Annotated in this window: 48 protein-coding genes (2 of these 48 cut by a window edge); 40 read left to right on the plus strand and 8 right to left on the minus strand. The window is 40.3% G+C overall.

The genetic code is table 11. From position 1 onward, the window contains the following. From DW019_RS00260 to DW019_RS00345, 18 genes are all read left to right on the plus strand, one after another. On the plus strand, positions 1 to 822 hold the 3' portion of the coding sequence (locus DW019_RS00260; RefSeq protein WP_117478374.1) for a GTP-binding protein. It extends 819 nt beyond the left edge of the window; 822 of the gene's 1,641 nt are visible here — the last part of the coding sequence; its start codon lies off the left edge, out of view; its stop codon occupies positions 820 to 822. 11 nt (positions 823 to 833) lie between these two features. Further along, the gene (locus DW019_RS00265) at positions 834 to 2,054 is read left to right on the plus strand and encodes an aminotransferase class I/II-fold pyridoxal phosphate-dependent enzyme (protein ID WP_118442134.1); all 1,221 of its coding nucleotides are present in this window, start codon (positions 834 to 836) and stop codon (positions 2,052 to 2,054) included. A 21-nt stretch (positions 2,055 to 2,075) separates the two neighbouring features. Continuing rightward, positions 2,076 to 2,936 carry a 4Fe-4S binding protein gene (locus tag DW019_RS00270; protein WP_117478372.1) on the plus strand — a complete coding sequence of 287 codons (861 nt, stop codon included), beginning with the start codon at positions 2,076 to 2,078 and terminating at the stop codon, positions 2,934 to 2,936. Continuing rightward, positions 2,929 to 3,174 carry a sulfurtransferase TusA family protein gene (locus tag DW019_RS00275; RefSeq protein WP_022378148.1) on the plus strand — a complete coding sequence of 82 codons (246 nt, stop codon included), beginning with the start codon at positions 2,929 to 2,931 and terminating at the stop codon, positions 3,172 to 3,174. The genes DW019_RS00270 and DW019_RS00275 overlap by 8 nt, the downstream gene beginning before the upstream one ends. Positions 3,175 to 3,184: 10 nt before the next feature. Next, the gene (locus tag DW019_RS00280) at positions 3,185 to 3,502 is read left to right on the plus strand and encodes a thioredoxin domain-containing protein (RefSeq protein WP_117478371.1); all 318 of its coding nucleotides are present in this window, start codon (positions 3,185 to 3,187) and stop codon (positions 3,500 to 3,502) included. 14 nt (positions 3,503 to 3,516) lie between these two features. Continuing rightward, positions 3,517 to 3,726 (plus strand): sulfur carrier protein ThiS, encoded by a 210-nt coding sequence (gene thiS / locus DW019_RS00285; protein ID WP_022378146.1) that lies wholly within the window; start codon positions 3,517 to 3,519, stop codon positions 3,724 to 3,726. After that, positions 3,726 to 4,532 (plus strand): thiazole biosynthesis adenylyltransferase ThiF, encoded by an 807-nt coding sequence (gene thiF / locus DW019_RS00290; RefSeq protein ID WP_022378145.1) that lies wholly within the window; start codon positions 3,726 to 3,728, stop codon positions 4,530 to 4,532. The genes thiS and thiF overlap by 1 nt, the downstream gene beginning before the upstream one ends. A gap of 20 nt (positions 4,533 to 4,552) precedes the next feature. Further along, a complete protein-coding gene (locus DW019_RS00295) occupies positions 4,553 to 4,966 on the plus strand; it encodes a M67 family metallopeptidase (RefSeq protein ID WP_118442135.1) in 414 nt (137 codons plus the stop codon). Positions 4,967 to 5,021: 55 nt separating this feature from the next. Further along, positions 5,022 to 6,470 (plus strand): hydroxymethylbilane synthase, encoded by a 1,449-nt coding sequence (gene hemC / locus DW019_RS00300; protein WP_118442136.1) that lies wholly within the window; start codon positions 5,022 to 5,024, stop codon positions 6,468 to 6,470. Position 6,471: 1 nt separating this feature from the next. Continuing rightward, positions 6,472 to 7,962 carry a uroporphyrinogen-III C-methyltransferase gene (gene cobA / locus DW019_RS00305; protein ID WP_118442137.1) on the plus strand — a complete coding sequence of 497 codons (1,491 nt, stop codon included), beginning with the start codon at positions 6,472 to 6,474 and terminating at the stop codon, positions 7,960 to 7,962. 17 nt (positions 7,963 to 7,979) lie between these two features. Then, positions 7,980 to 9,251: a glutamate-1-semialdehyde 2,1-aminomutase gene (hemL, locus tag DW019_RS00310; protein WP_118442138.1), complete on the plus strand. Its 1,272-nt coding sequence runs from the start codon at positions 7,980 to 7,982 to the stop codon at positions 9,249 to 9,251. A gap of 15 nt (positions 9,252 to 9,266) precedes the next feature. After that, positions 9,267 to 10,187 carry a thioredoxin-disulfide reductase gene (gene trxB, locus DW019_RS00315; protein WP_022378140.1) on the plus strand — a complete coding sequence of 307 codons (921 nt, stop codon included), beginning with the start codon at positions 9,267 to 9,269 and terminating at the stop codon, positions 10,185 to 10,187. 15 nt (positions 10,188 to 10,202) lie between these two features. Continuing rightward, positions 10,203 to 10,637 (plus strand): Rrf2 family transcriptional regulator, encoded by a 435-nt coding sequence (locus DW019_RS00320; RefSeq protein ID WP_117478366.1) that lies wholly within the window; start codon positions 10,203 to 10,205, stop codon positions 10,635 to 10,637. Positions 10,638 to 11,230: 593 nt separating this feature from the next. Beyond that, complete coding sequence (locus DW019_RS00325; protein ID WP_118442139.1) at positions 11,231 to 12,946, plus strand: methyl-accepting chemotaxis protein; 1,716 nt, start codon at positions 11,231 to 11,233, stop codon at positions 12,944 to 12,946. A gap of 132 nt (positions 12,947 to 13,078) precedes the next feature. Beyond that, positions 13,079 to 13,486 carry a hypothetical protein gene (locus DW019_RS00330; protein ID WP_117478364.1) on the plus strand — a complete coding sequence of 136 codons (408 nt, stop codon included), beginning with the start codon at positions 13,079 to 13,081 and terminating at the stop codon, positions 13,484 to 13,486. Then, complete coding sequence (locus tag DW019_RS00335; protein ID WP_118442140.1) at positions 13,483 to 14,487, plus strand: hypothetical protein; 1,005 nt, start codon at positions 13,483 to 13,485, stop codon at positions 14,485 to 14,487. Before DW019_RS00330 ends, DW019_RS00335 begins: the two co-directional genes overlap by 4 nt. 17 nt (positions 14,488 to 14,504) lie before the next feature. Then, entirely contained in the window at positions 14,505 to 15,383 is an 879-nt protein-coding gene (gene cdaA / locus DW019_RS00340; RefSeq protein WP_022378135.1) for a diadenylate cyclase CdaA, read from the plus strand. Further along, positions 15,361 to 16,632 (plus strand): CdaR family protein, encoded by a 1,272-nt coding sequence (locus DW019_RS00345; RefSeq protein ID WP_117478362.1) that lies wholly within the window; start codon positions 15,361 to 15,363, stop codon positions 16,630 to 16,632. Before cdaA ends, DW019_RS00345 begins: the two co-directional genes overlap by 23 nt. Positions 16,633 to 16,692: 60 nt before the next feature. Here the strand turns inward: DW019_RS00345 and DW019_RS00350 are convergent, their stop codons facing one another. Continuing rightward, entirely contained in the window at positions 16,693 to 18,207 is a 1,515-nt protein-coding gene (locus DW019_RS00350; RefSeq protein WP_022378133.1) for an acyl-CoA carboxylase subunit beta, read from the minus strand. A gap of 173 nt (positions 18,208 to 18,380) precedes the next feature. Here DW019_RS00350 and DW019_RS00355 point away from each other — a divergent pair, with 173 nt between their 5' ends. The 16 genes from DW019_RS00355 to DW019_RS00430 all read left to right on the plus strand — a co-directional run bounded on the left by DW019_RS00355 (position 18,381) and on the right by DW019_RS00430 (position 37,857). Then, positions 18,381 to 19,193 (plus strand): ABC transporter permease, encoded by an 813-nt coding sequence (locus DW019_RS00355; protein ID WP_117478360.1) that lies wholly within the window; start codon positions 18,381 to 18,383, stop codon positions 19,191 to 19,193. Between the two features lie 25 nt (positions 19,194 to 19,218). After that, positions 19,219 to 19,971 (plus strand): ABC transporter ATP-binding protein, encoded by a 753-nt coding sequence (locus DW019_RS00360; protein ID WP_022378131.1) that lies wholly within the window; start codon positions 19,219 to 19,221, stop codon positions 19,969 to 19,971. A 12-nt stretch (positions 19,972 to 19,983) separates the two neighbouring features. Then, a complete protein-coding gene (gene tagD / locus DW019_RS00365) occupies positions 19,984 to 20,376 on the plus strand; it encodes a glycerol-3-phosphate cytidylyltransferase (protein ID WP_022378130.1) in 393 nt (130 codons plus the stop codon). A gap of 4 nt (positions 20,377 to 20,380) precedes the next feature. Then, positions 20,381 to 21,499: a CDP-glycerol glycerophosphotransferase family protein gene (locus DW019_RS00370; RefSeq protein WP_022378129.1), complete on the plus strand. Its 1,119-nt coding sequence runs from the start codon at positions 20,381 to 20,383 to the stop codon at positions 21,497 to 21,499. Between the two features lie 53 nt (positions 21,500 to 21,552). Beyond that, positions 21,553 to 23,055, plus strand: coding sequence for an LCP family protein (locus tag DW019_RS00375; RefSeq protein WP_117478359.1), 1,503 nt, complete (start codon positions 21,553 to 21,555; stop codon positions 23,053 to 23,055). Positions 23,056 to 23,121: 66 nt separating this feature from the next. Continuing rightward, complete coding sequence (locus tag DW019_RS00380; protein WP_118442141.1) at positions 23,122 to 24,594, plus strand: hypothetical protein; 1,473 nt, start codon at positions 23,122 to 23,124, stop codon at positions 24,592 to 24,594. Positions 24,595 to 24,653: 59 nt separating this feature from the next. Then, the gene (locus tag DW019_RS00385; RefSeq protein WP_118442142.1) at positions 24,654 to 26,141 is read left to right on the plus strand and encodes a DUF6056 family protein; all 1,488 of its coding nucleotides are present in this window, start codon (positions 24,654 to 24,656) and stop codon (positions 26,139 to 26,141) included. 22 nt (positions 26,142 to 26,163) lie between these two features. Then, positions 26,164 to 27,126, plus strand: coding sequence for a glycosyltransferase family 2 protein (locus tag DW019_RS00390; protein WP_022378125.1), 963 nt, complete (start codon positions 26,164 to 26,166; stop codon positions 27,124 to 27,126). Next, positions 27,123 to 29,954, plus strand: coding sequence for a CDP-glycerol glycerophosphotransferase family protein (locus tag DW019_RS00395; RefSeq protein ID WP_118442143.1), 2,832 nt, complete (start codon positions 27,123 to 27,125; stop codon positions 29,952 to 29,954). Before DW019_RS00390 ends, DW019_RS00395 begins: the two co-directional genes overlap by 4 nt. After that, on the plus strand, positions 29,947 to 30,981 hold the full coding sequence (locus tag DW019_RS00400) for a CDP-glycerol glycerophosphotransferase family protein (RefSeq protein ID WP_118442144.1): 1,035 nt from the start codon (positions 29,947 to 29,949) through the stop codon (positions 30,979 to 30,981). The genes DW019_RS00395 and DW019_RS00400 overlap by 8 nt, the downstream gene beginning before the upstream one ends. A 20-nt stretch (positions 30,982 to 31,001) precedes the next feature. Then, on the plus strand, positions 31,002 to 32,012 hold the full coding sequence (locus tag DW019_RS00405; RefSeq protein WP_182430985.1) for an acyltransferase family protein: 1,011 nt from the start codon (positions 31,002 to 31,004) through the stop codon (positions 32,010 to 32,012). Positions 32,013 to 32,068: 56 nt separating this feature from the next. Further along, positions 32,069 to 32,782 (plus strand): 2-C-methyl-D-erythritol 4-phosphate cytidylyltransferase, encoded by a 714-nt coding sequence (locus DW019_RS00410; protein ID WP_118442146.1) that lies wholly within the window; start codon positions 32,069 to 32,071, stop codon positions 32,780 to 32,782. 6 nt (positions 32,783 to 32,788) lie between these two features. Further along, on the plus strand, positions 32,789 to 33,814 hold the full coding sequence (locus DW019_RS00415; RefSeq protein WP_022378120.1) for a ribitol-5-phosphate dehydrogenase: 1,026 nt from the start codon (positions 32,789 to 32,791) through the stop codon (positions 33,812 to 33,814). Positions 33,815 to 33,822: 8 nt separating this feature from the next. Then, positions 33,823 to 35,265 (plus strand): glycosyltransferase family 2 protein, encoded by a 1,443-nt coding sequence (locus DW019_RS00420; RefSeq protein WP_182430986.1) that lies wholly within the window; start codon positions 33,823 to 33,825, stop codon positions 35,263 to 35,265. After that, positions 35,222 to 36,754: a glycosyltransferase family 39 protein gene (locus DW019_RS00425; protein WP_117478351.1), complete on the plus strand. Its 1,533-nt coding sequence runs from the start codon at positions 35,222 to 35,224 to the stop codon at positions 36,752 to 36,754. Before DW019_RS00420 ends, DW019_RS00425 begins: the two co-directional genes overlap by 44 nt. Beyond that, a complete protein-coding gene (locus DW019_RS00430; protein ID WP_118442148.1) occupies positions 36,751 to 37,857 on the plus strand; it encodes an acyltransferase in 1,107 nt (368 codons plus the stop codon). The genes DW019_RS00425 and DW019_RS00430 overlap by 4 nt, the downstream gene beginning before the upstream one ends. Here the strand turns inward: DW019_RS00430 and DW019_RS00435 are convergent. From DW019_RS00435 to DW019_RS00455, 5 genes are all read right to left on the minus strand, one after another. Then, the gene (locus DW019_RS00435; RefSeq protein ID WP_118442149.1) at positions 37,829 to 38,335 is read right to left on the minus strand and encodes an HAD-IIIA family hydrolase; all 507 of its coding nucleotides are present in this window, start codon (positions 38,333 to 38,335) and stop codon (positions 37,829 to 37,831) included. The two genes, DW019_RS00430 and DW019_RS00435, sit on opposite strands and share 29 nt — an antisense overlap. Positions 38,336 to 38,358: 23 nt before the next feature. Continuing rightward, positions 38,359 to 39,975 (minus strand): aldolase catalytic domain-containing protein, encoded by a 1,617-nt coding sequence (locus DW019_RS00440; protein WP_182430987.1) that lies wholly within the window; start codon positions 39,973 to 39,975, stop codon positions 38,359 to 38,361. Positions 39,976 to 40,000: 25 nt separating this feature from the next. Continuing rightward, the gene (locus tag DW019_RS00445; protein ID WP_118442151.1) at positions 40,001 to 41,725 is read right to left on the minus strand and encodes an Ig-like domain-containing protein; all 1,725 of its coding nucleotides are present in this window, start codon (positions 41,723 to 41,725) and stop codon (positions 40,001 to 40,003) included. A 70-nt stretch (positions 41,726 to 41,795) separates the two neighbouring features. Then, on the minus strand, positions 41,796 to 42,536 hold the full coding sequence (gene kdsB, locus DW019_RS00450) for a 3-deoxy-manno-octulosonate cytidylyltransferase (protein WP_118442152.1): 741 nt from the start codon (positions 42,534 to 42,536) through the stop codon (positions 41,796 to 41,798). Then, complete coding sequence (locus DW019_RS00455) at positions 42,533 to 44,584, minus strand: CDP-glycerol glycerophosphotransferase family protein (protein ID WP_182430988.1); 2,052 nt, start codon at positions 44,582 to 44,584, stop codon at positions 42,533 to 42,535. Before DW019_RS00455 ends, kdsB begins: the two co-directional genes overlap by 4 nt. Before the next feature lie 161 nt (positions 44,585 to 44,745). On the opposite strand from DW019_RS00455, the gene DW019_RS00460 reads away from it, so the two are divergent. Further along, positions 44,746 to 45,714: a glycosyltransferase family 2 protein gene (locus DW019_RS00460; protein WP_022378111.1), complete on the plus strand. Its 969-nt coding sequence runs from the start codon at positions 44,746 to 44,748 to the stop codon at positions 45,712 to 45,714. A 52-nt stretch (positions 45,715 to 45,766) separates the two neighbouring features. Next, positions 45,767 to 47,332 (plus strand): hypothetical protein, encoded by a 1,566-nt coding sequence (locus DW019_RS00465; RefSeq protein ID WP_118442154.1) that lies wholly within the window; start codon positions 45,767 to 45,769, stop codon positions 47,330 to 47,332. 88 nt (positions 47,333 to 47,420) lie between these two features. Here the strand turns inward: DW019_RS00465 and DW019_RS00470 are convergent, their stop codons facing one another. Both DW019_RS00470 and typA read right to left on the minus strand, forming a co-directional pair. After that, positions 47,421 to 48,509 (minus strand): bifunctional glycosyltransferase family 2/GtrA family protein, encoded by a 1,089-nt coding sequence (locus DW019_RS00470; protein WP_022378109.1) that lies wholly within the window; start codon positions 48,507 to 48,509, stop codon positions 47,421 to 47,423. A 99-nt stretch (positions 48,510 to 48,608) separates the two neighbouring features. Then, complete coding sequence (gene typA, locus DW019_RS00475) at positions 48,609 to 50,456, minus strand: translational GTPase TypA (RefSeq protein WP_022378108.1); 1,848 nt, start codon at positions 50,454 to 50,456, stop codon at positions 48,609 to 48,611. A gap of 155 nt (positions 50,457 to 50,611) precedes the next feature. Between typA and DW019_RS00480 the strand changes: the two genes are divergently transcribed. From DW019_RS00480 to recN, 4 genes are all read left to right on the plus strand, one after another. Continuing rightward, entirely contained in the window at positions 50,612 to 52,684 is a 2,073-nt protein-coding gene (locus tag DW019_RS00480) for a CotH kinase family protein (protein WP_118442155.1), read from the plus strand. Positions 52,685 to 52,705: 21 nt separating this feature from the next. Further along, positions 52,706 to 53,236: a GtrA family protein gene (locus tag DW019_RS00485; RefSeq protein ID WP_022378106.1), complete on the plus strand. Its 531-nt coding sequence runs from the start codon at positions 52,706 to 52,708 to the stop codon at positions 53,234 to 53,236. Positions 53,237 to 53,329: 93 nt separating this feature from the next. Next, positions 53,330 to 57,289 carry an Ig-like domain-containing protein gene (locus tag DW019_RS00490; protein ID WP_182430989.1) on the plus strand — a complete coding sequence of 1,320 codons (3,960 nt, stop codon included), beginning with the start codon at positions 53,330 to 53,332 and terminating at the stop codon, positions 57,287 to 57,289. 18 nt (positions 57,290 to 57,307) lie between these two features. Beyond that, positions 57,308 to 57,671 carry the start of a DNA repair protein RecN gene (recN, locus tag DW019_RS00495; protein WP_118442157.1) on the plus strand. The gene runs 1,319 nt beyond the window's last position, so 364 of the gene's 1,683 nt are visible here — the first part of the coding sequence; the start codon lies at positions 57,308 to 57,310; its stop codon lies beyond the right edge, outside the window.

A 57,671-nucleotide genomic window follows, 5' to 3' on the forward strand; every position in this document is an offset into this window, starting at 1 on the left:
AGTAAAGAGGCGAAAAAAGGCCAGCCGGTTACCATTCAGTTAGACAGGGAAGTGGATGTTTCCCGCGGCTGTGTACTTACGGTAGATTCTGGTGTGAAAACGGCATCGACTCTGACTGCCACGATTTTGTGGATGGACGATGACGAATTGTTCCGTGGCAAAAACTTCTTCTTTAAACTCGGAACGAAAACAATTCCTTGTTCTGTGACAGAAATTTCTTATGCGGTAGATGTTAATACCGGTGAGAAAAAGGATGTAAAAAATCTTGCTAAAAATGAGATTGCAAGCTGCAAAATTTCACTGGCAGACCGCATTGTCATCGATGAATTTAAGAATCATAAAACGATGGGTGAATTCATTTTGATTGACCGTGTGACGAATATGACTTCTGCCTGCGGTGTCGTGGAAGAAGTGCATGAGAAAGAGCACAGTGTCTACGAAGGTCGTGTGGACCGAACTGTTCGTGCAGCAACCAATGGACAGAAGGCAATTACGGTTGAGTTTGTAAAAGATGACAAGAAGATAAACCGTGCGTTTGTGGAAGACGTCGAGAAAATTCTGAATCTGGATGGCAGACATACATATTTGTATGCCCCTGGAAAAAATGATGATATTGACTGTGTGATTAAACATTTACATCGTGCCGGTATTGTTGTATTATTGTTAGTTGATAAAAAGCAGGCAGATACCATTCAGAATAAGAGTGAATCGTACTTAAGTAACTGGCTTGACGAGGGCGCAGATGCGAAGTGGGCAGCGGATTATATCCGTGAGCAGTCCGTCTTTTTGGGTAATGAAGCAAAACGCGGTGATTACATTTAGAGGAGGACGCCATGAGATTTAATACAGCACTACTGCATCAGGTAGAAAAAGGGGATAAGGAGACCGGTGCTACACTGACTCCGATTTATCATTCCAGTGCTTTTTACCAGTCTTCGGCAGAACAGCATGAAAAGTTGTTTCATAATAAAGCAAACGGATTTTCCTATACGAGAATTAATAATCCGACGATTTTAGCTTTTGAAAATGAAATGACAGCATTGGAAGGTGGAATTGCATCGGTTGCCTGTGCATCCGGTATGGCAGCGATTACGAATGCGCTGTTAAATGTTGTCCGTGCGGGCGAGGAAATTTTAGCGAGTACGAGTTTGTACGGCGGATCCATCGATGTGTTTCATGATTTTGAGGCATTTGGCATTAAAACAGTATTTGTGGATATTCACGATGAGCAGGCGGTGGAAGCCGCCATCAATGAAAAGACCCGCGTGATTTTCGCAGAGACGATTGGTAATCCAAAACTTGACGTTGTGGATATTGAGAAGTTAGCAGAGACAGCACACAAACATAATCTGCCACTTGTGATGGATAACACGGTAGCAACGGCATATTTAGTACGCCCGATTGAAAAAGGAGCGGACATTGTAGTCAATTCGACCTCGAAATACATCAATGCCAACAGTGATGCTATCAGTGGTGTGATTACCGACAGCGGTGCTTTTCGCTGGGACAAGGAGAAATATCCGGGCATGGCAGAGTATGCGAAGTTTGGCAAATTTGCTTTCACGGCGAAACTGCGAAACGGTCTGTTCCGTAATACGGGAGCCTGTTTGTCTCCACAGACAGCGTTTTATAATCTCTTAGGTATGGAAACTCTGGGTCTGCGCATGGAGCGGGCCTGCGATAATGCGAAAAAACTGGCTGAATTTTTAAATACGTATCCGGATGTAACAGTGAATTATCCGGGACTTAGTGACAGTTTATGGCATGCACAGGCAGAGAAAGTTCTGCAAAATGGATATGGAGCAATTCTTACAATTCGAGTTGGCTCCAAAGAGCGTGCGTTTGGTTTGATTAACACATTGACAATACCGAAAATAGTGTCGAATATTGGCGATACGAAAACGTTAATCATTCATCCGGAATCAACGCTGAATGCACACAGTACACAAAAAGAAAAAGAAGAAGCGGGTGTTTTTGATGATTTGATTCGCATTAGTGTTGGAATTGAAGATGTGGAAGATTTAATCGAAGATTTTAAGCACGCACTCAAGTAGAAAGAGCAGGAGGATAAGAAAATGGCAGTAGACTACAGTACACTGAAAAAGGGCGGATTTATGCGCCAGAAACAAAAAAATTGTTTTTCTCTTCGATTGGCAGTCGTAGGAGGAAACTTAACCGCAGAGAATTTGAAGACAATTGCGGAAGTAGCAGACAAATATGGAGATGGACATGTTCACCTGACTTCCCGTCAGAGCGTGGAAATTCCATTTATCAAATTAGATGATATTGATGCCGTAAAAGAAGATTTGGCAAAAGGTGGCTGTAAGCCGGGTGTGTGCGGACCACGTGTTCGTACGATTACTTCCTGTCAGGGAAATCAGATTTGTCCAAGCGGCAACATTGACACATATGATATTGCAAAAAAACTGGATGAGAGATATTTCGCCAGAGAACTTCCACATAAGTTCAAATTTGGTGTAACCGGATGTCAGAACAACTGCTTAAAAGCAGAGGAAAATGATGTTGGTATCAAGGGCGCAACGAAAGTGCAGTGGAAAGAAGATGCCTGCATTTCCTGCGGTGTCTGTGTTAAGGCATGCCGTACCGGTGCGATTACTCTTGAGGATAATAAAATTAAAGTGGATGAGAGTAAATGTAATTACTGTGGACGCTGTGTGAAAGCCTGTCCGACGGATGCATGGGATGCAAAAAGCGGTTATCTCGTATCGTTTGGCGGATTGTTTGGTAACCGAATTTACAAGGGCGAGGAAATTTTGCCGGTGATTGAATCTGAGGAAGATTTGTTCCGTGTAACGGACGCAGCAATTCAGTTTTTTGATGATAACGCAAATCCAAGCGAACGTTTCCGATTCACAATCGAGAGAGTTGGCGAAGATAAATTTATAGAAAAGATGAAGGAGGCATATCATGGCTGAGTTTGAAGTAGATGAAAGAGTAGATATTACGGATGTTGTCTGCCCGATGACATTTGTAAAGGCAAAAGTGGCAATGGAAGAGTTGGAAATCGGACAGGTGTTAGCGGTTACGATGAATGATGGAGAACCGGTTCAGAATGTGCCAAGAAGTTTTAAGGAAGAAGGACAGCAGGTTCTGAAATTGATTGACAATGAAAATGGCACCTATGATTTGATTGTTAAAAAGGTAGAAGAATAGGAGGCAGGACATGGCAAAGCGAGTGAATGCAGAAGAGTTTGAAGCCGAAGTTCTTAAGGCGTCTCTTCCGGTTATCGTTGAATTTTATTCGGATAGCTGTATTCCATGTAAACAATTATCGCCGGTTTTAGGCGGAATTGAAGATGACTATGAGGATAAACTTATCGTCGTCAAAGTAAATGTGAATTTTGATGCCGAACTGGCACAAAAATATGAAGTAGCAGCTTCCCCAACCCTTTTGTTTTTCAAAGAGGGAAAAGAAGTAAACCGAATCCGAGGTCTTGTAAAGCGGAAAGAGTTAGAAGAAGCTGTAGAGGAAGTTTTATAAAGGAGGATATGAAAATGGTAGTAACCGTAGCTGGAGAAAAGAAAACATACGATGAGGGTTTGACAATCGCAAAACTCATTGAGGTTGAGAAAGTGGAAAACCCGGATTATGTAACCGTAACAGTGAACGATGAATTTGTGGAAAGCACAGATTTTGCTACAACGGCACTCAAAGAAAATGATGTCGTAGAATTTCTTTATTTCATGGGAGGAGGCGCAAATTAATGGCGTTTACAAATGAGCAGATGGAGCGCTATTCCCGGCATATTATTTTGCAGGAAGTAGGCGTGAAAGGACAGAAAAAGCTGTTAAACGGCAAAGTCCTTATTATCGGAGCCGGTGGACTTGGTGCTCCGGCAGCAATGTATCTGGCAGCAGCCGGTGTTGGAACCATTGGTATTGTCGATGCGGATGAGGTAGATTTGTCGAACTTGCAGCGTCAGATTATTCATGGCACGGCAGATGTAGGCAAAGCAAAAGTAAAATCGGCAAAAGAGACGATGAATGCGATGAACAGTGATGTGGTAGTAAATACATACCGCGAGTTTGTAACATCGGAAAATATTATGGATTTGATTGCGGATTATGATTTTATCATTGATGGTACAGATAACTTCCCGGCGAAATTTTTGATTAACGATGCCTGCGTAATGGCAAAGAAACCATTTTCCCATGCAGGAATCATCCGCTTTAAGGGCCAGCTTATGACCTATGTTCCGGGGGAAGGACCATGCTACCGCTGTGTTTTCAAGGATCCGCCTCCGAAGGATGCTGTTCCAACCTGTAAACAGGCCGGTGTTATCGGTGCTATGGGCGGTGTTATCGGAAGTTTGCAGGCGATGGAAGCAATTAAGTATCTGATTGGTGTTGGCGATTTGCTGACCGGAAAACTTTTGACTTATGATGCCCTTAAGATGGAATTTCACACGATTAAACTGCCAAAGGCAAATGGCACCTGCGCAGTCTGCGGTGATCATCCGACAATTACGGAGTTAATTGATTACGAGCAGGTAGAGTGTGACGGAAAGTAGGCGGAAAGGAAGAAAAGGATATGTTATTTTTGACAAAAAGTGATTATGAGAAAATGTTAGCTCACTGCAAAGAAGGTCTTCCGAATGAAGCCTGTGGTTTGATTGGCGGTGTTGTGGAAGGGGAAAAACAGTATGTGAAAAAGGTTTATCTTCTGACAAACATGGATGAGAGCAACGAGCATTTTTCCATGGATCCGAAAGAGCAGCTTGCGGCAGTCAAAGATATGCGTAAAAATGGCTATGTGCCGCTTGGCAATTTCCATTCTCATCCGGAGTCTCCATCGAGACCATCGGAGGAGGACAAACGGCTTGCCTATGATTCCAAGGCAAATTATCTGATTTTATCGTTGATGGAAGCAGACAATCCGGTATTGAATGCGTTCCGTGTCGATGAGGAAAAACAGGTGACAAAAGAGAAATTAGTAATTTCGTAATAAAAAGGAAAGAAGGTAGCGTCTGCCTTCTTTCTTCTATATCGAGGAGGTCGAAATGGCATTTTTCCCATTTATGATTCAGATGCAGGATAAGTTATGTGTTATCGGCGGCGGTGGCAAAGTGGCATACCGAAAAGTTTCTATGATGCTGTCGTTTGGGGCACGTGTTACGGTGATTGCACCAAAAATTTGCGATGAATTGCAGAAAATTGAATCGAAACAAGATGCCCTTTTATTGGTTCAAAGACCATTTGAGGATGGTGATATCGAAGGAGCCGATGTGGTGATTATGGCGACGAATGACAGTGAAGTCAATTCCCATATCGCTGCCATTTGTAAGGACAAACGGATTCTTGTCAATGTAGTGGATGTCAAAAAAGACTGCGGTTTTTATTTTCCGGCAATTATAAAGCAGGATGATGTCGTAGTTTCGGTTTCGACCGGTGGCAGTGCTCCGGCGTTAGCTTCTCAGATAAAAAAGAGTATTAGGAGCCATCTGCCGGATAACTGCGGAGATATGGCAAAGACGCTTCTTGAAAAAAGAAATGCGGTTTTGAAAACAGAGCCGGAGGAAGAAAAACGGAAAGAGATTATGTTGGACATGGTAAAAAAAGAGTGGAAAAAATCAGTCATTCGGATTGGTACAAGAAAAAGTGAACTGGCAAAAATTCAGACCGGACTGGTTGTTTCAAAATTGCAGGAGGCATTTCCGGAGTATGAATACGAAATTGTGTATATGACAACCAAAGGCGATAAGGAAAAGGATTCGCCGATTCCTTCCTTTGGCGGAAAAGCCGTGTTTGTTGAAGAATTTGAACAGGCGCTTTTAGACGATACGATTGATTTGGCGGTGCACAGTGCAAAAGATATGCCAAACCCGTGTAAAGACGGACTTACGGTTGCCGGTGTTTTGGAGCGTGCCTGTGTGCAGGATGTACTCATTTACAAAAAGGAAACTTCCTTTACAAAGGATTCTGTTTTTACCATTGGAACAGGGAGTCTGCGCAGACAGTGCCAGATTAAAAAGATGTATCCGAATGCCGTCTGCAAAAGTCTTCGAGGAAATATCGGCACAAGGCTCAATAAACTGCGGGCAGGCGAGTACGATGCGATTGTGTTGGCTGCTGCCGGAATTAGGCGACAGGGTATTGACAACGATTCGGATTTTGTTTACGAGTATCTTTCTGTAAAGGAGATGCTTCCGGCGGCAGGTCAGGCAGTGATTGCGATGGAGACAAAAAAAGGAACGCTTGCTAATGAACTTGCCGAAAAAATTTCGGATGTTCATACAGCAGAGTGTCTGCGGACAGAGCGCGCGGTCCTCACGAAATTAAATGCCGGATGCCATGAGCCAATTGGTGTTTTGTGTACCCTCGATGGACATAGGATGAATCTTTCTCTGATGGAAGAAAAAGAGGGAGAAGTAATCCGGCGGTCGGTGCAGGGGGACAGAGGAGATTGGCAAAATCTTGTAGAAAAATTGTGTCAGGAGAGGAAATCATAGTATGGTTTATTTAATCGGAGCGGGTCCCGGAAATCCGGAGTTAATTACGGTAAAAGGGCTTCGTTTGCTGCAAAAATGCGATGCGGTCATATATGACAGGCTTTTGTCGGAGGAACTGCTTTCTGTGGTTCCTGAAAACTGCTATAAAATTTATGTGGGAAAGAAACCGATGAGCCACGCAAAGAAGCAGGAAGAGATTAATGAGATTCTGATTCAGACGGCAAAACAGTATAAAAATGTTGTCCGCTTAAAAGGCGGTGACCCATTTGTTTTTGGACGCGGCGGCGAGGAGGTTTTAGCACTGCAGAAAGAGAAAATTCCATTTGCTTTGGTGCCTGGTGTGACAAGTGCAGTGGCAGTGAGTGAGCTCGCCGGAATTCCTTTGACTCATCGTAAGGAAAGCCGCAGTTTTCATGTGTTTACCGGTCACACAAAAGAGGGGGCAGAGCAATCTTTTTCCCATATTACGAAACAGGATGGCACGAGTGTATTTTTGATGAGTGTCGCAAATATCCGCATGATTGCAGACCGGCTGATGGAACAGGGACAGGATGAGTTAACACCCGTTGCGGTGATTTCCCACGGAACGATGCCGGATGAGAAACGTGTCTATGGAACACTTTCCGATATTGCGGATAAAGTAATTAAAAATAAAATTACTTCCCCGGCGGTTTTTGTTGTGGGACAGACGGCAAAATATCATTTTGTCAGTGAGGATTTTGGTGTGCTTGCCGGGAAAAAAATCGGTACAACAGCAACGCAGAAACTGCATAATAAACTGCGTGAAATGATGGAAGACAAAGGGGCTTTTGTTTTTCCTCTTTGTGAAATGAAAGTTGTCTGTACAGATGGTGCAGAGAAACTTTTGGATGAATTATCTCAGATAAAAAAATATGACTGGATTGTTTTCACAAGCCAGAATGCGGTTCATTTATTTTTTGCTGAGGCAGATAAGAAACAAATTGACAGACGGGAGTTTGCGAAGGTTCGTTTTGCTGTCGTTGGCAGCGGAACGAAAAAGGCACTGGAAACGTATGGATTTTATGCGGATTATATGCCAAAACAGTTTACGACAGAGGCACTTGCCAAAGGGCTTACAGATGTCGTGAAACCGGGAGAACATCTGCTTCTTCCAAGGGCTTTGCAGGCAAGTGAAGAACTTGTTTTAGAACTGCAAAAGAAGTCTGTTACGATTACGGAAATCCCTTTTTATGATGTTGAAGGGGCTTTTTCAGAGGCTTTGTCTATGTGGAAGAATATGGACGTGGCTGCATTTTTCAGCGCATCCGGCGTTGAGGCGTTTGTTTCCCGGATGGGTAAGGACAAGATAGGAGAATGGGAGCGTGACCGCAAAAAAGAGCATGTTGCGGTTGCGGCGATTGGTGAAGTGACGAAAAAAAGACTGCAGGCGTATGGAATCGATGTGGATGTGGTTCCAGAGCAATGCGATTTAGAACATTTAGACAGGGCGCTTGAGCAGTTTTATCAATAGAGAAAGGAAGTAAGGCTATGACACAGTCGGAACAGTTATTTGAAAAATCCGAACACTTTCTGCCCGGTGGTGTAAATTCGCCGGTTCGTGCATTCCGCAATGTGGGCGGGACGCCGGTATTTGTAAAAAGTGGAAAAGGTTCTCATATTTTGGATGAGGATGGGAATGATTATATTGATTATGTTTGTTCGTATGGTCCGGGAATTTTGGGACATGCATATCCGGCTGTGATTGAAGCGGTGAAACAGGCATGTGAACAGGGACTTACCTTTGGGGCGCCGACGAAAAAAGAATATGAAATTGCGTCGTTAATTCATGACATGATGCCATCGATGGAAATGATGCGTATGGTAAATTCCGGAACGGAAGCGGTGATGAGTGCCATCCGTGTCGCGAGAGGATATACCGGCAAAGATTACATTGTAAAATTTAAGGGTTGTTATCATGGTCACTCAGACGGACTTTTGGTAAAGGCAGGTTCTGCGGCACTTTTGCAGGCTGTGCCGGACAGTGCCGGTGTGCCAAAGGGTTATACAGAGACAACATTGATTGCTGAGTATAATAAACCGGAATCGGTAAAAGCATTGTTTGAAAAATATGGTGATAACATTGCGGCGGTTATTGTGGAGCCGGTGGCAGCCAATATGGGTGTGGTTTGTCCGGAAAAAGGTTTTCTGCCTTTTTTACGGGAGATTACAAAAAAGTATCAATCTCTTTTGATTTTCGATGAGGTCATTACAGGCTTTCGTCTGGCAAAAGGAGGTGCGCAGGAGTATTACGGCGTGACACCGGATTTGACGACACTTGGAAAAATCATTGGCGGCGGTATGCCGGTAGGCGCATATGGAGGCAGAAAAGAAATTATGTCGTGCGTTGCACCGCTTGGGGAAGTGTATCAGGCAGGAACTCTTTCGGGAAATCCGATTGCAATGACTGCAGGAATTGAGACACTGAAAATTCTGCGTGATTCGGATACGATTTATAAAACCATTGAGAAAAAGGCAGAAAAACTGGCAGCAGTGATGCGTGAAACATTTGGAGAAACGGTCTGTGTAAATCAGGTTGGCTCTCTTATGAGTTTGTTTTTTACCGATGAAAAAGTGGTTGATTATGATACGGTGCAGACCTCGGATACAAATCGCTATTCGGCTTATTTTAAGGCGATGTTGAAAGAGGGCATTTATTTGGCACCGTCTCAGTTTGAGGCTATGTTTGTGTCAGCGGCACATACGGATAAGGATATCGAAAAGACATGTGAGCAGATTAGAAAGTTTGCCAATCAGAAGTAGATTAGGAGGGATACGATGGCAGAACAGGTAAAAGATTTGGTAATTATAGGAAGCGGACCGGCGGGCTTGTCAGCGGCCGTTTATGCAAAACGTGCAATGTTAGATGTTGTTGTCATTGAGAAGGCAGGATTTAGCGGCGGACAGATTGTGACGACGGAACGTGTGGACAATTATCTGGGACTTTACGGAGAATCCGGATATTCGCTGGCAATGAAATTCAGAGAACATGCGGATGCACTTTCTGTTCCGTTTATAGACGCAGAAGTGAGTTCCGTGGAAAATGAATCCGAATATAAAAAAGTGCATTTAGAAGACGGTGAAACCATCTGCACAAAAAATGTGTTAGTGGCAACCGGTGCAGGGCATAAAAAACTTTCCGTAAAAGGGGAAGAAGAATTGACCGGTGCAGGCGTTTCGTACTGTGCAACCTGCGATGGTGCATTTTTTAAGAATAAAACGACGGCGGTTGTCGGCGGTGGTGATGTGGCGTTAGAGGATGCGCTGTATCTGGCAAATCTTTGTGAAAAAGTGTATTTGATTCACCGCAGGGAAGGTCTTCGCGCGGCTAAGGAACTTTCCGAAAAAGTGATGGCAGCGGAAAATATCGAATTTCTTCCTTATTATGAAGTGAAAGAAATTGCCGGAGACGGTATGGTACAGAAAGTGATTCTTACACAGAACCAGACCGGGGAGGAAAAAGAAATTGAGTTATCCGGTATTTTCATTGCTGTTGGCATGGAGCCGCAGACAGCATTTGTGAAGGATGTAGTTGAGAGAAATGATGCCGGCTATATTTGTGCCGGGGAGGACTGCCGGACGAATGTGCCGGGAATTTATGTGGCAGGCGATGTGAGAACCAAACCGCTTCGTCAGGTTATTACAGCGGTTTCCGATGGTGCCGTGGCAATTGCTTCTTTGGAGCAGGATAGAAATTAGGAAAGAGGGGTTGTTATGTATATTACGAGAAAGGGCCAGTATGCATTATTTTTTCTGATTGACCTTGCACTGCATGATGGCAGTACGGTGACGGTCAAACAGGTGGCTAAGGAATACGATTTGTCAGAGAAATATATGGAACAGGTAGCTTCTAAACTGCGTCACGCCGGGATTGTGCGCGTGATTCGCGGCAGCAAGGGCGGCTATTATCTTCCGGAAGAAACCAGACGATGTACCGCTAAAGATGTGGTCGGTGCCATTGAGGGACAGCGAAATGCCGTGGATTTGGATGGCTACAGAGAAAGTGAAAACAACCGCACGATGAATGCACTGGTTCGCGATTTGGGTCAGGAAGTGGATCATGCTGTAGATGATGTGCTTGAGAGAGTTACACTCGCTGAATTGGTGCGGCAGTATCATGAGAGAGAGACGTTTTCCTACATTATTTAGGAGGAGAGTTTTTCAGGACTTCACAGTCGGCAGGGAAAAGTTTGAGTGTCATGCGCCGCTCCCGCTGATATGTGCGTAGGGGTATCGATATGCACAATACGCATATCAGATACCCACGCACATATAACGCATTCCACTCAAAACTTTTCCCTGCCGATTGTGGTGTGCTGAAAAAAATCATCCTTTTAGATAATGTAGGAAAACTTTTGCTATAGACCAATTGTGGGGGATGGATGGTTGGCTTGTGGTAAATGTTCGCGGTCAGTTGCTTTGAATTCCAGTAATTTCGTAGAAAAACTTTGTGACTCGTGGGTTTGAGTACGTCGGTATGTGGCACTGGTAATTTCAGTGCCCATACCGCTACGCACTCAATTAGCGGGAGCGCCCACGAGACGCAACGCTTTTCTACGGAATTACGGAAAACAAAAAAGTGCCAACGAACACTTGACACAAACAACTTTTCCTGCGTACTTTGATTATTCAAAACGCAACAATAACAACTTATCTCTTGTATCAAAAGAAGAAAGATGTTATAATAGTATAGCACAATATTTATATATTATAGTTTTAATTTATCAAAAGGGGGAATTTTTGTGAATCAAAAAAAAGGTGCACGTCTTGCGTTGAAATTAAGTCTGACGGTGGTTATTCCGATTTTTCTGATAACGATTGCCGGAATTTTGTTGAGTGCATATAAACAAAGTGATTTATCTGAAGATTTAGTAAAACGAGAGATAAGCGGTATTGCCAGAAGTTTACGACAGACATATTTGGCAACTGAGGGGAATGAAAAGTTTGTCATGAAGGGGGATAATCTCTATAAGGGCAATACGATGTTGAGTGGAAATTATAAACTGGTCGACCAGCTAAAAAATGAGCAGGAAGTTGAAGTATCATTGTTTTTTGGTGATGTCAGAGAAGTGACAACATTAAAAGATGAATCCGGAAAACGTGAAATTAATACAAAAATGTCATCCGAGGTTTATGATACCTTGAAAAAAGGTGAAGAGTATTTTGCAACAAATATAGATGTGCTGGGAACAGATTATTATGGCTATTATGTGCCACTCTACCAGCCGGGTACGAAAGAGGTTGCCGGTAGTGTATTCTGCGGACGTACCCAGAATCAGGTGACACAGAGTCTCAGAAATACCATTATATCAATGGCGGTTGTTATGTTGACAATTTTTTTGGCGGCATTTATTATTGTACTTTTTATGGTGAAACGTATTGTAAAGAGTATTGATGGTGCCGTGTCAAATCTTGGTAATGTGGCAAAAGGTGCCCTTCAGTTTGAGATGAAGCCGGTACTTTTGGAACGAGGCGACGAGGTTGGTGATATTGCAAGAGCGATTCAGAGTTTGATTCATTCGCTCCGCGAGATTCTTACAAACATTACATCTTCTGCGAAAGCACTGGATGGTTTTTCAAATCAGTTTGCGGAATCCTTTGCGAATATTACGGATTCGGTTGACAGTGTAAATACGGCAGTTGAGGAAATTGCTTCCGGTGCGACCAGCCAGGCGGATGAAACGATGAGTGCGAACCAGCAGGTTGCTGAGATGGGACAGGCGTTGGAGGAGACTTCGGCAAATGTGGAGAACCTTCATGCTAGTTCTGAGAAGATGGAAGAATATAATGAGACCGCCGGCAGTAATCTGGAAGAATTAAATGCGATTAGTGAGCAGACAAAGCAGTCAGTTATTGAAGTACAGAAGCAGACCGATTTAACGAACCAGTCGGCAAAACAGATTAAAGAAGCAACTGAATTGATTACGGATATTGCTGCTCAGACGAATTTGTTGTCCTTAAATGCGAGTATCGAGGCGGCGAGAGCAGGTGAACACGGTAAAGGATTTGCTGTTGTGGCAGATGAGATTCGTGCCCTTTCTGAGCAGTCCCGCCAGTCGGCAGAAAAGATTGTTGAAATTGTGGATACACTTTTGGTGAATTCTGATACAAGCGTTCAGACGATGAGTAAGGTAATGGATAAGATTGGTGTTCAAAATGACAAGCTTTCGGAAACAAGCCAGATGTTCAATCTGTTACATAATGAGATTGGCACAGTGGCAGATGCCATTGAAAAGATTCGTAAGCAGGCAGAAGCTCTAGAGGATAAGAAAAATAAGGTTACATCAATTGTTGATGGATTGGCAGCAATTGCAGAAGAAAATGCAGCCAGCACGGAAGAAACCTCAGCATCTATGCTTGAGTTTAATGAAATTCTTTCGGTGTGCAATAAAGCGACCGGAGAACTTCGCAAACTGTCAGAAGAATTGGCTGAAAATACAAAACATTTTGACCTTTAAACGCGAAAAAGATGAAATAAAAACGAAAAACAGGGAAACCTTTGCGGCTTCCTTGTTTTTTTGTTTTTCCATTAAAATGACACTTTTCTATCACTATTTTTTGTGATAAAATATGAATCAGGAGGTGTTTATTTGCTAAGTGAAGAAAGAATTCGTAAAATGATACGATTGGCGGATTATGAAAAGGGAATAGGCAGCTCTGATTTGAAGCGAACCCACTATTGGCGGATGGATTATGTGCGTATGCAGATATTGAAGACAATATTGGCAGTATTTGTTGCTTTTGTTTTGGGTATTCTTTTATCAGTTTTATACCACATGGATTACGTTATGCAGCATGTCTGGGAGCTTCCTTACCGGACGATACTTATTTATGGCGGTATTGTATTTGTGGCGGCGGAGATTCTTTTTGTGATTTTTACTGCTAGAATTGCCGGGCGTGCGTATGATGAATCGCGTGCAAGAGTAAAAGAATATTATGTTACGTTGATGGAATTAGAGGAACTATATGAAAAAGAGGGAGAGGAGGAAACGTTATGATGATGGCTTTGCTTACCCTGAAAAGCAGGTTAAAGGGGTTTTTCGAAAAGCATTACCGGATTTTGAGGTGCTTTGGAAAGGCTGTTTTAATGATTATAACTTTGATGATTATCACCAGTCAGTTGAATTATCAGGCGTTTCTTGCCAATCACTGGATTGTGCTTCTTCTTGCCGTGATTTGTGCGGTTACACCGGATATGGCATCGCCTCTGTGTGTTTTCCTCGTGACGGAAATTGAAGTATTTCAGGTTTCTGAACTGATTGCGGTTGCCATTTTGCTGATTGTGTTGATTTACTATCTGTTGTTTGGACGGCTTGCGAATCGCCAGAGTGTAGTGCTGGCATCGGTTCCGGTGCTGAGTGTCCTTCAGATTAGCTATTTGGTTCCGATTGTGGGCGGCTTGTTCTTTTCACCGGTGATGATTCCGGCATTGATATCCAGCGTATTTTTTTATTTTGTACTGTGCGGTGTGCAGGAATATGCACTGGCGGCATCACGTATGACGCAGGAGAGTACTTTTTTTGAACCGCTGAAGTACCTTTTGGATTATTTGCGGGGAAATTTACTTTTGTACACATTGTTAGCGGCATTTGTGCTGACATTTATTTGTGTGTATCTGATTCGGAGAAGTAAGATACAGTATGCTTCGCAGATAGCAATTTTGGTAGGAGCCATATTAAACTTATCCATTTTGCTTTTTGCTAATATTTTTTTAGAGTTAAATGTGGATTTACTGCCGATGGTTGTATCTATTGTCGTCTGTATGCTGGTTGCTTACATGATACAGTTTTTTCGATTGACACTGGATTACCATGGAACACGTAAGCTACAGTTTGAAGATGATGAATATTATTATTATGTGACAGCAGTTCCGAAGATTAAAGTTGCCGCCGTTGATAAGACAGTGACAAGAATTGTCCCGGACGAGGATGATGAAAATCAGGATTTAAGAAGTGAATTGGAGAAAGAATTGGAAAATGATTTTAATAATTTTGAATAGATTGGAGCGTGTGGCGGATGAACACAATCATTAGTTTTTTTAGGGATTATGTGGCGTGGCTTACGATTCCCGACTTTACGATTACAGATGTGCTTGAAATTGCCATCATAGCCTTTGCCTTTTATCACATTATTTTGTGGATAAAAGATACGAGAGCATGGGTTTTGCTAAAAGGTATGGTGATTCTTGGAATTATTTTCTTAGTGGCACTTGTGTTGGAAATGAATGTTGTGCTCTGGGTATTCCAGAATGCGATGGTAGTCGGAATTATGGCACTTGTTGTCATTTTTCAGCCGGAACTTAGAAATGCTCTGGAGCAGCTTGGAAGAAAAAAGATTTTAAGCTCACTGACCTTTGATAATCAAAAGTCGAAAAATGAGAGATATTCGGCAGAAAGCATTGAAGCCGTGATAAAGGCTGTTTATGATATGGCACGTGTGAAAACGGGCGCATTGATTGTTGTGGAGAAAGAAATCCAGTGCCGCGAGTATGAGAGAACCGGAATTCCGATTGGTGCAAAAATCAGCAGTCAGTTATTAGTAAATATTTTTGAGCATAATACACCGCTTCATGATGGAGCAGTGATTTTACGCGATAACCGGATTGTGTCAGCGACGTGTTATCTGCCACTGTCTAACAATCTGGCAGTAAGCAAGGAATTGGGAACGAGACACCGTGCCGGTCTTGGCATCAGCGAAGTGTCGGATTCTCTTACTATTATTGTTTCGGAGGAAACAGGTTTTGTTTCATTGGCTTGTGATGGTAAACTTTATCGGAAAGTGGATGCGGATACACTGATGATACGTTTGCAGGAAGCTGCTAAAAGAAATCCGGATGAAGGAAAAATGAAATGGTGGAAGGGGCGCAAAAAAGATGAAAAAGAAACTGACCAGTAAATTAATGCTTAAAATTGTATCGGTGATTGTCGCTTTTTTGTTTTGGCTGGTTATCATTAATATAACGGACCCGACGACATCAAAAACATTTTATGACATACCGGTACAAATATTAAATGAAAATGTAATCACATCGGCAAATCAAGTCTATGATATTGTGGATGGTGATACGGTTAAGGTTACGGTAAAAGGAAAACGAAGTTTTGTAGAGACATTAAAGGAGTCTGATTTTACAGCAACGGCTGATTTGAGCGAATTGTCAAAAGTAAATGCAGTCAGTATTAATGTAAAGCTAAATAAGGAATCAACTTCCAGTGTTGATGTGGATTGGAATAATGCTGTTCTTAAAGTGGCCCTTGAAAAGCGCATCACAAAGAGTTTCAAAGTTGAGGTGGATTACGAGGGTGAATTGAGTGAGAATTACGTACTCGGTGAGATGACAGCAAAGCCAAATATGATTGAAGTATCCTGCGGAGAATCGAAATTCAAGAAAATTGATCATGTAGGTGTTATGGTCAGCTTAAAAGGTCAAAGCGAAGACTTTGATTCTGAATATTCGCCGGTATTATATGATGCGAATGGGGATGCTTTAAATGATGCAAATGTCAGCTTTAGCAATGATACAATTAAGGTGTCAACCCAGGTCTTATCGACCAAGGAAATACCGGTTTATGTGGAGACAGAAGGTGCACCGGCATCCGGCTATCGTCTGGTTCAGACTGATTATAAACCCGAGAGTATCCAGGTTTCAGGAACGAAAGAAGCACTGGAGAAAGAAGTCTCAATTAAGGTGCCGATATCGATTGCGAGAGCAAAAAAGGACATCGAAAAGGAAATTGATTTAAGGGAGTACCTGCCATCAGGGCTGTCGATTGTAGGGGAGACGACGACGGTTTCCGTCCGTTGTGATATTGAGAAGAATGGACAGCGTGTGCTGGGACTTACATCTTCGGATATTGCCGTGAGAAATCTGCCGAAAAATTATACAATGAATTTTGAGCCGGAAAACGGAAAGTATTCCGTAGAATTGTTAGGCGAAGATGCGACGTTAGCGGATGTAAATGTAGGAGATTTAGGAGCTTATGTGGATTTGAACGGATTATCGGATGGCTCGCATACGCTTGAATTAAAATATAGTCTGCCGACCGGCGTGCAGGTGAAAAATAAAATCAAGATTAAAGTCAAACTAAAACGTCAGGAAGGTGAGGTGACAGATGCACCAAGCACACCAACTCCGACAGTGGAGTAGAAACTAAAAAAATCCCGGTGGACTGCCAAGGAGCAGCTGCCGGAATTTTTTTGATATTTTTTACAATGGGATATTTCCGTGTTTTTTATGAATTACATCAATCGAGCGTTTATCTGCAAGCATTAAGATGTCGGCATAAACACGTTCTCTTGTTGCCTCCGGTTTAATGATTTCATCCACATAACCGTGCATGGAAGCAATACTTGGATTCATGAATTTTTCATTGTATTCATCAATCTTTTCGCTACGGAAAGCTGCTTTTTCTGCAGGGTTCATATTCTTCATCTGTTTACCATACAAAATATCAGCGGCACCATCGGCGCCCATAACAGCAATCTCAGCGGTTGGCCATGCATAAACAAAATCAGCACGCAGGTGTTTACTGCTCATTGCGATGTAAGCACCACCGTAAGCTTTACGAAGAATAACATTAATTTTAATTGTTGTGGCCTCAGAGTAGGCATATAGTAATTTTGCTCCGTGGCGGATGATTCCTTTATATTCCTGGTCTTTACCAGGTAAAAATCCCGGCACATCCGTTAATGTAAGAATCGGAATATTAAAAGCATCACAGTAGCGGATGAATCGTGCTGCTTTATCAGAAGAGTCACAGTCAAGTACGCCTGCCATAAATTTTGGCTGGTCAGCAATGATACCGATGACAACTCCTTTAATGCGTCCGAATCCAACGACTACATTTCTTGCAAATTCTTCCTGAACTTCGATAAAGGAGTCTGTATCTACAATTCCGTTAATGACATCGTGGATGTCGTAACTGTGATTGCTTTCTTTTGGAATGATATTTGCTAAATCCTCATTAAAAGTAACATTTTCGTTGTATTTAGGAAGTGCCGGACGGTTTGTGTGCAGGTAGCCATCCTCATAGCACGGAGGAATAATTGAAATCAATTCCTTCACGCGGCGGAAACATTCCTTTTCGTTTGGCATATGAAAATGAGCGACACCGCTTTTGGATGCGTGCACATTGGCACCACCTAATTCTTTTGCTGTAATATCTTCATTTGTTACGCTTTTGATAACTTTTGGTCCGGTAACAAACATCTGGCTGATTTCATCAATGACAAAGATAAAATCGGTAATACCCGGTGAGTAAACCGCACCACCGGCACAGTTACCGGCAATAATCGAAATCTGCGGAATGTATCCGGATGCCATTGTATTATAGTAGAAAATCTCACCATATCCGGCTAAGGCATTTACACCTTCCTGAATACGGGCTCCGCCGGAATCGTTGATGCCGATAACCGGACAGCGGCTCTCGATTGCCATTTTAATTGCATTGGCAATTTTGAAACCGTGCTGTTTACCAAGAGTACCGCCGATAACGGTGAAATCCTCAGAGTAAATCACGACTTTTTGTCCGCCGATGGTACCGTAACCGGTGATTACGCCATCATAAGGAAATTGTCCCTTTTTAATGTTAAAAGCATCTTCTAAGTTCGTAATGTTCGAGCCAATTTCACGAAATGAATCTTCATCTAGCAGCATGCAAATACGCTCTAAAGCGTGAAGTTTGCCAAGTTTGTGCTGCTTCTCCATATTGTAAGTTGACATTGTTCATTCTCCATTCTTTCTTAAAATATCACTTGAAACTACGAAACCTATCATATACCATAAAAAGAAAAAATGTCAATCCTATGTTGGCTTTTTTTGTAGAATAGTTGACGAAATGCGTATTTGGGTGCTATAATCAAATGATTGAAAAAATAAAAAGGATGGACTAGAGAATGATTCAATTTTTTAATAATTTCCTAAAGTACAAGTATCTTATGGGACAGCTTGTGAAGAAAAATATCAAGCTTCGTTACCGTCGTTCTTATTTAGGAATGTTATGGACACTGATTGAGCCGCTGCTTACAATGATTGTATTGTCGGTTGTGTTTGGCAGTTTGTTAGGAAGAAACAGTACCGATGCTGCATTTGCAGGCGTGCCATTCCCGATTTATGTCTTGACCGGACGTTTGCTGTATTCGTTCTTTTCATCAGCAACCAACAGTGCGATGCGTTCTATTCGTACAAACGGCGCTATGATTAAGAAAGTGTACGTACCAAAATACATTTATCCGTTTTCCGGCATTTTGGCAAACTTCATTATATTTTTGATTTCGCTTGTTGTACTGGTTGGTGTAATGGTATTTTTCTTAGCAACCGGTCAGTACCATGCACCGATTAACGGTTATATGGTTATGACGGTGATTCCGCTCTTAAATTTGTTTATCCTATCAACGGGAGTCGGCATGATATTATCGACCTTATGTGTATTCTTCCGTGATATTGAGTATTTGTGGAGCGTTATGTTAATGCTCATCATGTATTGCAGTGCGATTTTCTATTTCGCAAGCAACATGAGTGGTGATACACAAAAACTGGTAAAATTGAATCCATTATTTGGCGTGATTGACAATTTCCGCCGCGCCTTTTTTGGACAGCCTTTTGATATGAGATTATTGCTGTATACATCCGTTTTTGCGGTTGGAACATTGGTTATTGGTATGATTGTATTTTATCGGAAACAGGATTCCTTTATCCTGAATATTTAAGGTGTAAGGCAAATTGGAGGTTATTATGGCGAAGAAGTCATTAGCAATGAAAATAGAGAATGTGAGTATGAAGTTCAATCTCAGTTCTGAAAAAGTTGATAACATCAAAGAATATGTTATTAAAATGATAAAAAAGGAATTGATGTTTCAGGAGTTTTGGGCACTCAGAGATATCAGCTTTGAAGTTCAGAAAGGTGACCGTGTTGGTATTATGGGATTGAATGGTGCCGGGAAAAGTACCCTTTTAAAAGTAATTTCCGGTGTGTTAAAAGCCACACAGGGAACGGTTACAACAAATGGCAAGATTGCACCGCTTCTTGAACTGGGAGCCGGATTTGACAGACAGTATACCGGTGCTGAGAACATTTATCTGTATGGTGCGATGCTTGGTTACAGTAAAGAGTTTTTGGAAGCACGTTACGACGAAATTGTAGAGTTCTCGGAACTTGGCAGTTTTATCGATGTGCCGGTAAAGAATTATTCTTCCGGTATGCGTGCCAGACTCGGTTTTTCCGTGGCAACAATTGTTGAGCCGGATATTTTGATTCTGGATGAGGTGCTTAGTGTTGGAGATGCGAAATTCCGTAAAAAATGTGAAAATCGTATTCAGAGCATGTTTGATAAAGGTGTTACCGTCATTTTCGTATCACATTCAACCAGTCAGGTCTTAAGAATGTGCAACAAGGGCATTCTTTTGGAGCAGGGCCGTCTGATTGCACAGGGGGATGTTGAAGACGTAGTAAGTGTATACGAAGCAAAGATGAGTGAGAACGAATAGGAGGAAAAGAAAATGAAAAAAGTGATTACTTATGGAACGTTTGACTTACTTCATGTAGGTCACATTAATTTACTTCGCCGCGCGAAAGCATTGGGGGATTATCTGATTGTTGTTGTTTCCTCAGATGAATTTAACGCCGGCAAGGGCAAAAAAGCGTATCATTCTTTTGAAGACCGCAAAAAAATTCTTGAAGCAATCCGTTATGTGGATGAAGTGCTGCCGGAATATACATGGGAACAGAAGATTGATGATGTAGTAAATAATAATGTCGATGTTTTTGTTATGGGAGATGACTGGAAGGGCAAGTTTGATTTCCTCAAAGACTACTGCGAGGTTGTTTACCTGCCGCGTACCGAAGGGATTTCCACAACAAAAATTAAAAATGATTTGAATATGAAAGACTGAGAAAATGATTAAAAAAACAGGCTATGTGCTGTTTGCTTTCTTTTTCTATCTGTTCCGCCTATTACCCATAAATCGGCAGAAAGTATTTTTTGTCGCAACGCATGATGACAGCGAAGAGGGAAATATCGGCATTGTGGCAGATGCTATAAAAAATCAGTTTCCATCCATGAAAATGGTGTATCTGACAAAAAAAGACGGCATACGAAGACCATTTTCGTTTTTCTTTGGAAAAGCGTTTCATATGGCAACGGCATCGGTGATTTTTCTCGATAATGAGTTCATGCCGATGGCGTATATGAAATTTAATAAAAATGTGAAAGTGGTGCAGTTGTGGCATGGAACCGGTACGATTAAGAAATTTGGCTTGGATTCGGATACCGGGGAAGTAAAAAGACTAGCAAAAAAAGCAAATGAAAATATTACGCACTTGATTGTCAGTTCCGAATGTACGGCAAAATGGTATAAAAGTGCGTTTGGTGTAGACGATGAAAAAATTTTCCCGATTGGACTGCCGCGCACCGATTTGATGTTAGATGATTCTAAGAGGCAGAAGATGCAGGAGCGTTTTTTTGAGCAATATCCTGATTTGAGGGGAAAGAAAATTACGTTATACGCACCTACCTTCCGAGATTCACAGGTTGAAAATCCGGAAATTTGTTTGGATTTTGATTCCCTTAATCAATGTATGGAAGAGAATGAGGTGCTTCTTATCCGTCTGCATCCGCACGTGGCAGAGCATTGTCCTGTCGGTATATGGGATATGTATCCGGATAAAATAAGAAATGTTTCCGATTATCCGGGAGTGGCTACGCTGTTATCTGTGGCAGACCAATTGATTACGGATTATTCATCCATTATTTATGAGTACTGCCTTTTGGAAAGAAAAATGATTTTTTATGCGTATGACTATGAAGTATTTCAGAAAGATGGTAGAAATTTTTACGAGGACTATGAGAAATTTGTGCCGGGAATGATTGTATATACGCAGCCGGAGCTGGAAAAAAACTGGCATACGGCTTACGAGGATGACTCACAACGAGAGCAGTTTTGCAGGCGCATTTTCAAGTATCAGGATAAAAATGCCGTAAATCGACTTTTATGTTTGATTTTTGACAAGAAATAAGATATAATGTTGTGAGCGTATTATTAGGCTAATTTGAGAACGGAGGGTTACGAGTGAAAACATTATTAGAGAGAAAGATTAGTTTAGTAGTAATTATTTTGCAGTTTTTAGTTTCCTTGTTAGTTTGTATTTATTTTGGAACAACAGGGCTTGTACCGGTTAAGTACATGGTTGCGATTGCAGTCATTATGGTTGTATTGCTTGTCTATCAGGTGATGAGCCAGCTGACAAACTCCAGTTATATATTTGGACGTGTGTTAGCCGTTCTGTTTTGTGCCGTGTTCCTTGTTGGTGCGAACTATGTGAGAGAGAGTATGGCAGCATTCCAGAATGTCGGTGGTGCAACCAAAAAGGTTGATGTTATTTCTTTCTACGTCATGAAGGACGATGCAGCAAAGACATTAGCAGATGCTAAAAATTACTCTTTTGGTATTCTAAGACAGCAGGACCGTGAGAATACGGACAAAGCAGTTCAGGATGCAAGTAAGAAACTGAACAAGACATTGAACACGGTTGAGTATGATGATCCGTTGACAATGGTAGATGCCTTGTACGCAAAAGAAGTGCAGGCAATTATCATGAATAAAAGTTTTGTAGATACGGTTAAGAGCCAGTATAAGACATTTTCCACGGACACCAGAGAGCTGGATACAAGCAAGATTGAGTCAGAAGTAGAAGAATTGGTTGATACCGATGTAACAACAAAACCATTTAATGTTTATATCAGTGGTATTGATGTATATGGTAAGATTGGACAGACAAGCCGAAGTGATGTAAATATTATTGCGACGGTTAATCCAGTTACAAAGAAAGTATTACTGACATCTACACCTCGTGATTACTATGTACCGCTGTACAGTAAGGGCGGTAAATCGTATTCCGGAGGTATGCCGGATAAACTGACCCATGCCGGTATTTATGGTGTTGACTGCTCGATTAATACACTGGAAAAATTGTATAACATTGACATTGATTACTACGTACGTGTCAATTTCACCAGTCTGAAAAAGATTGTTGATTTGCTTGGCGGTGTAGAAGTGTATTCGGATTATGACTTCATTTCTGACTGGGGTCCACACGGTGCCGGTACACATTATAAGTTCAAAAAAGGTTATAACAAAGTAAATGGTAAGAAAGCATTGGCATTCTGCCGTGAGCGACACCATTTCGCAAATGGTGACTACCAGCGTGGACGTGACCATCAGCATATGATTGAGGCAATTTTGAACAAGGTGATGTCACCTTCCGTACTGCCAAATTTCTCAAGTTTGTTGAAAGAATCGAAGTCCATGTTCCAGACAAGTATGTCTAAGGATAAGATTGTATCGCTCTGCAATATGCAGTTGAATGATATGGCAAAATGGAAGATTGCTTATGCGAATGCCGAGGGTACAGGAGCTAAGAAGACGACCTTCTCGATTCGCTCAACGGCGCTGTATGTTTGTGAGCCAAACTACAATTCCGTGAAGAAGATTACAAAGAGAATGAAAAAAGTAATGAAGGAAACGAAAGAAAACGAGAGCTCGGCTTCCGATAAGAATGACGTTATTAAGTAAGACATTACACGAGATAAAACGGCCGCTTTTTAGCGGTCGTTTGTCGTGAATAAGTGGGGAATAAAATTGATTACGAAATTACAGGATTTGTTTATTCTTCTCCTTAATCCATGGATTCCGATTGTGGGAAGAATAAAAGACAAGGTAAGGTACCGGCTGATTACGCTGTGCTTTGTAATTGACCTTGTTTTGTTTTGTATCGTCCGCTACGGACTTCATAAGGAAAGCTATTTTTATAATACGGTTTGTGGTATTTTTGTTATGTTTGCCATTGCCATATTATCGCTTGACCGGACATTGGTTCATATCCACTGGAGACGTTCTCTTTGGATTGCTTGGTTTGGTATGTGCATTTCCTTTACCGTTTCGGATATTCTGGTGCCGAAAAAAATGTGTGGACTGGGTCTGATTTTAGCTTTTGTCTTTACCGCTGTATTTTTTGTGTGGCAGAATCATACGAGAAAAGATTTGTTGTGGCAGTGCTTCAAGAATGCCATAAAATGGTCGTTTGCCGTTATGTCGGTGATTTCCTTTTTGTTCCGTCCTCTGTATGAGGGAGGCAGGTATGCCGGCATTTTTACAAATCCGAATACGTTTGGATTGTATTTGTATATTATTATCGCTGTATTTTTGTCGGATTTGGACTGGTGTGTGGAGACCGGCCGGTCTTGCCGGAAAAACATTGTAACGTATGTTTCGCTTGCCTTATGCTTTTTCTATCTGGAAAAAAGTCAGGCGAGAACTTCACTGATTGCGGTTGCAGCAATTGTGCTGCTTTGGATTGTACTGCGGTTTTATTTGGCCAAAAAGACAAAAAATTACCGGACCTTTTTAGGAAACTTAGGCTGTATGGCAGTATTCACCGTAGTGCTGTATCCTCTGTTTTTAATCTGCCTTTTGCATCTGCCAAACATTGTTGGACATCCGATTGTGTTTGAAGGAAAACCTTTGTATTATACAAGTGAATTTCAGGGGAATAAAGAAAAAGCGGATGAGCCGGACGATGTTGTGGTGCCACAGTATAAAGATGTGGAGGAGACACAAAACAAGAAAGATACGATTGCACCACGCAATATGTGGGAACGCATTTGGTATAACATCAAGTATTCAAAGGGCTTGAATGCCATTACGAATGGAAGAATTGATATTTATCTTGCCTATTGGGATAAAATGAATTTTAAAGGACATGCCAGCACCTCAATGGTAGTGGATGGGGAAAAGAAAAACCATTCGCATAACAACTGGATTCAGTTTGGTTACACCTATGGACTTCTCAGTATGTTTTTCTATGGTGTGATTACGTTATTAGGGGTAGCGTTTTCTTTGAAATTTTACCTGACACAGAGAAGAAAAAATGCAACATATGCTTTTTTGATACCGGCAATCTGTATCGGATTTGTTATTGCTACACTGACGGAATGTTTGTTTCTGCCGTTTGAAGTATTTCCGGCATTTGCGTACTGGTTTGCATTTGGTGATTTATTTGTGAAAAAAGTACCAAAAAATAAATTTTTACAGGAATTAGAGGACGAGGCATGATACAATTTTGACATGTAAACGTCCTAGTATAAAAAATGATTGAAAGATAGGAGAAAAACATGAAGGAAAATAATAAAATATGGTTGCGTTATATCATATGTTTTGGGCTGATTGCCATTCTATGCTACTTGTTTCCATATACCGGAGATGACTGGGCATGGGGAAGTAAAATCGGTATCGACAGATTAAACAACTGGTTTGAAAATTACAACGGACGATATGTGGGAAATCTTATTGTTTTGGCAATGACGCGCTCAAACCTTTTAAAGGCAGTTATTATGTCATTTTGCTTAACAGGAATTGTAGCACTTTGTGAGTATATATTTAAAAGAAAATGGGTTTTTTATGTAAGTTGTGTTGCACTTGTTTTGATACCTAAATTGATTTTGCGTCAGGCCGTTGTATGGACGGCAGGTTATGCAAACTACGTAACCTCAATGTTTTTCACATTGTTATTTATAGCGTATGTTTATCCTATTTTTCAGGAGACAATGCCACGAAGAAAAGTTTGGCATTGTCTGCCGCTCTTTGTGTTAGCGGTAATAAATGCATTAATTGTAGAGCATTTGACAATTTATAATGTGGTTTTGGCTTGTGGTGTGCTTGTGTATACAATTTGTGTTCATCGCAAGGTGGTTGCTTCTCATGTGGCGTATTTAATCGGAAGTGTGGCAGGGGCAGCTTATATGTTTTCAAATTCGGCATATCATACGATCGCAAATAATCAGGATCAGTATCGTCAAATGGCAGAGGGAGGAGTAATCAGTCGTGCATTTGACAATTATGTCAATGAAATTGCAAAGCATCTTTGCCTGAATAATTGTTGGATGAATTTAGCAATCGTTATTGTATGTGCTATGATTTATAAAAAGATCTATTCTGACGTAAATGAAAACAGAAGTGTGTTAGTAGCAAAAATTTGTCTGGTAGTTATGGCAGGATTTACGACATGGTCTTTGTTGTCGTCCTTTGGCATCAGTACATTTGCAAAACAGAACCGGTTATTATATTTTGAAGCGGCTTTTGTGGCAGCTTACATGATTGCACTTATTATTTATTGTATTATTATTGGCAGTCAAAAAAAATGTTTATGGAAAGTTTTGTTTTGGAATGCGGGAATTGTTTGTGTTGCCGCGCCGTTACTTGTTGTAAATCCGATTGGTGAGAGATGCTTTTTTGCCACGTATATACTGTTTTTGATGCTCCTTTTGGAACTGCTTATCCTTTTAGACGGAGAAGAGAAAGAAAGCCGGATTTTTACAAAGACATTTTGTAAGACATGCGCAGTTGTGTCCATTTTCGGATTAGGCTTTTATCTTAATATTTTTTCCTCAATCTATCAGGTGGATAAAGAACGATTGGCTAGAATTGAGAGACAGGTAGAGGCAGGTAAAACGTCCGTGGAAATTCGGCACTTGCCATACGAATCTTATTTATGGACAGCCACTCCTGAATGGGAGCCATGGATTGAGCGTTACAAACTGTTTTATGGTCTGCCTGAGGATTTGGAAATAAAAGCAGTATGGGAATACAGTAAGAAAAAATAACAAGATTACGGAGGAATGTTTTATGGAAAGGAAAAAAATTTCAGTTGTTGTGTCCGTATATAATGAGGAATTGTCTTTGAACCAATTTTATAAGACAACAGTAAGTGTTTTGGACAAGTGTGTTTGGGACTATGAACTTATTTTCGTAAATGATGGCAGCCAAGATGGCAGTATTGAATTGTTAAAAGGTTTTGCAAAGGAAAATGCCAAAGTTAAGGTGGTCGATTTTTCACGTAATTTTGGACATGAGGCAGCGATGATTGCCGGTATTGATCATGCACAAGGGGATGGAGTTGTGTGCATGGACGCAGATTTGCAGCATCCGCCGGCATGTATTCCGGACATAATTGCTAAGTTTGAGGATGGTTATGAAGTAATTTCGATGATTCGAACGAAGAATGCAGATGCCGGAATTATTAAGCGAATTACGTCAGGTGCCTTTTATAAAGTTTTGAATCTTATGTCGCCGGTTAAATTTGAAAATAATTCTTCTGACTTTTTTGCTATCAGCAAAAATGTAGCAGGCGTTCTGCGAAAGGACTATAGAGAAAAAATCCGCTATTTGAGAGGATATGTGCAGAGTGTTGGATTCCGAAAAACAACATTGGAGTTCGAGGCACAGAAGAGAGAGGCAGGGGAAAGTAAGTACAGCATTCGAAAACTGCTGCATTTTTCCATTAATGCACTGTGCAGCTTTTCGGATTTGCCATTGAAACTGGGAATGTATTCAGGTGTATTTGTGGCTCTGTGTGGTTTTATATTGATGATTTTCACTATTATAAACAAAATTGTCAATGGAGCACCGGCGGGGTATTCTACAATCATTGTAGTTTTATGTTTTATGTTTGCGGTTGTTCTTATGGTAATTGGAATTATAGGAGAATATATCGCCGTTTTGTTTGCGGAAATTAAGGATCGACCGATATATATTGTCAGAGATATTTATCAGGAAGAGAAAGAGACTCATGGAGGAGAGAAAGAGTGAAAGTTTCGGTAATTGTTGCTGCTTATAATGCAGAGAAATATGTAACAGAGACGATGGAAAGTCTCGCCAATCAAAGTATCGACGATTATGAAATTATTGTAGTCAATGATGGTTCCAAAGACCACACGATTGACATTTTGAGGGATTATGAAAGCCGTTATGACAACATAACAGTTGTGGACAAGGAGAATGGTGGACCTTCTTCGGCGAGAAACCGCGGACTGGATTTGGCAAAAGGAGAGTATGTATACTTCTTTGATGCAGATGATGTCTTAGAGTTAGACGCCTTAGAGGCACTGTATGAGCGTGCAAAAGAAAAAAGGGCAGATTTAGTTATTGCTAAGTATGATATTTTTAATCGTTTTCAGACTTTTGCAGTCAATGGAATCAATGATTTGGTGCAGATGGAAAAAATAGACAAATATGAGCCACAGATTCTGTGGACGTTTTCGCTGTGTAATAAATTATTTAAACGCTCAATTATTGAGCAGTATGAACTGCGTCTTCCACCGATTTCCTATTCGGAGGATGGGGCATTTTTGATGCGTTATGTATACCGTACGAACCGAATTACCGGACTTGACCGTGTGATTTTCCATTACCGCAGAATGTTTGATGGTGAGGCGGAGTCGATTACGGCTTCGATTTCTTCTTGGAAAATCAAAGACTACATTGAGGCACACCGGCTGATTTTGGAGTCGGCAAAAGAAAGTATTTTAATTGATTTCCCACAGTACAAAGATATTGAGGAAGTAAAAGAGAATAATGACGATATTCACAAATATTTAAATGAAATCAGCCGAAAAGAAGTGCAGATTCTGTTGGATCAGTTTTATGCGAAATACTGGACACTGCCAAAGGAGACAATTACGCATCTGGTTTCAGAAATGAATGATAAAATTTCAACATTGGATATGCGTGATATTTCGATGTTAAAAGATTCTCACCCGGAATTTGCACTTGACAATCTGGCGGTAGACAAAGAGGATTTGCTTTCTCATGCGTGGTTTACCATTGCCCTTTATGGGGAGAAAGAACAGGAAGAAAAATTTTTGTTAAGTATTCAGAGTCTGACACTGCAAAATCTGATTGCCATTCGGATTATAATGCCGCTTTTCTGGAAAGAGACAGTGGAAAAAGCCGGATTTTTACAGGATAATATGGAGTTTTTTGATGTAAAAACAAGAGATGAACTGTATTATCAGGCATTGGAACAGGCACAGACGCCATACATTACTTTTGCGGATGCAAAAGTCAGTTATGCGAATAATGCATTTAAGTATGTGATTAAGAACTTTATCAAATCACCGGCAGATTTTATGTCAGAATTGATATATCACCGCAATTTTGGAGATATGCAGGCGGTACTTTTCAGCACGGTGGCATTGAATTCCGTAAAGACAGGCTATGAAAATAACCCATACATGGGTATGGATTACACACTTGCCAATAAATTTTTCAAGACGGAATTTTTGAAAAATCAAACCCTAGATAAGTCAAAAAGTCTGCTGTCACATCTGACAAAGTGGTACCATAGAGGATATTTTACGTTTATGAATGACCGTATTGTATTCTATGAGGATTTGGAAGCAACATATGTGGATTATGTTGGAACGAAGGAAACCATTCCGATGATGAAGGAATATTTGGTAGATAGAAAAGCAGATTTGAACAGCCCGGAGATTGTTCCGGATTTAAATGAGATTATGCCGAAGATGCTTCGTTTCCCGTCTGAAAACATCGGTCAGATTTTGTTCCGTAAGATGGTAAATTTCCTGCGACGCTATCCGGTAAAAGAGCAGGTGCTGTTTTTTACGGTGCGAAAAGACGGTGAACTAGAGGGTAATGCAAAAGCACTATATCCGTATGTCAAAGGAAAGAAAGTGATTTGTGCCAAGCGTCTGCCACATAATCCTTTTACGAAACTTTATATGTACTATAAAAACATTACAAGCCGTGTTATTGTGACGGATGACTATAACCGTTATCTGCGTCACTTCCAGCTGCGTCAGAGCCAGCGTGTTGTACAGTTGTGGCATGCCTGCGGTGCGTTTAAGAAATTCGGACAGCGGGGAACCAACATGTCGATTGCTGCGGATCATGCTTATCATGTGCAGTACAATATGGTGACGGTAAGCAGTGACAGAATAAGAAGTATTTATGCGGATGCCTTTGATATCGATGTGCACAAGGTAAAGGCGTTGGGATGTCCGAGAACGGATGCATTTTATGATGAAAAGCTGATGGATGAGACAAAGCAGAAAGTATATGCCGCACATCCGGAATTCAAAGACCGCTATGTTATTGTATATGCACCGACATTTCGTGATATAGGGGATGACAGAACGCAGTTTAAACCGGATTTGGATTTTGATAAATTATCAAAAGACTTACTGCCAAATCAGATATTTGTAATCTGCCCGCATCCGGTCATGAAAAATAAAATTGTAGAGAAGTCTTATGACAATATCGAAGTTATCAGAGATTTCTCCACAAATGATATGATGTTGGTATCGGATTTGCTGGTAACGGATTATTCTTCTGTTATTTTTGAATATGCGCTTTTGCGAAAACCAATAGCATTTTACTGTTATGATTTACTCAATTATAACCGGGGCTTTTATCTGAATTATCCGGATGATTTGCCGGGGGATGTTTATGAGACGCAGCAGGCACTTACAGCGTATCTAAAGTCACCGGAAAAAGATACATTGACAGAAAAATATGACCAGTTCATTGAAAAATATATGGGAGCGTGTGACGGACACAGCAGTGAGCGGATTGCCGCTATGATTAATCAGTATATGGAGGAAGCGAAACATGAATGAGACAGAAATTACATTTTTGAGCAGCCGCGGACGTGGGCTGAGTAATGACCTTGCGCTTTTGAAAGATTATCTTGCGAAACAATCCGGAGAGGATGTAAAGCTCCGCTATTATTTGAATAATGAAAGACATAAAAATCCACTGGCAGCACATGGTTACCGCCGTGCGAAAAAGGATTTTATGGAGGGTATGACAAATGTTGTCTGTGTGGATGCTTCTCTATCAACTAAAATTAATAACTTAGCACCGGAAGGCAGTCGGATTTTACTGGGTGTTCCATATGATTACCAGTTTAAGAATATGTTTTTAATGGAGTCAAAAGGAAAAGAATTTAATTTAAATACCTTTGCAAGATTTACGCACATCATTCCGGGCTCTCCATTTACAGCAGATTTGTTAAAACGGGCGTATCGTTTAGAAGATAAAGAAATAATCGAGGGTGTTTCCCTGCCGTTTGCCTATGATATAGGGGATGCTAAAAGAAGAGAGAATGTCTCGGAACTGATTTATTATTACTTTCCGCATGCAAGAGACAAAAAGATTCTTTCTGTTATTGTATATGGTGATGAAGAGATGAAAAGGAAGGATTGGGAATCTATTGATGTAAAGCAATGGATAAAAGAGCTTGGGGAAGAATGGTTTGTTTTTACAAACAGTGAAATTTTGATGGAAAATGCATTTTCTATGGGAAATCAATACAAAAGAAGCTTTGGCTATGTAAACCGGATTCTCCCGGTTCCGGATTTGTTGTATGCTACAGATGTTTTGGTGACAAATAACGGACGTTTGGCTTCTGCATTTTCAATTTTAGAAAAGCCTTTATATGTTTGCCACTACAATAAAAATTACTTTGAAAAATATGTTAGTTTAAAATATCCGGAAATGTATTTTGAAAATGCCGGGAGGTTGTGTGAGGCAGCATATCAGGTGGATGTGTGCAATAGAGCACAGGCGGATTTTAACGCAGGTATGTCATATGGTATTGAGAAAAATGTATATGATCAAACGTTGAAATGCTTGTTAGATTGAATGAGAAAGAGAGGAAAAAGATGAATCGAATTGCAAAATGGGATAATGCAAAATTTGTGTTAATAATATTGGTTGTTATTTGCCATTTTTACGAAAATTATTTAGGAAGTTCTAAATTGGTAAATTCCTTGTTCTTCTCCGTTTATACGTTTCACATGCCGGCTTTTTTTCTGATTTCAGGTATGTTTTCCAAGAAAACCGTGAAGGAAAGAAAAATTGTAAAAGTAGTACCATATCTGCTGGTTTATTTGTTTATGAAAATGTTTGGTTATTTTGTATCCGGTATTATGAATGGAGGAACATTTATATCGGTTGATTTCTTCAGGGAACCGGGTGCCGCTTGGTTTATTCTTGCGTTATTTTTCATGTATTTAATTACGTTTTATACCAAACAATTTCGACCTGCTTATGTTTTGATTGTATCTGTTTTTGTTTCAATGGCAGCAGGTTACTCCAATATGGATACGAATCTTTTCTGCTGGTTGAGGATTGCAATTTTTTATCCATTTTTTTATGCTGGATATGCATTGTCAATGGATACAATTACGAAATGGACAGAAAATAGAAAGTTGAAAATAGTTTCATTGGCAGTTATCCTGATATATTTTTTAGTCTGCTATGTCGGAATTGATAAATTATTTTGGGCGAGATTTCTGTTGACGGGAAGAAGTTATGAGGCACTTACGCATGGTGCATTTTATGGTGGTATTTTACGGTTGTTTACGTATGTGTTATCCTTTGGGCTTGTGTTCGCTTTTTTATGCATCATTCCAAAAGGAAAAAATATTTTTTCTCAATTAGGAACGAGAACTTTGGGTGTTTATGTATTTCATTATAATTTCATTAACCTTTTTGTGCATTCTTGTTGGTACAAGGCACTATATCATAATTTCCCAAATACATGGGAAATTATACTTGTTTTACTTGGAATTGTGGTGACCTTGATTTGCTGCTTGAAACCATTTGATGCATGCTGCCGTGCGATTTTGTCCGGTAAATGGAAACTTCGCCTCGATGATGAGTTGAAATGACAAACTATCTGTGATATGATAAAAACAACGAATTTTTTTGGAGGTTTTAGCAGATTATGATATTTGGAGTATTGTTAGCAGGCGGTGTTGGAAGCCGCATGGGAAATGTAGAGAAACCGAAACAGTATATGAATATTGGTGACAGACCGATTATTATTCACACAATTGAAAAGTTCTTTGTGAATGATAAATTTGAAAAAATCCTTGTTTTGTGTCCGGAACAGTGGATTTCACACACCAAGAATCTTATAAAAAAATATTTGGGGGAGACAGACCGTATTGCTGTGATGGCAGGTGGTACAACAAGAAATGAGACGATTATGAATGCCATTTCTTATATTGAAGAAAACTATGATGTGGATGATGATACGATTATTTTGACTCATGATTCCGTCCGCCCATTTGTGACACATAGAATTATTGAGGAAAATATTCGTTATGCACTGGAGTATGGTGCCTGCGATACGGCGGTAGCTGCGACTGATACGATTGTACAGAGTGAAGATGGCAAGGTGATTTCATCTGTGCCGGACCGCAGTAAGATGTATCAGGGACAGACGCCGCAGACATTCCGCTTAAAGAAACTGAAATCGCTGTATGAATCTTTGACCGATGAGGAAAAGAAAATTCTTACGGATGCAGCGAAGATTTTTGTTATGAAGGGCGAAGACGTATATCTCGTAGAAGGAGAAGTATCAAACATTAAGATAACTTATCCTTATGATTTGCGTGTGGCAGAAACATTGATTCAGTCGGAGCAGGAGGATTAAGAGCAAATGCTTAATACAGTATACCAGTTGGTGGCTCCTCGTAAATTCGAGGTCACTTATGAAAACATCGGATTGCAGGATGATGACATTATCGTTCGTCCGACACATCTTTCGATTTGTAATGCAGACCAGAGATATTATCAGGGGCTTAGGGAAGAACATGTACTTCGTCAGAAACTGCCGATGGCATTGATTCATGAAGGGATTGGTGTTGTACTTCGTGACCCAAGTGGCGAGTTTGAGCCGGGGGAAGAGGTTGTGATGATACCGAATACACCGGTAGAAGAAGATGAGTTTATTGCGGAGAACTATCTTCGCTCAAGTAAATTCCGTGCCAGCGGATTTAATGGATTTATGCAGGAATATGTTAAAATCCGCAAGGACAGATTAGTCCGTCTGCCACAGGGAATCAACAAAGAAGTAGCGGCATTTACGGAAATTGTCAGTGTCAGTGTTCATGCGATTTCACGCTTTGACCGTTTTGCACATGGTAGAAGAAATGTGGTAGGTATCTGGGGCGATGGTAATTTAGGTTATATTACGGCTGTGTTTTTCAAAACAATGTTCCCGGATACAAAACTGTATATTTTTGGTGTCAGCAAAGACAAGCTTTCTGATTTTACATTTGCTGACGCAACGTATCAGGTAAGTGACATTCCGGAGAATATGGAATTAGATCATGCTTTTGAGTGTGTGGGTGGAGCCGGTTCCGGAAAGGCAATCGACCAGATTATTGATTTTATTAAGCCTGAGGGAACGATCTCTATATTAGGAGTATCGGAGTATCCGGTACCGATTAATACCCGCATGATTTTGGAAAAAGGATTGAGAGTATTCGGAAGCAGCCGAAGCGGAAGAGTGGATTTTGAAAAGACGGTTGAATTATATAGAGAGCATCCGGAAATTATCAATTACTTGTCTAATATTGTAGGCGCGGTAATTCCGGTTCGTTCGATAGCTGATATGAAAAAGGCATTTGAGATGGACATTCAGAAGTCCTTTGGAAAGACGATTATGCTTTGGGAGAAATGAGGTATCTTATGATAGCAGTGATTGTACCAATTTATAATACAGAAAAATATTTACGGGAAACAATAGACAGTGTCATTTGCCAGACACTGTCTTTTGCAGAGCATATCCGGCTGATTTTGTTAGATGATGCCAGTACAGATGGCTCATTTGCCATTTGTGAGCAGTATCAGAAGCAGTATCCAAAGCAGATTGTAGTGAAGCACTATGACACAAACCAGGGTGTTTCTGCACTTCGCAATGAAGGTGTACGGATTGCGGGAGAGATGGGTGACGAACTTATTACTTTTTTAGATTCGGATGACAAGTTAGCGGATGATGCAATGGAAAAAGCGGTGCAGTATTTTGATGCACATGAAGATGTCTTTGTGGCGGCTATAGGAATTCGTTATTTTGATGCTTATGAAGGTGAGCAGCGATTAAACTGGCGTTTTGAAAAGACGGATGTTGTTGATATTAAAAAGGATTATACGTATCCTCATTATTATGTAGGCGGCGTGTTTTTAAGGCATGCGGTACTTGATGAACTGCATTTTGATGAGTCGCTGAGTTTTTGGGAAGATGCGCTGGCTGTGAATCAGGTGATTGTTTCTCAGGGAAAATACGGATTGATTGCCGGAACGCATTATTACTATAGAAAGAGAGAAGATGAATCTTCTCTTGTCGATACGGCATGGCATAAAAAAGAGCGTTATACAACGCTGTTATCGTCTGGTTATGGACAGTTATTTGCCTACTCAAGGAAAAAGCACCATCGTATTATTCCTTATGTGCAGTACATGGTAGCGTATCATATGCGGCTTATGATGATGAAAAGTAAGCAGAGCATTATCGAAGAAATTTTGTCGGAAGATGAGTTGGCGGCACTCAGAGATGATGTGCAGAAGGTATTAAAAAAGATAAAAGTGAAATACATTTTACAGATTCCGACGTCACTTCCGATTATTGAGGGAATGCTCTCAATGCGTGCCGGAAAACAGGTGCGTGCCAAACGTGTCTACAAGGACAATGACTGTGTACTTATGTATAAGGGCGTTGAATTAGCCAGAATGTCTGAGCGTTCCGTTAAATTGTTCCATATCATAGAAGATGAGGAATCGGAGTTTAACGGTATGTGGAGAGGGCGTTTCTGCACACCGATTTACGCTATGAAAAAAGAAGATTATATCTTTGCCGAGCATAACGGTGTACGGATTAATTCAGAAGAATTTATTTGCCGTAAACAAATTTATATTCTTGGAAAACGTCTGCGATGCTACTATCATGCAGGGTTTGCCATTGCGATTCCGAAAGAATGGGATCGTGCTGTGTTTGGAATTCATATTGCAGAAGCAGATGCGGATATTTTGATGAATGAGATTGTATTTAATGAGGTAAGGCTGATTTATTTTGAAGGGGAAACAGAAGAACATGATGAATTCGAAATCGACAGAGATGATGAAAAAGACATGTAAAGATCATTTTTTTAAAGCGGGGCAATGGTTTTGGTTTGTGTTTGTGTACGGCATTGCTTTGATTGCCTTTAGCAGTTTGATACAAAAATCTTTTTTTGCGATGATTTTACTGCCAATTGTTGTTTATGGAATATATCATTTTTTTATGAGAGAACGAATTGCCTTTAAAGAGATAAATTATCAGATTGTTTTTTATGTCATAAGCATTGTTTTTGCTGTGTTTATGTTTTTTGTTGCTTATTCCGTGCGTGTGCAGATTTTTTCATGGGATTGGGGAAAAGTAATTCGTTCTGCAAGTGAGTATACATTAACAGATAAGTTGACAGATACTACGTACTTTGCAAGATATCCGAATAATCAGTTTTGGTATTGTATTTTGACATTCTTTTTCAGAATGGTTCATTTTATATGGCCGGAGACGGGGCTAAATGAATTTTATTTAGCGTCTATAGCACTTGGATGTGTTATGACAGTGGCATCTATCTTGTTGCTTCATCACATAGCGGTTCTTATTTGGAATGAAAAGAAGGCATTTTTTGTTGGTTTAATGACATGGTTTTGTATGCCGTTGTGGTTATGGGCTATGTATGCTTATACGGATATAGCAGGAATGCTTTTGCTGGTAGTTATGCTGTATTGCTACACGAAGGCTGTTTTGAGTGAACCCGGCTGGAAAGTTTTTTGCTGGTTGTGCTTATTTGGAGTGGCTGCATCTGCTGCATTTTCAGTTAAAGTTACTGTGTTTATTCTCTTTATTGCAGTTTTCGCCTGCTTATTACTTCAAAAAAAATCATGGAAAAAGATTATTGCCGGTATTGTCATTGTAGCAATTTCGTTTGGAGTCGGTCATGGATTGTGTAATTATGTAAAGTCTTCTGTAATTCCGTTAGAAGAATCGTATTGCGATGCCTATGAATTTCCGCTGACCCATTGGATTATGATGGCACTTGGATATGGGGGATATCAGCAGGAGGATGTCGATTTTACCATTTCATTTAATTCATATGAAAAGAAAAAAGAAGCTAATATAAAAGAGATTAAGAAACGATTGAAGGCACGTTCTTTCCATGAAAGTTTTAAATTTTTTGGTTATGATAAACAAGTTAGAACATGGGGAGATGCTACACTTGCCAGCTGTGTATATTTAGCTGAAGGCCCACAGGAGCCTGACAATATATTAAAACAATTTGTGACATTAAAAGGAAGCAAATACTGGATAGCTCTTTTGTATATGACGCTATATTATGGCTTAATACTTGTTGGGATGTTTTTATCGGCACGATTTGCAGTAAAAAGAAAATCTGATGCAAAAGCGGTGGATATGCCGATTTTTGCTTCAAGTATTACGATGCTTGGAATAGCATTGTTTCAGACTATTTGGGAATGTAATTCAAGATATTTAGTTGTATTTATTCCTATTATGATTTTGTTAGCTGCCGATGGCTTTTTTGCATGGAGAGATTACCTTAGAGGGGAGAGGATAAAGTGAAACACTATCATTTTTCAAAATCCGACACATCAATTGCGAAATTAATTGCTATTAGTTTGATGCTTTTGCATCACTTATTTGGATTTACGGATCGGATTTTGCCTGAGAATATGTACCAGAGTTTATATATGTTTCGCGGGCAGCCTATAGAAGCAGCAATCTGTGCTTCTTTTAAGGTGTGTGTTGCGTTCTTTTTGTTCCTTAGTGGATATGGAACATATCTGAGTATGCGTAAAAGTAAATCAATTTCGAAAATGATTGCAAATCGTATATTTCGGTTTTTAAAATACATATGGCAGGTTATGATTATTTTTGTTCCAATTGATTTTATATTAGGTGTGACAAAGGTAAATCTTACATCCTCATGGACAATTCAATATGATTTTGAAAGCATTATTCTTAGCATGCTTGGATTTGAAAAGTATAATGGTGAGTGGTGGTTTGTTATGCCATACATATTTTTACTTATGATGACGCCGCTTATGCTTCGGTTTTTAAAGAGAAAAAAAGCTGATTTCTTTACAGATTTTCTCGTTGTTTTGGGGATTGCTTTGTTTTCTTTGTATGGTATCCCTAGGTTGATGAGTTATGATATGTTGGTTGACTTTAAAGGAACAGTATGGGGAATTCTGCTTTGCAACGTTGTTTACCTACTTCCAATTTATCTATTTGGTATGATTTTTGCAAAGTATCAGGTATTCTCGTATTATCATCAGATATTACCGAAAGGAATATTAAGTTACCCTGTATTATTATTTGTTGCGGCTGCAGGTTTTTATATGCGTTATAAAATTGGATCTTCTTATGACTTTTTCCTGGTTGGACCTATGATTTATGCGTGTGTTATGCTTATTAAGAAAATTCCGGGAGTTATCTGGGTGTCAAAAAAGGCAGGAAGATATATTACTTTTGTTTGGTTGATTCATAGTTTTTACGTGTTTCAATTTGGACAGAAATTTATATATTCCTTCGGAAATCCGATATTAATTTTTATCGTGCTGACAGTGGTTTCTTTTGCTTCAGCAGCAGCTGTTTACTGGCTTTTTACCGGATTATCCAAAGGAGTCAAGAAAATCAGATGCTTTCATAATCGGACAGTGTAAGTCTGTTTTCCAAAATTATATCAATGGCCTCACGTACAGGAGCGCCGCCGGACTTTTGAGTCAGAACAAAATCAACATATGGAAGCAATGCGGCAGCGCAGTCAGCCGGTGCAAAGGTAATGCCGGCTGTTTGCATTGCAGACAGATCATTCATATCATCACCAATATATACCGTTTGTTCAGGAGTGCAGTCATATTTCGCCATTACATTTTTCAAGATATCAGCTTTATCGCGAACACCCTGATAAAGCACGGTAATCCCTATTTCTTCGCATCGTCTGGTGACAATTTTTGAACGGCGGCCGGTGATGATAATAGGAACAATACCCTTTTTTATTAAGAGTTTAATACCTAATCCATCTTTTGCGTTAAATGCTTTCATTACCTCACCGTCATTACCAATATAAATTTTTCCATCGGTTAATGTTCCGTCGACGTCCATTGCAAACAATTTAATATTTGAAAAATCTTTTTTCATGTGAGTACCTCCGGTATTAGTAATTATTCATCCATTACCGTTTCAAAGTAAGATGGTGTAATGAATGAGATAGGGCAGCTTGATTTTCTCGTATTTTTATAATCAACAAGCATGCTTTTTATATCTTTATTTGCTTCTTCAGCATTTAATGTATTTCTGGTTTTTTCCATGGCTTTTTCAACGTAATTCGGATTTTCACTATTATGGCTATAACCATCAAAACCTGCGATGGAAATGCTATTCACATTCATCAGGTCTAGCAGACGAAGAAGAAGCACGCCAGAATTATCGAGCTGCTCCCAACCGCATTTTACCAATCGCAGAAAATCGATAATAAAGAGATTATCATCTTTCCTTGTCGTTACATTTGATGTCACAATTTTTTTACATTTATTAAAAGCCGCTTCATTACGCCAATACTGGTACCGGTTTTTGTTGCTGAAATATGCAAAATCAATCGGATAACAATCGGTGAGAAGATTAACGCTAATTACAATAGGATTCTTCTCTTTATAAAAATGCTGAATTTGTCCCTGGCATGTTTTAATCGTGTGACCGGGAAGAAGAACCAAAATATCTTTCCCACTGAGTGCATTTTGAAGTGATGCAATGGCAGAATCATCCTCGCAGTGTGTATTTTGATAATCCAAATAGGTCTTTTCGAGAAGCGAGTAGTCGTACCGTTTTCGCTCCACCGGGTCCAAACGGTTTAGTAAAAAGTTAATATCGCGGCTTGCAATTCCTGCCTTTGCCGAAAGGTAGGAGATGTTGTTTACATGCGCACTGTGCGAACCGGCAAGAAAATATGGGATGGAGTAGCCCCATTCATAACTGTTATGGAAACCGTCGATATAATTGTCTATAAGATCTAAAACAATATCAATATCATAACCACTATTAAACTTACGGTTCATATACTGCATGACAAGTTCTGTATTTGTATTTCCTGCGCCACGTCCCATGCCTGCCATTGTGCTGTCTACAACAATATCGCGGAGTCCCTGGCTCATATCGATAAAATCCTGAGATAGAGCAAAGGACATCTGCAGGTTATTATGTGAGTGGAATCCAATTTTAGCATTTGCCCACAAATTATGATGAACCAGATAAAATACACGCTGTAAATCCTCACGATACAGAGAACCGAAGGTATCGACGATGGAAAAGGCATATGGTTCCAATTGATTTATTTTTTCAATCAAGTCTAAAAGTTCAGCATCTGTATATCCTAATATGTCAACAGGCTGCACATAAAGTTTGTATCCTTTATTGACGATTGCTTTACAAAAATCAATAACTTCAAAACGTTCGCTTTTAAAAAAGCAGGCACGTACACCATCAATTGAAGTGCCGTCATAAGGCTCTAAGTTATCAATATGGTATCGGCTGTAATCGGCAAGGCAGACATAAGATGAATGCCTTTTGTCTGTAGGTAAAAATGAGCGGAGCTGTGCAGCATTATTAAAGATGGTTGTGCCCTCCCGATGTGGTTCGTCTTTCAGAAATCCGCATTCAATAACATCTATGCCGCTTTCTGTTAAACCTTCAATAATTCCTTTTATTGCGGTATTGCCAAATTGACTGTCAATCAGGTATGCACCATCGCGCAGTGTACAATCTAATATATTTACTCGTTTCATAAAAACCTCCCTGTTAAAATTGATACTACCATTCTGATGGAAGAAGCCAATTCTCATATGGTATCATATGTCCAAATGCGTCAATGGCCCCTTTCGCTGTTGGATAGTAGCGGCCTACCATACTATTTTTAATTGCAAGAAGTTCCGGGGCAATCTGTTCTCCCGGAATTTTATTGCTTGAATTGTAATAGCGTCCAAAATAATATAGGGTAGCAGATTTATTAGTCATCTTATTATAACATTGTGTTACCATTTGGGAAATCGTTTTGTGTAAAAACTTTCCATATTCACCAAAAGGATTATGAGTGGCAATCAAATCCCATTTTTTGTAGGATAAGATAAGATTAATATCTTCCTGCATAGCATTTTTACATGTGGAAAGCATATCGGTTTCATACTTTCCGTTACTAAATGTTTTTCGGACGTCCGGGTAATCCAAAATCAGGTATTTGTCATTTGTCGTACGCATTGTTTGCTCAAAGGCTGTTCTTCGTTTTGGATTCCAGCCATGCGTCATGCAGACAACGAGATATTCACCTTCTATAAGATGTCCGCCGCCCCAAAGTGTCTCATCATCCGGATGTGCGGTAATCATCACTTTTTTTATGGCAGTTAAGTCAAGGTTATCTAACATTTGTTTCGTAATGTAGCCTTTTGTACGAGTGATTTTAAGATTCCAGCTGCATGTAAGAGCTGGATTTGTCTTATATACTGCAGTAATAGTAACAGTTTCAATTGGACGAAGGGCAGTTACTGTACCATTTTCATCAACGGTTGCAGCGGTTTTGTTGCTGGATGTCCATTTGATTCGATGATCCGTTGCGTTGGCCGGACCTGTGACTAACTGCATTTTATGTGATGTTCCGGATTCTAACGAAACAGGATTGTTCTTTGCAAATTCTATTGAGGTATATGGTATATCCTCAATGGTAATATGATGTTTTGCCTTTTTTTTACTTTCTTTCTCGCGAACTGTTATAGTAACCTTTCCTGCATGGTGGGATGTGACAACACCATCCTCATTGACTGTGGCAACACTTGGATTGTTTGACGAAAAAACAAGGGTATCATCCGTTGTGTTTTTTGGAGAAAGAGTAGTTGTCAGTGCTATTTGTTCACCAACAAGTGCGGTATTTTTTCCGGAAAGTGTGATTTTTTTTATCTTGATGCGTTTTTTTACTTTTAATTTAAATGAAGTGCGCTTTGCTGTTCCTTTTACCGAAGCGGTTATGGTTGTAGAACCTTTTTTTTTGGCTTTTACAATGCCTTTTTTTGAAACAGACGCAACTTTTTTATTTGAGGAGGTGAAAATTACTTTCTTAAAACGCGCATTATGGGGTTTTACCAATGTTTTCAATTCCAGTCTATCGCCGGTTGCCATGGCTTCTTTTGGTTTGTTTGTTATTTTGATTGATTTGGTACGAAAATAGGAAACGACACGTACAGAAGCTGTAATATCGTTTGGATTACCGGGAATTTTGAGAGAAATTGTAACGGTTCCCTTTTTCTTTCCGGTGACGGTGCCATGTTTGTTTACAGAAGCAATGCTGGAATCACTGCTTTTCCATATCCAAGCGGCTTTGTTTTGCGTTGAAAGTGTTGAATCTTTCACTTGCATTGTAGTTTTTTTCCCGATTTGTACGGATTTATCAGGCATATCCTGAGCTGCCTGTACTTTGATATAAGTACTGCTGCATGTTAAAAAAAATACAGCACCCAAGAAAAATAAGACTTTTTTTGTTATAGTCATAATAATAACATCTCCTTTTGTTAAAAATCCTTTGGTTTATAAAATAAAAAACATATGTGAAGAAAATATGTCAAATGGACACATTGTTTTTTCTTATTATGTTTTCCACCAGTGCAACATGTTCCGGTAAGTCCACACCAATGGAAGTGTAGTTTGTTTCTTTTAAGCGCATGGTGTATCCCTTTTGCAGTGCACGCAGTGGTTCAATACCTTCACCTTTTTCCAATTCTGTCTGCTCCATATTTGCAAATTTTAACAAAAAATCTTTTTTATAAGCATAGATTCCGACATGGCGAAAAACTCGTGCTAACTGACCGTCTTTTAAATTGGACGGAATAACAGAGCGGGAGAAATACATTGCATCTCCCGTGTCGTTTGTTACTACCTTTACTGTGCTTGTGGCACGGATTTCATCAGGATCTGTGATTTCCTTTTTTAAACTGCCAAAATAAACCGATTCATCTTCTGTAAAAATGGAAATCACTTCTCGGATCATTTCCGGGTTAATGACAGGTTCATCGCCCTGAATGTTGATATACAAATCGCCATCGGTGTGTTCGGCAACCTCTGCTACGCGGTCGGAGCCTGTCTGATGGGTATCTTTTGTCATTTTAACATTCATGTTGTATTTTTCGCACGCGGCACGAATTCTTTCATCATCTGTGGCAACGTAAATTTCGTTAAGTTCCTTGACTTTCATAGCCTGATGATAGACCCAGTATATCATTGGTTTTCCGCAGATTTCAACCAATGGTTTTCCCGGAAAACGGCTGGATTTATAACGTGCCGGAATAACACCGATTATCTTCATTTTGATTCCTCCATTTTTTTACTCAAAACATCTTCAAGTTTTACGCGTGGAAAGATTTCAAGATTTCCACCGCGAGTTGCATTATAGATATGAATATTATGTTTCTTTGCATACGAATCAAGAAGTGCATATACTTCCATGGAGCGGTCTATGATGTGCTCCCCAATTTGTTTGGTTGTTAAAGTATTTGCATGCATTCTTGTCTTGATTCGGTTAATATCGGTTTCTGCAACTTCTTTTGTTGTGTAATTATCTGTAAAATGTCCACCTTTATCATGAGGGTTTGTACAATCCACGCCGAGCAGATAAATTTCTTTAAAGCCCATATGAAACGCCATTTCGGCAGCTAGAGAAAGTACGGTTGCCTTAATCATGCAGTATGCCTGAATGTTTCCGCGGACTTTGTAGCGTTCGGTTGGAATGGTATGGACGTAAGTGGTATCGACCGGTTTTTTGCGCATGCGGCGATAGGTGCGCTCTGTTGTAAACAGAGGAGCCTTTACCATTTTGGAAAGTTCGATGCCAAGCTTGGATGCGTAAATTGTGTCAGATACACAGTGAAATGACGGACGCCAGTCGGTTTTGTCAAAAATTTTGTATACCATGTTTGTACCGAAGGTGTATTCATCTTTCAATAAATGTAAATCTTCACCGGTCAGACTGGGACCGTTTCCAATGAGAAAACACCGTTCTCCTTTGTGACTGTCCTTCAAACGCTCGAGGCGTAAACTATTATTGTTATGGAACATTCCGTGAGAGCGGAAAAATCCGAGAACATTATAACGCAGTAACAGCCATAAAATGCGCATTCGGTTGAGCGTTTTTTTAGTATAGCGTACAAAACGTTCGTAGAGGGTTCTCTTATGAGGCAGTGCCCTAAGACACATATCAATCACTCGTTTGCCGGAATTCCCATCTTCATATGGATTAAATTTTTGGTTAAATTCCAATTGCTTGTCTCGATAAGGAAATTCGCATTCCTGACGGTGGATGGCATCAACCAGTTCCAGTTCCGTTTTTGTGATTGGTCCCGGTAATTCTTCCGGCGACAGGTAAAGACCACGCACATCTTGTTCGTAGGAATCTGCGTCGTACATATGAAAAACCATCGGACGCATTAAATTTGCATAGTCAAACATGGTGGAAGAGTAGTCCGTAATCATTAAATCACTGACTAAATACAAATCATTGACCGACTCTACGTCACTTACGTCATATATGACAGGGTTATCTTTTATTTTTGCCGCTCCAATTTGGTGATGGGCGCGAAATAAAAGAATATAATCGCTGCCGAGCATGTCCATCAGTACATTGACATCAAAACCATCCGGCAAGGAAAATGCCCCATTTTCATCCAGTGATGAGTCACGCCAGGTTGGTGTATAGAGAAGAACCTTTTTCCCTTCCGGAATATGTAATGCTTCCTTTTTCTTTTGGATTTCCTCACTTGTATAATGAAAAAGTTTATCATTGCGAGGATATCCACTTGCGACAAATTTTACAGAAGGATCTCCGATTGCAAAAGCAGAAGCTATTTTTTCACTATAATAAGGAGACGGAGATGGAAAAAAGGTTACTTTTTTCCCTTTTGCCCGGTATCGTCTGTGCATATGAGAACGTGTCTGACGAGGATCGGAATCTGTTTCGATATCACAGCCGAGTCTCTTTAACGGTGTACCATGCCAAGTCTCGATATAGATTTGGGTTTTTCGTGGTTTTAGATAATCAGCAACTGTGATATTGTTAATCCAGTAACGAGCACTGGCATAATATCTGCGGTAGGCAGAAGTTCCCTTCTTCACCAGTATGGTATGATGGTTTTCCAGTAAATCAAAATGCGCTGCAGGGTCAGTGAATGCCCACACAAAATAAAACGAGCGGAATTTTTCATCCTTTTGCAGCTCGTCATATATGGCACGCACGCTGTCAGTGGCTTTTTTTCCGCCATAGGATTCAAAGACAATATAGTTGTCAGAGACTGTCGAGTGCAGTTTTGTAATACCGTATTTTATCCGATTTTTATAGTAGGACAAATTTTGTCTTAGCATGTAACGAGACTGCTTGTTCATGGTTGTATGTTCCTTTCCCCAAGTGTTAATAGATACCTCATATACTATAACGATTTATAGGTAAAAAGTCAAATGTTTTGCAAATATATGAAAACTGTGGTATAATGCCCATAATAATGTGATAATATAGGAGGACAGGTATGTCAAAGGGTAAAATAATTTATATGGTTGTACCTTGTTATAATGAAGAAGAGGTGCTTGATGAGACGACAAAACAGTTAAGTGATAAATTGCAAAAATTGATCGATGCAGGTGAGATTAGTGAAAAAAGCCGGATTCTTTATGTGAATGATGGTTCAAAAGATCAGACATGGCCGATTATCTGCCGTCTGCATGAAGAATATACACTTGTCAGTGGATTGAATCTTTCCAGAAACCGCGGACATCAGAATGCTGTGCTTGCCGGCCTTATGTATGCGAAGGATCATTGTGATGCAGCGATTTCAATGGATGCTGACTTACAGGATGATATTCATGCTATTGATGAGATGGTAGATAAATTTAATCATGGAATTGATGTTGTTTACGGTGTGCGCAGCAGCCGAAAAAAAGACACGTTTTTTAAGAAATTTACGGCAGAAGGATTTTATAAAATCATGAAATGGATGGGGGTTGACATTGTCTTTAATCATGCAGATTTCCGCTTGATGAGTAAGCGTGTTTTAATGCAGATGGAAAATTACAAGGAAGTCAATCTCTTTTTACGCGGAATTGTACCGTTAATCGGATATCCGGCAGACAACGTATACTATGAAAGACAGGAGCGCTTTGCAGGAGAGAGCAAATATCCGCTGAAGAAAATGTTGTCGTTTGCATTTGACGGCATCACTTCATTTAGTGTCAAACCAATCCGCTTTATATTAAGCCTTGGTCTTGTCATCTTCTTGGCAAGCCTTGGAATCCTGATCTATTCGATTGTGCGCCATGCAATGGGTGCAACGGTACTTGGCTGGAGCAGTCTTATGGTTTCTATCTGGGCGCTTGGCGGTTTGCAGCTTCTTGCGATAGGTATTGTCGGTGAATATATTGGAAAGATGTATCTAGAGACGAAAGGCCGTCCGAGATTTGCTATACAGGATATTCTAAATGATGTAGACCGGGCCGAGTAAGAGTTCAGAGATTTTGTTTTGACGGGGAAAGGAATGCAAAGAGAAAGTGATAGTGGAAAAAATACAAAATTTTTTGTGTGTGGCAGCGAAAAAGATATTTCTTTGCGTACACATTTTTATTGTGGTTATGATTCTGCTTGAGTTCGGAAGACTTGCAGGTGATGTGTTTCCGTTACATTATCAATTGTTGAATGCTTTGCTGGCATTGATTGGGTTGACAGCAATTTTCCTCCTTTTTTTTATATGCTGCACGAGAAAATTAGCAAGTTGTGTTTGTAAAAAAAACAGAGTTGTTATGTTTTGCATATTTTATGCGGTAATTATATTTGTGATGCAGATGTATCTGTGTAAATGTATCTACTTTTATACGACGTGGGATGTCGGTATACTGCAGTCGGCAGCAGATGTTGTGACACATGGTGGAACAATTCAGGATTGGATCAGTCAAAGAGGAGATTCGTTTTCTCAGAATTATTTTAATGCTTATCCGAATAATATTTTTTTGACGATTATTTTTGCCGGAATAAAATATCTGTCATCTTTATTTGGATGTGTAGATAATTATTTTCCTACGATTGTTGCAGGGGTGATTTCCACAGATGCTGCCATTGTGTTTACTGTGATGACTGTTTGGAAATTAACGCATAGTCGAAAAGTGACTTTCCTGTCTATAATCATTTGCACAGTTTTTTTAGGATTCAACCCATGGATTATAATCCCTTATTCAGATACATACGTACTTCCTTTTTTGAGTGCGGTTTTGTATTTTTATTGCTCCATGAAAGATGAGAAAAAGGGTTATGCATCATGGATAGGAATTGTGATAGCGGCTTCGCTGGGGATAAAAATCAAGCCGACGGTGGTGATTGCTTTGCTTGCAATTGTTCTGGCAGAAATATTTTTTTTGCGAAAGTGCCAAATTAAGGAAATTGCCGCAAAATGTTTAATTGTTGCAGGAGGAACCATAATTGTTTTGGGTCTGATAAATAGTTTGAGTGATGCTGTGTATGACCAGCGGAATGCAGATGCACAAATGACATGGCAGCATTATCTGATGATGGGGGCAAATGAGGAAACACATGGCTCTTATTTTGGCGTTGACAGGGAGCGTTCATGGGGAATATCCGATCCGGAGAAGAGAAAGGAAATGCAAATTGAGGTGTGGAGACAACGTATAAGTGAGAAAGGCATTTGGGGCACAATAAAGTTTTATATGCAGAAATTGATAATTGCAAATGATGATGGCTCATTTGCATGGGGCTGGGAAGGAAATTTCTTTGGTGAATATCGTGGACTGCACAGTGAATTTGCACAAAAATTACAATCTTTTTATTATGCACAGGATAATAAGATGATTTATAATATTTTGCAGAGTATATGGGTTTCTATACAGATTTTGGTTTGTTTCTTTGCAATATTTTTTGATAATAGGAATAAAAGAGCACTTTTCATTGCGATGACATTGACTGGGATTAATTTGTTCCTTATGATATTTGAAGTGCGTGCCAGATATTTGTTTATGTTTGTTCCGTTTTATATTACAGCGGCTATGCTTGGCCTTTTCTATATGCAGGAAAAAGTCAAGATGATAAAAGATAGAAAATGTCATTTGCAATAGATAGAAGAGAAGGATTAATAAATCAGTGAGAAACTTTATTCGCAAAGCGAATCCTTTGTTTCGAGTTGATTTACTAATCCTTCTTTTTTTATTTCTTGAACACCCATTCTCTTTGAATCTGGAAACTGATTGCAAAAAGCAGGGTATCGATAATGCATTTGCGAAGTGTCGAATAAGTAATAAATGTCAGCAGATGATTGACTAAAACAGCAGACAACAAAAGCTGAACAATTGCCAATGTGTAATATCTTACGAAAAGAAATGGCGAGCTTGAGTCATTTTTAAACACCTGATTTTTGTTCACAAAAAAGTTAAATAGCGAACTGGCAAAACGTGAAATCACAGTCCGCATTAATATAAGCACGGACAAATCGAAAAACGGAAGCATCCACTTGTCGGAGATGATCGGACGAAGCAGATAGCCAAGCAGCCAGTACAAAGCAATGTCGATAATAAAACTGGATAAAGAGCTTAGCATAAACTTCAAAAACACTTTGTAAATCCGAATCGAATCAATGAACGGATTAAAATGCGAGCTTTCATTATTTGCCAGATAAATTGTCTGAATCGGAAATTCTTCAATTGGAATCTGGTATTCCTTCGCAGCAATCAGCATATTCATTTCATATTCGAACCGTTCTCCTTTTACATTTGCAAAATGCTCTCTTATGAGAGGGGTTGGAAGTCCTCTGAGTCCGGTCTGCGTGTCAGAAACATGTATGCCGCATAAAAGCCGGATCATCTGCCGAGTCAACTTGTTTCCAAAACGGCTTCTCAGAGGAATTTCTTTGTCGTCAAACTGACGGCAGCCAAGAATCAAAGAATCCGGATGCTCATAGGTTAGTTTTGCACAAGTGTTAATGTCCGGAAGTACATGCTGACCGTCACAGTCCACGGTTACAGCACCTTTGATATCCGGGCGCTGCTCTAAAATATAGTTAAACGCAGACTTTAGTGCAATTCCTTTTCCGAAATTTACGACGTGGCGGATTATTTTGCAGTGGCAAGTCTCTTTGCATGTTTTAAAATACTTTCGATTGGCAATAAGACTTCCATCATCGACCAAAATGATATTGGAAAAGCCATCGTCGTGCAATTGTCCAACGAGTGATACCATGCGCTCATCCGGGTCCAGTGCCGGAATGATGATGGCAATACTTTCTTTATAATTACCCAAAACATTTCCCCCTGTAATTCTGAAATCGAAATAATACTGTAAGTATAAGCCTATATCGTTTCAGAATCAAGCATTCGTGATTGACATTCTTTTTTTACATTAGCTTTTTGCTGCGTTTGCCGCATTTCGTTTGGCACGGTAACGCTCCGTTCCATCGAGAATTTTTTTACGGATACGAAGATTTTCCGGTGTAACTTCGAGTAATTCGTCAGTGTCAATGTAATCCAGTGCCTGCTCTAAACTTAATTCTTTCGGCGGTGTAAGACGCAGTGCTTCATCCGCACCGGAAGAACGGGTATTCGTCAGGTTTTTCTTTTTACATACATTGACCTCAATGTCATCGCTTTTTGCGTGTTCGCCGACAATCATGCCGCCGTAAACCTTTTCACCGGGACCAACAAACAAAGTGCCTCGTTCCTGTGCATTAAAAAGACCGTAGGTAATTGTTTCGCCGGATTCAAAAGCAATGAGAGAGCCTTGTTTACGATAAGGGATTTCTCCTTTAAATGGACCATAGCCTTCAAATTCTGTATTAATAACACCGTTTCCTTTGGTGTCTGTCATAAATTCGCCGCGGTATCCAATCAGTCCACGGGCTGGAATGATAAATTCCAGACGTGTCGTGCCTGCATTTAATGGGGTCATTGCCTGTAATTCCCCTTTACGCTGGCTGAGGCGGTCAATGACATTTCCGGTAAATTCATCCGGCACATCGACATAAGCACGTTCCATCGGTTCTAATTTTTTGCCATTTTCATCTTCTTTATAAAGAACCTCCGCTTTGCTAACCGCAAATTCATATCCCTCACGGCGCATATTTTCAATTAAAACGGATAAATGCAGTTCCCCGCGGCCGGACACTTTATAAGCTTCGGTTGTGTCGGTATCTTCCACACGGAGGGATACGTCGGTATTTAACATGCGGTATAAACGGTCACGCAAATGGCGGCTTGTCACATATTTTCCTTCCTGACCGGCAAGCGGACTGTCATTTACCATAAAATGCATGGCAATCGTTGGCTCCGAAATTTTCTGGAACGGAATTGCCTGTGGATTTTCCGGACTACACAGAGTATCTCCAATGTGAATGTCTGCAATACCTGAAATGGCTACAATTGAGCCAATCGTTGCTTCTTCGACTTCCACACGGTTGAGTCCTTCAAATTCATACAATTTGGAAATTTTAACTTTTTCATTTTTATCCGGGTCATGATGGTTGACAATAACGGCATCCTGATTGACGCGGATGGTTCCGTTATCGACTTTTCCGATGCCGATTCGGCCAACGTATTCATTGTAATCAATGGTGCTGATTAAGACCTGTGTGTCGGCGTCCGGGTCGCCTTCCGGTGCCGGAATATAATTTAAAATCGCATCAAAGAGCGGCTTCATGTCGGTGCCTTTCTCATTGACATCGCAGGATGCTACACCTTCTTTTGCCGAGGCAAAGATAAATGGGCAGTCTAACTGGGATTCATCGGCATCCAAATCGATAAACAGCTCTAAAATTTCATCGACAACTTCTTCCGGACGAGCTTCCGGACGGTCGATTTTGTTGACACAGACAACAACCGGCAAAGACAGCTCCAGTGCTTTCTTTAACACAAATTTTGTCTGAGGCATTGCACCCTCAAAAGCGTCAACGACTAAAATGACACCATTTACCATTTTAAGAACGCGTTCTACTTCACCACCGAAATCGGCATGTCCCGGTGTATCGATGATATTAATTTTCACACCTTCATAGGTAATGGCTGTATTTTTTGATAAAATAGTAATGCCTCGTTCACGCTCAATATCATTTGAGTCCATGACACGTTCGGCAACTTCCTGATTGGCGCGGAATACGCCGCTTTGTTTCAATAATTCATCCACTAAGGTTGTCTTGCCATGATCGACGTGTGCGATGATGGCGATGTTTCTGATATCGTCTCTTGTTGTTTTCATAGAAACCTCCATTCATTCATGCAAAAACCACAAAATCGTATTATAGCACGATTTTTTTTGCGTGGCAAGTTCGGGCGTAAAACGCTTAACAAAATGCTAGGTTTTTTTGTTTTTTTATGGTAAAATAGAATTCATATAAAAAAGGAGGTGCTCTTGTGGGGCTGAAAAGGAAGAAGCGGTTACTGGGAATTTTGATTTTTTCTCTTGTTATTGGCATGATGGGAAGTGCCGGTGGAGAAGCTGAGGCTAAGAAAAAGATTATTCTAAATAAGAAAAAAGCCGTGATTTATGTTGGCGGTCAACTTCGCCTAAAAGTAAAGGGAACAAAGAAAAAGGTGAAGTGGTCTTCAAAGGAGAAAAAGATTGCGACAGTTTCAAAAAAAGGAGTTGTTAAGGGAAAACGTGCTGGTAAGACAAAGATTACGGCAAAAGTAAAAGGAAAGAAACTTGTCTGCAGACTGACTGTGAAGGCGAAGAAAAAAAGAGTTATTACTACGGCAGAGGCAACACCACAGGGAGAAAAGAAACCTGCACCACAGGTGACGCAGACGCCGGGAGGAACCGATAAGCCTTCTGCTTCCCCTGCGATAGAACCGGTAGTGACGCCAACCGCTGTGCCAACGCCAACACCGGTTGATACTTCAAAACCGGAACCGGTATTTTCAAAAGAAAGCGGAAGTTATGATAAATCATTTGAACTATCTTTGTATGCGCCAAAGGGAAGCAAAATTTATTATACGACAGATGGCAGTGAGCCGGATGTCAGTAGTGTGGGCGGCAGTGTAAAAGATACCGTACCGGCAAAACTTCCGACCAATGAGTATAAGCAGGCAATTACAGTGAAAAATCGGGATAATGATGAAAACAGGCTTTGCTCGAAAGTCAATATTCCATATATGTATGACCCAACAGATTATTATAATAATGGGCCATTTTATCCGGAAGTCAGTGCAGTTCCGAAAGCAACCATCATTCGCGCAATGGCAGTGGATGAAAAGGGTAATACGAGTAAGACGGTGACAAAAACTTATTTTGTAGATAAGGATTTGGCAGAGGTTTATAAGAATGCTTCTGTGATTTCCGTTGTCACGGATCCGGATAATCTTCTTAGTAAAGAAAGAGGAATCTACCGTTATGGCAACTGGGAAAACAGTGGTGCTGAATGGGAGAGACCGGCGGCAGTGACGTATTTTGAGGAAGATGGCACGATACCGTTTGAGACGACGATGGGGATGCGGATTCATGGCAATTATACACGCCGCTGGGGGCAGAAGAGTCTGCGGTTTTATTTCCGTGAAGAATTAGGACTGAAAAATCTCAAAGGCTATCAGTTGATTCCGGGAGCTGTCAATGCGGACGGAAAGCCGACGAAAAAGTATAAACGTTTTATCTTGAGAAATGGCGGTAACGAATATGCCTACAGTAAAATGCAGGATGTCTTTATCCAGAGTCTTGTGAGTGACCGTGCATTTACGACGCAGAGTTCACGCCCATGCGTTTTATTCTTAAACGGTGAGTACTGGGGACTTTATAATCTGATGGAACGCTATTCCGATAATTATTTGGAGGAAGAGTTTGGCGTTGATAAAGATAATGTGGTTGTGATAAAAAATGATGAACTTGATGAGGGAAAAGAAGAAGATTTCGCTCTCTATGAACAACTGCAGGCAATGGCAGACCTTGACATGTCTTTGACCGATAATTATGAGAAATTTAAGAAAATGGTGGATATACAGAGTTATCTTGACTATTATGCGACTGAGATTTATATTGGTAACAAGGACTGGCCGGATAATAATGTGCAGTTATGGCGGACCAGAGAGGATGACGGCAGTGATTATGGCGATACGAAGTGGCGTTATATGCTCTACGACACCGAATACTCGATGAATTTGTGGGGACAGGATAATAACGGAAATACGAATCGTCTGCAGGAAGCAAGAAATAAGGATGCATTATTTGATGCACTCTGTAAAAATGACTCCTTTAAACAGTCACTTGCCGATACGCTGATGGATTTGGCAGATAAAAACTTTAAGTCAGCCGATGCTGCAAAGAAATTAGATGCCATGGCAGCCGTCTACCGCCCGTTGATGGAGCAGTATAAAAAGCGTTTTGGCAACGGTGATGTGGACAGCCGGGTAAGGGATATGAAGAGTTTTATGGCAAATCGAAAAAGCCAGATAAAAAAGCATATTCAGGAATCCCTTTCAATTACAGTAAAATAATAAAAAGAATGGAGAACAAGGATGGAACCGGAAATTACAGATATTTTTGACCGTATTATGAATTGGAAGTTGCTTCGATTTATGTGGCCTTTTTATAAAAAAAATAAGGACAAGCTTTTATATTTGTTTTTTGGAGGATGTACAACACTTGTTAATCTTGTGATTACATATGGATTGTGGTATGGCCTGAAGTGGGAACAGTGGTATGCCGGGAAATTTGCACTGGGCACGTTCCTTGGAAATTTAATTGGAATTGTGTCTGCTATTTTGTTTGCCTACGTGACAAATAAAAAGTTTGTATTTGCGTCGAAAACAACAGGAATGAAAGAACTTTTGGTTGAATTTATTAAGTTTGTTGGTGGCCGTGTATCCACTTTAATTATCGAACTTGGCGGTGTTCAGCTTGCTGTAATATTGTTCCCTGATTCTAATACACTTTTGTTTGTGGCGAAACTTTTGACTCAGGTTTTGGTTATTATAATTAATTATTTTATCAGCAAATTATTTGTGTTTAAGGGAACAAAAGAGGCATCTTTTGACAATCAAGACTAAATTTTGATTTGAATTTGTCCGATATACAGATTACGGATGCGAATGTTTATTTTAGAATCAGATTTTAGATAGATGATATAGAAAGGTATGGTTATGGATATGAGACGAGTAAAAAAAAGAATTGGTATATCAGCAGCGGCTGTTTTTGTGACGGTGGTTATTTTTGCCGTCTTTTTATACAGCAAGCAGTATAGCCATGCAGCAGATGAAATATTTATTACCTATAATGACCAGCAGTTAAACCCTGAGGAAACACTGCAGATGACTTCAGGAAGTATTCCGCTTGTATTAAAAACAACAGGAACCGCCTATGATGAGGATAAGTATATTGTTGAGTGGTCTTTTTCAGATAGTGCGGCAACTAGATTTGCAACACTTGAACAAAGTTCTACTAATAAGATGGTAGCGACAGTACGAGCAGTTTCACCCGGACTTGTAACGGTTATCGCAACGGTGAAAGACAGCATGAATGGTAATGCAGTTCTTGGAAGTGCTACGTGTAACATTAATGTTATGTTTGCTATTGATACATCGAAAGATGCAAATTTATACCGTTTTGTGAATGAATCAGATACAGAGCGTTCTCTTGTTATGTATGCGGATGACAGCCCGGTTCAGTTAGGCTTAAGTTTTGGCGATGCGAAGGATGCTCAGTGGATTAGTTCGAATGATGAAGTGGTTAAGGTAGAAAAGAACACCGGTATTGTGACTCCGGTTGGTGCCGGACGAACACAGATTACAGCCAGCTATACGCCGAAAGGTGAAAGTGATACCTATACGGCACTATTGAATGTGTATGTAAAACCTAAAATTTCGCTTACTAAAGGCAGTGGGTATACAAATTCATTGGTTAATCAGAAGATTTCTTCCGGAACGAATATTTACACGGATACAGTATTTACCAGTAACACACAGGCAATACGAAACAAGATTATCTGGGTGGTGAAGAAAGATGATGGTAAAGGTAATCCTCAGGTATTGGCAGACTCACTTGGACGAGAATCGGATGTTATTCAGGTTACTCCTTCCGGTATGTATGAAAACGAGTTGAAGATTCAAGGAACGGCAGGGAAGTATGTAATTGAATTTTATACAAATGGAACCTACTTGAGTGAGAGCAATCATACGGATGCATATGATCCAACGGTTATTACGTTTACACTTACCGCCGGAATTGGTGACAAAGAAGAAACATTAGGACCGGGAGATTCCATAAACCTGGCAGATGCTTTTGGCATGACGCGAGAGGATTTTGTTAAGTATTTTGTATCCAATAACTGGACGAAAGATGGTGGCTCAATTTATAATTATGCAACTTATGATAGTGCAACAAGCGAGCTTCAGGTAAAAACTACAGTTTCCGAAGGTGTATTAATTGATTCTGTAAATGTGAAACCGGCGTATAAAAAGCAAGTGGCAGAGCTGCTTGGGCTGGACGGCGAGGATAAAGATGTTCTTGCCAATATGCCAATGACATTTAAGGTAACAATCACATTACAGGATCGCATGCATTTAAATCGTACGGAACTTACACTTTCCGAAAAAGAAGAATTTTTGCTGGTTGCTACATATAATGGTGCTTATGATGGAACTGTAAAATTTGAAAGTACGGATCCGTCTTGTGTTAAAGTTGATGATAATGGTTTAGTGACGGCAGTAAAGAATACAAAAGGCGATGTTAAGATAATAGCATCTTTGACAAACTCAGTTGGTAAGACTATTCGCGCAGAGTGTCTTGTTGTGGTACAGGCTGCATTGAAATCATTTACACTTGAACCGAATGTGACGGAAATGACAATGAATGTAGGAGATGTACAGACAATTAAGGCGATTATCAACCAGTCAATTAAGAATCCGCCGTTGTCATGGACCTGTTCTACTGTAAATTCGAAGATTTTTACGGTGATGCCGTCAGATGATAGAAAGAGTGCGGTTATTACAGCAGTGGGAACGGGTGTGGCAGATTTAGAAGTCACAAACACTGTGAATCCAAGTGATAAGAAGACGATCCGTATTACAGTCCGATCAGCAATACAGGCAATTTCTCTGAAACAGACAGAATTGACTGTGCCACGTTATAAAGATGGCTATAATATGGGGAAAAACGATGTGTCATACACGCCGGCAAATGCAACGGATACAGAACTTGTATGGACTAGTTCGGACCCGGGAATTGCTACCGTGGATGATGATGGATATATTACTTTTGTAAATGCCGGGGTGACGTTGATTACCGTCAGACCGGTAAATAATCCAAATGGTGTTATGGCTTCCTGCTTGTTAACGATATTAGGTTCAGCAGATAAGGTTATTTTAAGCGAGAATGAACTTACAATGAATGTAGGGGATACAAAAGATGTGAAACTTGATTTTGAGCCTATTAATACGACAGCAGAGTTAACATGGACGCCAACGGGTGAGTATAAAGATTGTGTTACGATGCTTCCCTATGATGAAGAACGAAGAATTGCTTCGTTCCAAGCAAAATCACCGGGAGTAGTCTATTTTAACATTACATCTCCGCAGACCGGAACGGAAGTGTTAAAGATTACAGTGAAACAGCCTTCGACAGCATTGAGTGTGACACCAAAGGAGTTAACGGTAAGAACGGGTGACAGTGCTGATTTAAAGGCAGTATTTACACCGGCAAATTCGACAGACACTATTATATGGAAAAGTTACAATAATAGTGTGGCAACGGTAGATGTGAATGGACGTGTTACAGGAGCAAAGGCAGGAACAACATTTATTGAGGCCAGAGCCTACAATGGAAAAACAGCAGGACCAATGACTGTTATTATGGTTACTGTGCAGGATGGTGTGAAAGGAGTTTCCTTAGACTCATCAGAAAAGACGGTTCGTGTGGACAGTTCCGTTACACTGATACCTATTTTTAATCCGGCAACTGCTTTTAATAAGGCGATGACGTGGAAGGCTTCAAATAGTAATGTTAAAATTGAGGCGGTTGGTATTTCCAATCTGAAAGTAACCGGTGTAAAAGCCGGTACGGCGATGGTAACCGGTACGACGACAGATGGTGGATTTTCTGTATCCTGTTTGATTACGATTCTGCCAAAACAGAAAGAAAATGATACGAAGGTGACGGTATCGCCGAAAACCAAATATTTGGCTAAAGGCAAGTCATTCTATGTGACAGCCACAGTTACCGGCTCAAGTAATAAAAAGGTAAAATGGACGAGCAGCAAAAAATCAGTTGCAACCGTGACTTCCGGCGGTAAGGTAAAGGCAAAGAAATTAGGAACGACTTATATCAAAGCGACAGCGAAGGATGGTTCCGGTGCGTACGCCAGATGTAAAGTGCGTGTTGTTCGTAAAGTGAAAAAAATTAAACTGAACCGTTATTCGGGCAGACTGCTTGTTGGAAGTACGTTGAAACTGAAAGCAACTGTTCTCCCGAAAAATGCGACGATTAAGTCCGTGAAGTGGACGACGAATAAAAAATCGATTGCAACAGTCAGCAGTACCGGACGAGTATTGGGAACCGGCGAGGGTATTGTAAAGATTAAAGCTTCGGCAAAAGATGGTTCCGGTAAGTCAGCAACTTGCATACTTCATGTTGTTGAGCCGATTGAGGCAACGGGAATTACTGTGGCAAACAGCCAGATTACCGTGGCGAAAGGAAAGATTGCCCAGTCCGGCATTACCTTAAATCCGGTCAATTCGACGACGAAGATTAAATATCACTCCGATAATCCGAGAGTGGCAACCGTAAATAAATATGGTAAGATTAAGACCAAACGTGCCGGAGAGGCTACGATTTACGGAACGACTTCGACCGGACTGTATGGTTATTGTGATGTATTGGTTGTAGATTTAAACCGCAAGGCAGTAACTCTTCGTCCATACGATACCGAACAGCTTCATGTAAATGAGATTAGTACCGGTGTAACATGGTATTCAAGAGATATTAACATTGCAACCGTATCATCGACCGGACTTGTTACCGGACGTAAGAGAGGTATAACAACGATTTATGCGGTTGTCAACGGTGTAAAACTCGGATGCCGCGTGAACGTTACAAAATTAAAGTAGTGGAATGGGAGGAGACTATTGTTAGTAAATTTACATGTAAAAAACTTTGCGATAATAGACGAGATTGATGTTGATTTTTCTTCCGGGTTAAATATTCTTACCGGAGAGACGGGAGCCGGCAAATCGATTTTGATTGGCTCTATCGGCATCGCGCTCGGCGCAAGGGTTTCGCAGGAAATTATAGGAAAGCATGGCGACTCTGCGATGGTGGAGATTGTTTTCCAGATTGAAGATGAAGAGACAAAAGAGAAATTATCAAGATTAGGTGTAGACCCGGACGAAGGACAGATTGTCATTTCCCGCCGTATTACGGGAAGCCGGAGTGTAAACCGAATTAATGGTGAAAATGTATCGGTCAGTGTGATTCGCCAGGTGGCTGCCC

It is taken from the genome of Clostridium sp. AF37-5 (assembly GCF_003477605.1).
Taxonomy (GTDB): domain Bacteria; phylum Bacillota; class Clostridia; order Lachnospirales; family Lachnospiraceae; genus Eubacterium_F.

Excerpts from the sequence above, each read along its gene's own strand:
- DW019_RS00385 (WP_118442142.1), top strand. The coding sequence starts at position 24,654 with ATGAAGGAAAATAATAAAATATGGTTGCGTTATATCATATGTTTTGGG.
- DW019_RS00455 (WP_182430988.1), bottom strand. The coding sequence starts at position 44,584 with ATGCTAAGACAAAATTTGTCCTACTATAAAAATCGGATAAAATACGGT.
- DW019_RS00350 (WP_022378133.1), bottom strand. The coding sequence starts at position 18,207 with ATGTCAACTTACAATATGGAGAAGCAGCACAAACTTGGCAAACTTCAC.
- DW019_RS00425 (WP_117478351.1), top strand. The coding sequence starts at position 35,222 with ATGATGAATTCGAAATCGACAGAGATGATGAAAAAGACATGTAAAGAT.
- DW019_RS00355 (WP_117478360.1), top strand. The coding sequence starts at position 18,381 with ATGATTCAATTTTTTAATAATTTCCTAAAGTACAAGTATCTTATGGGA.
- DW019_RS00265 (WP_118442134.1), top strand. The coding sequence starts at position 834 with ATGAGATTTAATACAGCACTACTGCATCAGGTAGAAAAAGGGGATAAG.
- DW019_RS00370 (WP_022378129.1), top strand. The coding sequence starts at position 20,381 with ATGATTAAAAAAACAGGCTATGTGCTGTTTGCTTTCTTTTTCTATCTG.
- DW019_RS00360 (WP_022378131.1), top strand. The coding sequence starts at position 19,219 with ATGGCGAAGAAGTCATTAGCAATGAAAATAGAGAATGTGAGTATGAAG.
- DW019_RS00410 (WP_118442146.1), top strand. The coding sequence starts at position 32,069 with ATGATATTTGGAGTATTGTTAGCAGGCGGTGTTGGAAGCCGCATGGGA.
- DW019_RS00415 (WP_022378120.1), top strand. The coding sequence starts at position 32,789 with ATGCTTAATACAGTATACCAGTTGGTGGCTCCTCGTAAATTCGAGGTC.
- DW019_RS00280 (WP_117478371.1), top strand. The coding sequence starts at position 3,185 with ATGGCAAAGCGAGTGAATGCAGAAGAGTTTGAAGCCGAAGTTCTTAAG.
- DW019_RS00270 (WP_117478372.1), top strand. The coding sequence starts at position 2,076 with ATGGCAGTAGACTACAGTACACTGAAAAAGGGCGGATTTATGCGCCAG.
- DW019_RS00460 (WP_022378111.1), top strand. The coding sequence starts at position 44,746 with ATGTCAAAGGGTAAAATAATTTATATGGTTGTACCTTGTTATAATGAA.
- DW019_RS00485 (WP_022378106.1), top strand. The coding sequence starts at position 52,706 with ATGGAACCGGAAATTACAGATATTTTTGACCGTATTATGAATTGGAAG.
- typA (WP_022378108.1), bottom strand. The coding sequence starts at position 50,456 with ATGAAAACAACAAGAGACGATATCAGAAACATCGCCATCATCGCACAC.
- DW019_RS00440 (WP_182430987.1), bottom strand. The coding sequence starts at position 39,975 with ATGAAACGAGTAAATATATTAGATTGTACACTGCGCGATGGTGCATAC.
- hemL (WP_118442138.1), top strand. The coding sequence starts at position 7,980 with ATGACACAGTCGGAACAGTTATTTGAAAAATCCGAACACTTTCTGCCC.
- DW019_RS00490 (WP_182430989.1), top strand. The coding sequence starts at position 53,330 with ATGGATATGAGACGAGTAAAAAAAAGAATTGGTATATCAGCAGCGGCT.
- DW019_RS00320 (WP_117478366.1), top strand. The coding sequence starts at position 10,203 with ATGTATATTACGAGAAAGGGCCAGTATGCATTATTTTTTCTGATTGAC.
- DW019_RS00405 (WP_182430985.1), top strand. The coding sequence starts at position 31,002 with ATGAATCGAATTGCAAAATGGGATAATGCAAAATTTGTGTTAATAATA.
- cdaA (WP_022378135.1), top strand. The coding sequence starts at position 14,505 with ATGAACACAATCATTAGTTTTTTTAGGGATTATGTGGCGTGGCTTACG.
- thiS (WP_022378146.1), top strand. The coding sequence starts at position 3,517 with ATGGTAGTAACCGTAGCTGGAGAAAAGAAAACATACGATGAGGGTTTG.
- thiF (WP_022378145.1), top strand. The coding sequence starts at position 3,726 with ATGGCGTTTACAAATGAGCAGATGGAGCGCTATTCCCGGCATATTATT.
- DW019_RS00335 (WP_118442140.1), top strand. The coding sequence starts at position 13,483 with ATGATGATGGCTTTGCTTACCCTGAAAAGCAGGTTAAAGGGGTTTTTC.
- trxB (WP_022378140.1), top strand. The coding sequence starts at position 9,267 with ATGGCAGAACAGGTAAAAGATTTGGTAATTATAGGAAGCGGACCGGCG.
- cobA (WP_118442137.1), top strand. The coding sequence starts at position 6,472 with ATGGTTTATTTAATCGGAGCGGGTCCCGGAAATCCGGAGTTAATTACG.
- DW019_RS00390 (WP_022378125.1), top strand. The coding sequence starts at position 26,164 with ATGGAAAGGAAAAAAATTTCAGTTGTTGTGTCCGTATATAATGAGGAA.
- hemC (WP_118442136.1), top strand. The coding sequence starts at position 5,022 with ATGGCATTTTTCCCATTTATGATTCAGATGCAGGATAAGTTATGTGTT.
- DW019_RS00445 (WP_118442151.1), bottom strand. The coding sequence starts at position 41,725 with ATGACTATAACAAAAAAAGTCTTATTTTTCTTGGGTGCTGTATTTTTT.
- DW019_RS00420 (WP_182430986.1), top strand. The coding sequence starts at position 33,823 with ATGATAGCAGTGATTGTACCAATTTATAATACAGAAAAATATTTACGG.
- DW019_RS00400 (WP_118442144.1), top strand. The coding sequence starts at position 29,947 with ATGAATGAGACAGAAATTACATTTTTGAGCAGCCGCGGACGTGGGCTG.
- DW019_RS00275 (WP_022378148.1), top strand. The coding sequence starts at position 2,929 with ATGGCTGAGTTTGAAGTAGATGAAAGAGTAGATATTACGGATGTTGTC.
- kdsB (WP_118442152.1), bottom strand. The coding sequence starts at position 42,536 with ATGAAGATAATCGGTGTTATTCCGGCACGTTATAAATCCAGCCGTTTT.
- DW019_RS00295 (WP_118442135.1), top strand. The coding sequence starts at position 4,553 with ATGTTATTTTTGACAAAAAGTGATTATGAGAAAATGTTAGCTCACTGC.
- DW019_RS00345 (WP_117478362.1), top strand. The coding sequence starts at position 15,361 with ATGAAAAAGAAACTGACCAGTAAATTAATGCTTAAAATTGTATCGGTG.
- tagD (WP_022378130.1), top strand. The coding sequence starts at position 19,984 with ATGAAAAAAGTGATTACTTATGGAACGTTTGACTTACTTCATGTAGGT.
- DW019_RS00435 (WP_118442149.1), bottom strand. The coding sequence starts at position 38,335 with ATGAAAAAAGATTTTTCAAATATTAAATTGTTTGCAATGGACGTCGAC.